The following is a 53,954-nucleotide window of genomic DNA, read 5'->3' on the forward strand; positions in this document are numbered from 1 at the left end:
GCAGACGCTGACCGGCGGTGATGCCCTTGGGGATCTTGACCGTGAGACGCCGCGTCTGGCGTTGCAGGCGGCCGTCGGGGCCAATACCGGGAAGCTCCAGGGCGATCTCTCGCTGCACCCCGTGGGCGGCATCCTCTAGACTGATGGCCAGGGTGGCCTGGGTATCCTCGCCCTGGGCACGGAAACCGCCGCCCCGTCGACCGCCGCGACTCTGGGCAAAGAGCTCCTCGAAGAAATCGCTGAAGCCTCCCATCCCCGCAGCATCCTGCGGACCGCCAAAACCCGCGTGGAAGTGCTCCCACCCCGGCGGCGGGCGAAATTCCTGGCCGGCCCTCCAGTTGCTTCCCAACTGGTCGTAGGCGCGGCGCTTTTCCGGGTCCTTGAGTACTTCATAAGCCTCCTGGACCTCCTTGAAGCGTTCCTCGGCATTTGCTTCCTTGCTGACATCCGGGTGGTACCGACGCGCCATCTTCCGGTATGCCGCCTTGATGGCGTCGGCATCGGCGTCGCGGCCAACACCCAGAATCTGATAGTAATCTTTGTATTCCAAGGCTATCCCCTGATGAGATTCGAGGCCAATGGTGGAAAAGCGCTGATCCTGCCCTCACAATGTGGGCAAAGACTGCGAATTTCAAGACCGAGGCACACGCCGTGAGTGAATGGATACAACTCAACGATCAACAGCGTGAGGCTGTGCTCCTACCGCCTGGCCCTGCCCTGGTGCTGGCAGGGGCGGGCTCGGGCAAGACCCGCGTACTCATCAGCCGCATCGCCCATCTGTTGGAGGAGGGGGTGCGTCCGGCAGAGATCCTGGCCGTAACTTTTACCAACAAGGCGGCGCGGTCCATGCGCGAGCGTCTGGCGGCCCTGGTGCAGGTGGATCTCGCGCCGCTGTGGATGGGTACCTTCCACGGTATTGCTCACCGCTTGTTGCGCCGCCACGCCGAGGCCCTTGGTCTGCCCGCCGATTTTCAGGTCCTCGATAGCGACGACAGCCAACGCCTGGTGCGCCGCGCCCTGCGCGAGCTGGGTCTGGATGAGAAGCAGTGGACACCCCGGGCGCTGGCGGCACAGATCGGTCGCTGGAAGGACGAGGGCTGGACGCCGGCGCAGGTGCCGGCGCGGGAGGTCGGTCGCTGGACGATCCCGGTGCAGGTCTACGAACGCTATGAGCGCATCAAGGAACGCGGCGGCCTGGTAGATTTCGCCGACTTGCTCCTGTATGCCCTGCGTCTGTGGGATCAGGACGGCATCCTCGAGCACTATCGCGAACGTTTTCAGCATGTGCTCGTGGACGAGTTCCAGGACACCAACGCCGTGCAATACACCTGGCTCCGGCGCCTGGCCGCGCACGGACGGCTTTTCGTGGTGGGGGATGACGATCAGTCCATCTATGCCTGGCGCGGGGCCAGGGTCGAGAATCTGCTGCGCTTCGCCGAGGATTTTCCTGGTGCGGCGCTGGTGCGTCTGGAGCAAAACTATCGTTCCAGTGCGCCCATTCTGGCCGCTGCCAACGCGGTCATCGCCCACAACGCCGAGCGCCTGGGCAAGACCCTGTGGACGGCACAGGATGGTGGGGAGCCCCTGGAGCTCTACGCGGCCTACAATGAGGAGGACGAAGCCCGCTTTGTCGTCGCCCAGATCCAGCAGTGGGTCGCGCAGGGTGGGCGTCGTGAGGATTGTGCCATTCTGTACCGTTCCAACGCCCAGTCTCGGGTCTTCGAGGAAATCCTGGTGCGCGAAGGCGTGCCCTATCGGGTCTACGGCGGGCTGCGTTTTTTCGAACGGGCGGAAATCAAGGACGTGCTCGCCTATCTGCGGCTGTGCCGCAACCGGCACGACGATGCGTCCTTCGAGCGGGTGGTCAATCTGCCTACCCGGGGAATTGGCAATGTCACCCTGGAGCGCCTGCGCCTGCAGGCCCGGGAGCAGGGTCTATCCCTGTGGCAGGCAGCGGGGCAGGCCGCTTCGCCCAAGCTGAACGCCTTCCTGACCCTGGTGGACGGCCTCGCCGCCGAGATTGCCGGCGACGAACTGGACGCCGCGGTGCAGCGGGTGATCGAGGTGACGGGCCTGCGCGACTGGTACGCACGCGATGGCGACCGCAATGAGGGCCGCCTGGAAAATCTGGACGAACTCATCAACGCCGCGCGTGCCTATGCCTTTGTGGAGGAGCGTGAGGCGCTGCGGGAGCTCAATCCCGACCCCGGCAATCGTTTGTCGGAGTTTCTCACCCACGCGGCTCTGGAGGCCGGCGAGGGTGCCAGCGATGCCTGGGAGGATGCGGTCCAGTTGATGAGTCTGCACAGCGCCAAGGGCCTGGAGTTCCCCGTGGTTTTTCTGGTGGGTCTGGAAGAGGGCCTGTTTCCGCACCAGCGCTCGCTGGAGGATGCCGATGGGCTCGCCGAGGAGCGCAGGCTGTGTTATGTCGGCATGACGCGCGCCATGCGCCGACTGGTGCTCTGCTACGCCGAGAGCAGACGTCTGCATGGGTCGGAGCGTGCCAGTCTGCCCTCCCGGTTTCTGCGCGACCTGCCCAGCGATCTCGTCCGCGAGCTGCGGCCGCGGGCACGCATCCGCCGCCCCGTGGTGCCGACGGCGACGTTGTCGCCCCGGCAGGGCAGCGCCGCACGGGACTTACCCTATCCTTTGGGCAGCCGTATCCGGCACCCGGTGTTCGGCGAGGGTACGGTATTGGATTACGAGGCTTCCGGTCGTCAGGGACGGATCCAGGTGCGTTTTGCCTCCGGGGCCAAGTGGCTGGCCCTGGGTGTGGTGGCCCTGGAGCACCTCTCCTGAGGGCCTTGGTCAAGTGCGAGGAGGATGGGCAAGATGGCAGGACAACGCGACGGCGGTTCGGGGAAGTGGTGGATTCTGGTGGTCTTCGTGCTGTTGGTGGTGGCCATTGCCTTTTTCTGGTGGCAAAACCAGCGCATTCGGGTGGCGCACAGCACGGTCACGAGTCCGGCAGCGTCGGTGCAGATGGTCGGCCCCACCGTGAGCACGCGCTCGGTGCCGGATTTTCCGGTGGGTAAGGCGGTATCCCAGGCGGGTACCCTGCAGGGACCGCTGGCCGGGCAGTGCGGCAATATCGCCTGGCGCGACCTCAGTCCCAAGGAGGTTCAGGATCTGCGTAAACTCTGTCCGCACGAGGCGGCGCCGTCGCACTGAGGCGCGTTCAGCGATCCGGCAGGCGGATTTCCACCTCCAGGCCGCCCTCCCGAGCCTCCCGAAAAAGCAGGGTGCCGCCCTGGACCTGAACCAGACGGCGGACGATAGCCAGGCCCAGACCCGTGCCGCCACCGCGTCCGGCGACGGCAAAGGGTCGCTCCATTTTCTCCAGTTCCGCCGCCGGCACGCCCTTACCGTGGTCGCGCACGACAAAGACCCACCCCGTCGGTGTGCGGCGAACCCGCAAAAGGATGGGCGGCGCGCCGTGACGCCGGGCATTGTCCGTAAGATTCTGGAGCATGCGGGCGAGACCGACGGGACGCAGCCGTGCCTTGAGTTCGGAGTCAGCGGGTAGGTCCAGCTGAATGTCCGACCCCTGCCGCTCGGCAAAGTCGCGCAACCAGGAAGCGAGTTCCAGTGCCTGGCTGGGCTCCTCCTGCCCGCTGCGGGCATAGTCCAGGAACTGGCGCAGGATGGCATCCATCTCACGCAGATTGGCAATGAGATCCTCCCGAATCTCCGTATCTGCGGGCAGGAACTCCAGGAGCATGCGCATGCGCGTCAAAGGCGTGCGCAGATCGTGGGACACCCCCAAGAGCACCATTTCCCGCTCTTTCCAAAGCTGGTGCATCTCGCCCAAGGCCTGATTCAGTTTCTCGGCCAGGCGCTGCACATCGGCGGGCCCAGCCACGGGCAGTTCCGGAAGGGTCTCGGTAGCGCGGGCATCCACCACGCCGGCGATGATCCGACTCAAGGGGCGCGTCAGCTGGCGCACGATGAGGAAGGTGCCAAGGAGGGAGAGCAATAGGATGGCGCTGAGCTTGAACCACTGGGGCGAAGGTCCCGCGGGGCGCGGTAAGGGCATGGCGATGGCGTGGGAACTTTGCGGACTTGCCCGCAGCCACAGGGTGTTGTGCCGGCGATCCAGGCGGATCTCCGCCTCGGGCCAGCCAAGGCCGTGCAGGATCTGCAGCGCGTTTTGCAGGGGTGCGGGAAGTTTAGGGCTGCCGCCCATGGCGCTGGCCGGACGCCATTCCATACCCTGACGCGCCAGGGTAGGTGCCAGCCTCGCCCGCGCCGCAGGCCCCAGGGCCTCGCTCAGGGTGAGAATCTGCGCCCAGTTCTGGGCCGGAAACTGGGCCCGACGCTCTGCCTGGTAGACATTGAAATACCAGTATACGGCCAGCTGACTGGCGAGCAGCAGCGCGCCCACCAGCAGGAATATGCGGGCAAAGAGGGTGTCCGTCCAGAAACGCGGGCGCATCAGGTGGCCGTGGAGCCGTGGTCTTCGCTGGGGACGAAGACATAGCCGCGTCCCCAGACCGTCTGCAGGTAGCGTGGAGTCGCGGGATCGTCCTCGATCAGGCGGCGCAGGCGCGAAATGAAGACATCGACGCCGCGCGCTCCCGGGACTTCATCGCCGGCGCGGATCATCTGGATCAGACGATCGCGGGACAAGGTCTGCCAGGGATGGCTGGCCAGGGCGTGGAGCAGGGAGAATTCGGTCTCGGTCAGGGGAATGCGTTCCTCACCGCGCCATAGGCTGCGGGTGTCGAGAGCAAGGCGAAAAGGGCCAAAATGGATGGCGCCGGGGCTTGGTTTGGCCATGTCCGGCTCCTGACTGCGCCGCAGGACGGCACGTATGCGGGCCACCAGCTCTTCGGGCTCGAAGGGTTTGGCCAGGTAATCGTCGGCGCCCAGGGACAGTCCCTGGACGCGATCGTCCAGATCGCCGCGGGCCGTCAACATGATGATGGGCAGCTGGGGTTCCTGCCGGCGCAGGCGTGCGCAGGCTTCGAAACCGTCTTCTCCCGGCATCATCACGTCCAGCAGGAGCAGATCAAAGAATTCCCGCTCCAGCATCCGGTCCATCAGCGCTGTGGAGGCGACGCCACAGACGCTGAAATCCTGCATCTCCAGGTAACGCAGCAGAATGCTGCGCAACCTGGGGTCGTCATCCACCAGCAGGATGCGGGCCTTGGCCATCAGGGGCGCTTCCAACCCGGATGACCCCACTCCTTCTGCCGCTTTTCCATGTCGGCATAGAGCTTGGTGACCTGCTGCCACTGGGCCGGCGTCAACAGCTTGTGGACGAACTCCACCTGCGCTATGCCCTCCTGCAGCATCTCGGCGTGGTCTTTCAGCACCTGATCTTCCAGGGGTTTGATGGTGGCGGCGGGCGCATGGTCCAGAAGCGCCTTGCGCAAGGCGAGGTTATGCTCGCGCCACTGGGACCAGCGCCCGCGCATCTTCTGTTCGGCCGCCTTGCGCCAGTTTTGCAGCTCCTGATCCTGGGCCGGGGTCAGCTTGAGCTCCACCGCATGTTTCCAGACGATGGGCAGGAGCATGGGTACGGGTGCATTGGCCATCCGGGCCATTGGACCCCAATGCGGGTGCATGCCGTGCATGGGTCCGTGACCGGCCATGGGCCCAGTACCCATATGCGCGGGGCCGTTGGCGGTGGTGCCATCCATCGCGCCGGTACCGGCGGCAAAGGCTACTGGAGCAGCCAACAGAAGACTGGCGGCGAGAAACCGAACAGCAGGCTGAAACATTTTCATTGCATTCTCCTTTGTCCGAGGAAGGGGCTCCTTCCGGTCTTTTCAAGATAGCCCGGTCTTGAAATGCCTGCCAGCGGCAAAGTATCAAAGTTTGTAAAGAGCGCTTCACAAAATGCAACAATTCGTCCCTGGAGGAGCGCTTCCTTTGCCGAACCACATGCCTGAGAATAGCGCCGGTCCCTGGTGTGGAGATGGAGCGTGAAACCTGGTCGGTGGTCCCTCCTTGGTCTGGCCCTGACCGTTGCGCCGGTGAGTCTGCCGGCCACGGGCGAAAGTTTGCTTGCCGATCCCTTTGCCACGACGCACGGGCTCCCGGCGGCGCCGGGCGAGCTTTGGCGGGGCGAAGCCCACCTGCCGCCCTTGCCCAAGGCGCCAGCGGCCAAAGCCGACTGGCTTGGGCGTGACTGGAGTCTGGCGGAGCTTACGGACTATGCGCTCAGCCACAATCCGCAGACGGCGGCAGCCTGGGATGGTCTACGCGCCCAGGCTGCTGCGCTGGGAGTGGCGCAAAGCGCATGGCTGCCCACGGTAACCATGAACACCTCCGCCAGTCGGCGCCAGGCCGTGTCCACAGCGGGCTTCAGTGTGCCGGTGCGCAACAGCGTGAGCCCCAATCTGACCCTGTCGTATACCCTGTGGGATTTTGGTTTGCGTCGAGCCAAGGTGGATGCCGCGCGCGCCCAGGAGTGGGTAGCGGGTTTCACCCAGAACCAGAGTATTCAGGCCGTCGCCTTCAGCGTGGCCCAGGCCTACTACCAGGTGCTGGGTAATCGGGCCTTGCTTTTGGCAGATCGGCAGACCGTGGCCGAACAGGAAAAGAACCTGGAGGCTGCGGAACTCCTGCACCGTGCGGGCCAGGCGACCATCGGTGCACTCTATCAAGCGCGTGCCGCCCTGGCGCAGGCGCGCTCGGCGCTGGCGGCCCAGGAACAGACCCTGCGTGGGAGTGAAGGTAATCTGGCGGCGGCCGTGGGACTTGGGCCAGCGACGCGCATCGGTCTGGCCGATCTGCGTCTGGACGCCCCGCCGCCCCCGGGCCTTGCACAGGCGGCCGAGACCCTGATGCAGGCCGCCGAAAAAGCCAATCCCGCGCTGCAAGCGTCTCGTGCCCAGCTGGCCGTTGCCGAGGCCAATGTACGCAGCGCCCGTGCCAGCGGCTTGCCGAGTCTGGCGCTATCCGGAAACTACGGCTACCAGTTTCAAAACGGTTTCGCGCCGGGGGATACCTGGAGCCTTGGCCTCACCCTGACGGTGCCGCTTTTCACCGGTTTCAATCACCACTATCAGGTACGCCAAGCCCAGGCCCAGGCCGATCAGGCGCAGGCGCAGCTCAGCCAGAGCCAAAGCACGACGCTCACCCAAGTCTGGCAGGATTACCACAATTTCCAAGGGACCCTCGCCTCCTATCCCGGGGCGCGCAGCAGCCTGGAGAATGCGGAAAAGGCCTTGGAGGTGGTGCGCGCACAGTATCGGGTGGGCCAGGCCACCATACAGGATGTGCTGCTGGCCGAATCGACCCTGGCCCAGGCCCGCTACACCCTCATCCAGAACCTGGTGTCGAGTTATGTGGCCCTGGCGCAACTCAGTCAGGCCGTCGGTATGCCTTTGGGAGAAGTACAACCATGAGCATCATGCGTTTTGGGTCGCGCGGCCTGTTGGCCATTGCCTTGGGTCTGTCGCTGAGCGCTTGTCAGAAAGCGCCGCACCGCGCACCACCACCCCTGAGCGTAGAACTGGTGCAGCCCAAGACCCAGGATGTCGTGGAATATCGCTCCTTCCTCGCCACCGTCGCACCTTTGCAGACCGTCACTCTGGTACCCCAGATCAGCGGTATCCTGCAGACCCAGAGCTTCGTGCAAGGTGGGAAGGTGGAGCGCGGTCAGGTGCTCTTCCGGATCGACCCCGCGCAGGCGCAGGCAAGCGTGGCCCAGGCCGCCGCCAAGCTGGCGGCGGACGAGGCTACGGCACGTTATCAGGCGCGCTTGGTGGAGCAGGATAAACCCTTGGTCGCCAAGGATTTCATCACTCGGCAGAGCTTTGAGCAGGCGGTGTCCCAAGCCGAGGCGGCGCGTGCCACGGTGCAGGCCGATCGGGCGGCCCTCGCCCAGGCCCGATTGAATCTGGGCTACACGGTCATCCGCGCACCCATTGCCGGCACCATCGGCATGGCCCTGGTCAAACCGGGCAATCTCGTCAGCGCCAACCAGACCCAGTTGGCGGTCATCAACCAAGTCCACCCCATCGCCATCAATTTTCAGATTCCCCAGGGTTTGCTGGGGGCCGCCCGTTTGGCCCAGAGCGAGGGTCTGGCCGTGCCCGTTTTCGATGAGAAGACGGGCGCAAATCTCGCCACCGCCAGGGTCCAGGTGGTGGACAATGGCGTCAATGCGACCACGGCCACCGTCAGCGTGCAGGCGCAGGCGCCCAACGACAACGACGCCCTCTGGCCCGGACAGTATGTGGAGGCGCGCCTGCCGGTACGTCGGCTGCAAGGGGCTCTGACCCTGCCGGCGGGGGCGGTGCAGCAGGGGCAGTCCGGGAATTTCGTCTATATTGCCCCAGGGGGCAAGGTGGCGGTGCAGAAGGTGGACTTGCTCTGGGAGGATGGTCCGCTGGCGGTGCTCCAGGGTCTACCGGCGGGTAGCGCGGTGATCTATCCGGTGCCGGCCCGTATCTACCCGGGCGCCAGGGTGCTCCTGCCCGGTGAAACCGCTCCGGAGCGTGGTGGCGCAGCGGCCCACGCCGGTCACGGCCAGCGGAGGCAGCAGCCGTGAATATCTCTGCCCTTTTCATTCGGCGCCGGGTGCTGACCATCGTCCTCACCCTGGGTCTCGTGGTCTACGGGATCTTTGCCTTTCTGCGTCTGCCCGTGGCACTTTTGCCCAGCGTCGATTTTCCGACGGTGGTGGTGGCCGCATCCCTACCGGGCGCAAGCCCGCAGACCATGGCCAGTAGTGTGGCGACTCCTCTGGAGAAGCAGTTCTCCGCCATCCCTGGCCTTGCCTCCATGAGTTCCACCAGCAGCCAGGGCTCGTCCCGGATCATTCTGCAATTCGACCTTAGCCAGAACATCGATGTGGCGACCCAGAATGTCCAGAACGCCGTCACCCAGGCGGCGCACCTGCTCCCGCCCGGCCTGCCCAGTCTGCCCCTGGTACGGCAGATCAATCCCTCGGCGGCGCCCATCGAGTTCATCGCCCTGTCGGCCCCACAGATGCCCATCTATCGGCTCAATCAGTATGCGGTGGATCGGGTGGTCCCGGCCCTGTCGGGTATTCCTGGGGTTGCCCAGGTGCAGGTCTTCGGTGAGCAGAACTATGCCGTGCGTATCCACGCCATTCCCTTCTCCATGGCGGCGCGGGGCATCTCGCTGCAGACCCTGAGTCAGGCCATCGGCAGCCACAACGTCAATCTGCCTCAGGGAACCCTGTTGGGAGAAGCCCGGAATTACGCCGTCAACGTCCATGGCCAGCTGGACGATGCCGAAGCCTTCCGCGAGATGCCGGTACTTCAGAGCCAGGGGACGGTCATCCCGCTGGCGGATGTGGCCACGGTACAAGACGGTGTGGACAACGACCAGATTGCCAGCTGGCTCGGGCCACAACGCGCCCTCATTCTGGCCGTGGTACGCCAACCTGATGCCGATACCGTCGCCATCTCCACCGCCATCCAGAAGCGTCTGCCCGATCTGGCCGCGAGCCTGCCGGGCGGCGCACAGATGAAGGTCATCTACGACAAGGCCGACTACATCCGCTCGGCAGTCCAGGAAACGGAGTTTACCCTGCTGCTGGCCTCGATTCTGGTGGCAGCGGTGTTGTGGCTGTTCCTGCGTCGCGGCAGTCCTACCCTCATCGGCGCACTGGCCATTCCCACCTCCATTCTCGGTACCTTTGCCGTGATGTCTGTGCTGGGTTACACCCTCAACACCCTGACGCTGCTGGCCCTTACCCTGGCCGTCGGTTTCGTGGTGGACGATGCGGTGGTGATGCTCGAGAATATTTCTCGACATGAGGAAATGGGCGAAGATCCCGAGACCGCCGCCTTCCGCGGCAGCGAGGAGATCGGCTTCACCGTCGTCTCCATGACCCTGTCCCTAGCCGTGGTTTTCCTGCCCTTTCTGCTCATGGGCGGTATCATCGGTCGGCTGTTTCGGGAGTTCGGCGTGACCATTGCCGTGGTCATCCTGCTTTCGGGCCTGGTCTCCCTGACCCTGACCCCCATGCTCTGTGCGCGCTACCTGCAGGTCAAGCACGACGCGGCCAGCGCCTTCGAGCGCTGGTTTCTGCGCCTGCGCGACCGCTACGGGCAGAGCCTGCGCTGGACCCTGGCGCACCGCGGCTGGGTCTATGGCGTCGCGGGCCTGTCCTTTGCCGCCATGATCGGACTGTTCTTGATCCTGCCCAAGGGCTTCATTCCCAGCGACGACAGCGGCATGATCATGGGCAATCTGCAGTACCCGGAGGGCATCTCCTTCGCCGAGCTCAGTCGTCAGCAGCAGGCCATCGCCGCCGTGGTCGAGAAAAACCCGGCGGTGATGTCGGTGCTCTCCAGCGCCGGTCAGGGCGCTGGCGCCTTTGGCTCGGCCAATACCGGGCGTCTCATCATCCGTCTGAAACCTCTGGGTCAGCGTCCTGCCGGTACCATGGTAATCCAGCAGTTGCGGCGCAGCGTGGAGCGCTTCCGTGGGGTGCAGGTGAGTTTCATGATGCCGCCCGCCATCCAGATGGGCCCCATCTCCTCGCAGTCCAGCTACCAGTATGTGCTGCAGAGTGAAAACCAGGGCAGCCTCGACGCCGCCGTGCCGAAGTTTGTCGAGGCCCTGCGCGCAGCTCCCGGATTTCAGTCGGTCACCAGCGATCTGCAGCTGGCCGATCCGCAGATCGATGTCAAGATCCTGCAGAAACGCGCGCAGGCCCTGGGCGTCACCCCCCAGGTCATCGAGCAGGCCCTCAATTTTGCTTTTGGGGGCACTCAGGTCGGCACCATCTACGCTGCCACCAACCAGTATTCGGTCATTCTCGACCTGGCAAGACGCTTTCAGCAGAATCTCTCGGCCCTGGACAATATCTTCCTCCCCGGCAATGGCGGCCTGGTTCCCCTCAGTTCCGTCACCCAGGCCAGCTATGGCGTGGGTCCCCTGAGCATCAGCCACTACAACGGTATTCCGAGTGTCACGGTGTCCTACAATCTGGCTCCCGGCATGGCACTCGGTTCTGCCAGTACGACCATCCAGAAGCTGGCCTCCGAGATCCTGCCGGCGGATGTCCAGGGCACTGCCGGCGGCACGGCTGCGGCCTTTCAGCAGTCGAGCGGCGGACTCCCGTTGTTGTTGTTGGCAACGGTGGCCCTGATTTACGCCATTCTCGCCATCCTCTACGAAGATTTCGTGCATCCCCTGACCATTCTCACGGCGCTGCCCCTGGCGGGCTTCGGGGCCTTGCTGGCCTTGTGGATATTCGGTAAGGAACTCGACCTTTTCAGTTTTGTGGGGATCATCATGCTGGTGGGCTTGGTCAAGAAAAACGGAATCATCATGGTGGATTTCGCCGTGCATCGGCGGCGCGCCGGTGCCGACCCCGTCACCGCCATGGTCGATGCCTGCCTTACCCGCTTTCGCCCCATCATGATGACCAATCTCGCCGCGGTCCTGGGTATCCTGCCCATAGCCATAGGCTTCGGTGCCGGTGCTGAGTCGCGGGTACCGCTCGGGGTGGCCGTGGCCGGTGGTATCGTCGTGTCCCAGTTCCTGACCCTGTATGTGACGCCGGCCTTCTATGTGCTTTTTGAAAACCTTCGCCGCCCCCGGCGGGCTGCGCGGCCCGCCCTTGCCGAAGGCGGATGACCGGGCGGATCTCGCCAGCCTGTGCTATAAATTCTCCGGGCGATGGTGGGAGGGAAGGGGTATGCGCAAGTGGTTCTTTTCGGGATTGGTCATCCTTGGTCTTGGCGGGTGTGCCAGCAATCCCATGATGCCGCCGTCACCGACGGGCGCTGCGGCAACGGCCGAGGCCCGCTCCCAGGCGGCGGCGCGGGCGGCGCAGGAGGCCCAGCAGAAGCTTGCAGCAACGGCCGTACAACGTCGGGCCGCCGAGGGGCAGTTCTGCGCTTCCTGGCGCCGCGCCCTGGATCTTGCTCGCCGTGATGCCATCGGCTGCGCCAGGATGGAAGCGGACCAGCAGGCCGCCTGCTGGTCGGCGGTGGCGCAATGGGCGGGCGAGGAGAGCCGGTATTTTTCCGCGTTAGAATCGCTCTTTAGTGAAGGTCCCTATGCCACTTCGGCGGGAAAAGCCGGGGAGTTCTTCCATCTCACCCAAAGCTGGGCCACTACCTGCGGCGACAGCCTCGCCGACTGCACCAGCGCTCCGCAGCGCGCTACCATGGATCAACGCAAGCTCGAGGTGAACCGCTTCTGTCATTGATCAACACGGACCAGACCAAGGAGTGGTGCATGGGCGGATTCCTCAGGGATTTCAAGACCTTTTTACAGCGCGGCAGTGTCGTTGACCTGGCCGTGGCCTTTGTCATCGGGGCCGCATTTTCGGGCGTGGTCAACTCCCTGGTGACCAACGTCCTCATGCCGCCCCTGGGTCTCTTGCTGGGCAAGGTGGACTTCAGCAACCTCTACCTGACGCTCCACACCGGCAAGGTCCCAGGACCCTACGCGACGCTGGCGGCGGCGCAGAAGGCGGGGGCCGTCACCCTGAACTATGGTCTTTTCATCAACTCGGTAGTGGGCTTTGTCATCATCGCCCTGTTCGTCTTCAGTCTGGTGCGGCTCATCAATCGGCTTTATCCCAAGCCTGCGGCAGCGGTGGCCAGCAAGGATTGCCCCTTCTGCGCCAGCAGTATCCCTCTGGCGGCCCAGCGCTGTCCCCACTGCACCTCGGATCTGCGCCTTGACTGAGTCGCCGCGCGCCGCCGGCGACGGGCAAGGTCGCCGGTCCGAATCGGGCTTGTGGCGCTAGGGGACGTGTGGTGCCCATGACGTCCTGGTGGTGGCTTCCCCCCATCCTGGCCTTGACACTGGCCCTGCTCTATCTTGTTTGGCGCTGGCGTCGGGACCTGCGGGAGCGAGACACCCTGCGCGTCGAGCGCGATGGACTCCGGACGGAGCTCGAGCGCTTTCGGGCGCAGGATGTCCGCCAGCAGGATCGTATCGCGCAGTTGGAGCGCGAGCTTCGCGCAGAGGCACTCGCCGGCGCGGAGCTGCGTGCGGAGAATCGTCAGATCGCGGAGTTGCGGCGGGAGCAGGAAAAGCTCCGGGAAGCCCTCGAGCTTGGCCGTCAGGATATCGGCCAGCGTGACCGCCGCCTTGCGGAATTGGAGGAGCGCCTACTGCAGGAGCGTCGCCAGGCGGAGGCGCGGGTGGCGAGCCTCGAGGAGGCGCGCGAACATTTCCGCCAGCTCTTCGAGGCCCTGTCGGCGGAGGCACTGCGGCGCAACAACCAGTCTTTCCTGACTCTGGCCCAGGAAAAGCTGGCGGGCTTTCAGGAAAGTGCCAAGGGCGACTGGGAGCAACGCCAGGCCAGCCTGCAGCAGTTGGTCCAGCCCATCCAGGAATCCCTGGGCAAGGTGGGCGAACGCCTCGATCTGCTGGAGCGGGCCCGTATCGACGCCTACAGCAGTCTCAACGAGCAGTTGCGCGCGCTGGTGCAGGATCACCTGCCGCGCCTGCATCAGGAGACGGCGAGTCTCGTCAAGGCGCTGCGGCAACCGGCGGCACGGGGGCGTTGGGGTGAGTTGCAGCTGCGCCGGGTGGTGGAAATGGCGGGTATGCTCGCCCATTGCGACTTCGTGGAGCAGGAAAGTCTGGGAGGCAATGGCGAGGTCGGCATCCAGCGTCCCGATCTCATCGTCCGTCTGCCCGGCGGCAAGCAGATTGCCGTGGATGCCAAGGCCCCCCTCAATGCCTACCTGCAGGCCGTGGAGGCGATGGAGGAGGGCGACAAGGCCCTATGGTTGAAGAAGCATGCCGCTGAGCTCAAGACCCACATGGGCCAGCTGGGCAAGAAAGTCTACTGGGAGCGGCTGGTACCGACGCCGGAATTCGTGGTGCTGTTCCTGCCGGGCGAGGACCTTTTCAGTGCTGCGCTGCAGGCGGATCCCGGACTCCTGGAATATGGTGTGGAGCAGAAGGTCATCGTCGCCACCCCCACCACCCTCATCGCCCTGTTGCGCGCCGTCGCCTACGGCTGGCGCCAGGAGTCTCTGGCCGAGAATGCCCAGGCCATCAGCGCGCTGGGCAAGGAACTCTACGATCGCCTCGGCACCCTAGCGGAGCATTGGGCGCGCGTCGGCAAGGGGCTCGGGCAGGCCGTGCAGGCTTACAACCGGGCGACGGGGTCACTGGAGAGCCGCGTCCTGGTCACGGCCCGCCGCTTCCGCGATCTGCAGGCCAGCGAGGCGGCGAAGGAACTGGAGACGCTGGAGCCGGTGGACAGCATCCCGAGACATCCCCCCGAGGGACTGGTGGACTCGTCCGAAGGCGACCCGAGGTAACGGGACGCTGCCGCCTCAGTGCGAGGCTGCGGATCCGCGTTGGGACAGGGCCAGAGGCAGGCTGAAGATGACCTTTTCCTCCACCCCGTCGGTTTCCACCGGTACGCCAGCACCCCACTCCTTGAGGGTATCGATGATTTCCTGAACCAGGCTCTCGGGGGCCGAGGCGCCGGCACTGATGCCGATACGTTCCACCCCCGTGAACCAGTCGCGCCGCAGCTGACTGGCATCCTCGATGAGGTGCGTGGCGGTACCCAGGCGCACCCCCAACTCGGCGAGGCGGCTGGAATTGGAGCTGTTGGGGGCACCCACCACCAAAAGGATGTCGACATCGGGCACCAGCCGCTTGACGGCATCCTGGCGGTTCTGGGTGGCGTAGCAGATGTCGTCCTTCTTGGGCCCCTGGATGGCCGGGAAGCGCTCGCGCAGGGCCTGGATGACCTCGGCCGTGTCGTCCATGCTGAGCGTGGTCTGGGTGATGTAGGCCAACCGTTCCGGATTGCGCGGGGCGAGGGCGGCGACGTCGCGGACGTTGGAGACGAGGTGCATCATACCCTCTTCCACCTGACCCATGGTGCCCTCCACTTCCGGGTGCCCGGCGTGGCCGATGAGCACCATCTCCATGCCCTCGCGGCTGTATTTCTTGACTTCCATGTGGACCTTGGTGACCAGGGGACAGGTGGCGTCGAATACCGTCAGACCGCGTTCCTGCGCCCGCCGGCGTACGGAGATGGGCACGCCGTGGGCACTGAAGATGACCGTGGCGCCATCGGGAACCTCGTCCAATTCCTCGACGAAAATCGCCCCCCGGGCACGCAGATCGTCCACGACGTGCCGGTTATGGACCACTTCGTGGCGTACGTAGATGGGGGCACCGTAGAGTTCCAGGGCGCGCTCGACGATCTGGATGGCGCGATTCACGCCGGCACAGAAACCGCGCGGATTGGCAAGCAGGATATCCATGGGCAAGCTCCCGAAAATTAAAGGCGATGGTCACCCGCCGGCGGACGCCTGTCAACCGCCGAGGTCGCCAAGGAAGCCTTGGGCAAGAGTCAGGGCGGTGATGGACGCCGTTTCCGCGCGGAGGATGCGCGGACCCAGGTGCGCACCGAGGAAACCCAGGGATTCAGCCCACGCCAGCTCCTCGGGATGCAGTCCTCCCTCGGGACCGCAGAGCAGGGCGATGCGGCGAGCGCTGCGGCGTGTGCCCAGGACCTTGCCCAGACTCGTGCCGTAGCTCGGGTCGCAGACCACCGCCAGGTCCACCTCGGGCGGGCCCAACTCGGACAAGGCCATGGCCGGGCGCAATTCGGGAATACGCGTGGCGCTGCTCTGCTCGCACGCGGCTATCACGATATCGCGCCAACGCTGCTGCCGTTTGGGTGCGCGCGCCTCCGCCAACGGTACGAGGCTGTGGCGGCAGACGACGGGTTGCAGGGCCCAGGCGCCAAGTTCCGTCGCCTTCTGCAGTGCCCAATCCCAACGCTCCGCCCGGATCACGGGGAGCCACAGGCAGCACTGCAGTGGCGAGCCCGTATCGCGCCAGCGCGCCCGGCCCACGGCCAGCAGTGCCTGCTTACCACGGGCGCCCAGAAGTTCGGCAGGATAGTCGCGACCATCGCCGGTGAAGAGGGTCAGCTCCTGGCCCGGTCGGCCACGCAGCACACGCAGCAGGTGATGGCTGGGTGCGGGCGGCAGCAGCCAGTGACCGTCTTCCTTGGGCGTTTCGGTGCTGTAGAGGTGTATGCGCGGCATGTTTGGGGTGCAGGCTTGAAGGATGGGCGACGACGCTGCACGATACCATGAGCAATGGGCGGACCGCAGCAAAGGTGGCAGCAGCCGATGTTTACCAATTCCGAGAGCGAAGTGGCCTGGATCGGAGCGGTCCTGCGTCAGGCGGCCGAGCGTTTCATCCTGCCCCGCTTTCACGAGGTGGTCTGCAGTAAAAAGCCCGACGGCAGTGTGGTGACCTCGGCGGATCTCGACAGCCAGGACTTTCTCCAGACGATGCTGGCATCGCGCTATCCGGAGTTGCCCCTGTTGGGTGAGGAGATGAGCCGCTCGCAGCAAGAGGAACTCCTGGCGCGGCAGGTGCCCCTCTGGTGCCTCGATCCCCTGGACGGCACCAGCAATTTTGCCGCCGGCGTACCCATTTTTGGCATTTCCCTGGCCTTGCTGCAGGGTGGGCGCACCATGGCCGGCTGGGTGTACGACCCCACCCGCGACGAACTCTTCACAGCATGCGCCGGAAAAGGGGCCGCCCTCAACGGTCAGGCCTTGGTGCCGCGGGAAGCGCCGCCCCTGGATCGGGCCGTCGGGGTGGTGGATTACAAGCGCCTAGCCCGGAACTTGTCCCTGCGCCTCATCGATGAGCGCCCCTTTCACAGTCAGCGAAATTTTGGCAGTTCGGTGCTGGAGTGGTGCTGGCTCGCCGCCGGCCGTTACCATTTCTATCTCCACGGCGGCCAGCAGCTCTGGGATCGCGCGGCGGGGGCACTGATCCTGGCGGAAACGGGCGGTGCCCTCAGCACCCTCGCGGGACGCCCCCTGCCTGCGGCAGCCCTGGCCTGCAGTTCGGTACTGGCGACCCTCGACCCACACCTGCACGACGCCTGGCGTCGATGGCTCGACGGGGCGGATCTCCAGCCTGCGTCGAGTTCCCAAAAAGGGCGCATTGATTTATGCTGAAAGCGAATTGTCACCCATGCGCTATCAGGAACTGCTAATTTATGGCCACCATCCGTAACCTCGCCCTGTCCCTTTTGCCCGTCACCGAGAATGCCGCCCGTGCGGCGAGCGCCTGGATTGGCCGAGGTGAAAAAGAACGTGGCGATGGTGCGGCGGTGGATGCCATGCGTGCCGCCCTGAGCGAGGTTCCCATGCGCGGTGTGGTGGTCATCGGTGAGGGCGAGAAGGATGAGGCGCCCATGCTCTACAATGGCGAGAGCGTCGGCTCGGGCAGCGGGCCGGAGGTGGAGATCGCCGTGGATCCGGTGGAAGGCACCACCTTCATGGCGGGCGGAATGCCCGGCTCCATCTGTGTGCTCGCCGCTGCCCCCAAGGGATCCATGTTCCGCCCCGGTCCTGCTTTCTACATGGACAAGCTCGTGGTTCCGGCGCCGGCGCGTGGCAAGATCGATCCCGCCGCCCCCATGGTCGACAAACTGGCGGCGTTAGCGCGGGCGCTGGGCAAGGAGGTGCGCGAGCTGCGCATCTTCGTCCTCAAGAAGCCGCGGCACGAGGCCATGATCCGCGAGATCCAGGCTGCCGGTGCCGCCGTGCGGCTCCAGACCGACGGCGATGTGAGCGGTGGCATCATGGCCGCTCTGGGCGTCAAGGTGGACGCCATGATGGGTATCGGTGGCACGCCCGAAGGGGTCATCAGTGCCTGTGCGGCCCGCGCCATGGGCGCCGATATGTTTGGTTGCCTTGCACCGCAAAAGCCGGGCGAGGCCGAGGCCATCGCCGCTGCCGGGTTGAAGGCCGGCCAGTGGCTGGGTCTGAACGATCTCGTGGCCAGCGACGACGTGCTGTTCGTGGCGACGGGCCTCACTTCCGGTGACATCCTCGACGGCGTGTCCCGTTCCCACTACTTCGTCGAAAGTGAAAGCCTCGTCATCTCTGGCCACGACGGTATTCTCCGGCGCGTGCGCACGCACCAGCGGGTGGACGCCTAAGTTTTGGACTGCAACCTCGGCGGTGCGCCCGTCGCCGCCCACGTAAGGAGCTTTTTATGACCGTCACGCGCAGCGATCTCGCCAACGCCATCCGCGTCCTGAGCATGGACGCCATCGAGAAGGCCAAATCGGGCCATCCGGGTATGCCCATGGGCATGGCCGACATCGCCGAAGTGCTCTGGAACGATTTCCTCGTGCACAACCCGGCGGATCCGCACTGGCCCAACCGCGACCGTTTCCTGCTTTCCAATGGTCATGGTTCCATGCTTCAGTACGCGCTGCTGCACCTTACGGGCTACGACCTTAGCATCGACGACCTGAAGCAGTTCCGCCAGTGGCACAGTAAAACGCCGGGGCACCCGGAGTATCGCGACACGCCCGGCGTAGAGACCACCACCGGTCCCCTGGGGCAGGGCCTCGCCAACGGCGTGGGCATGGCGCTGGCCGAGCAGATCCTGGGCAGGCACTTCAACCGTCCCGATCACGAGATCATCAACCACTATACCTACGTCTTCCTGGGCGATGGCTGCCTTATGGAGGGCATTTCCCACGAGGCCTGCTCGCTGGCCGGCGTCTGGGGGCTCAACAAGCTCATCTGTTTCTACGACGACAATAACATTTCCATCGATGGCCACGTGGACGACTGGTTTGCCGACGACACGCCGGCGCGCTTCCGTGCCTATGGCTGGCACGTCATCCCCGGCGTCGACGGCCACGATCCGGAGGCCGTGAAAAAGGCCATCCTCGAGGCCCGCGCCCAGACCACCAAGCCTACCCTGATCTGCTGCAAGACCGTCATTGGCCACGGTTCACCCAACAAGGCGGGCACCCACGATGTGCACGGCGCGCCCCTGGGGGCGGAGGAAATCGCCCTGACCCGCAAGAATCTGGGTTGGAGTGGCGAACCTTTCGAGGTCCCCGAGGCCATCTACCGGGCTTTCGATGCGCGCGGCAAGGGTGAGCAGGCCCAGGCCGAATGGAAGGAACGCTTCGCCAAGTACCGTGAGCTCTTTCCCCAGGATGCCGCGGAGCTGGAGCGGCGCTGGGCGGGTAAGGCCAGTCCCGAGTTCGATCGCGCCATTGCCGACCTCATCGCGGAATTTCGCAAGGATCCGCCCAAGATTGCCACCCGTGTGGCGTCGGGCAAGTGTATCCAGGCCGTCGCCAAGGCGGTGCCGGAGTTTGTGGGTGGGTCGGCGGATCTGACCCCTTCCAACAACACCCGCTGGAAGGAGGCCCTGGACATCGGCAAGCACCGCCTCATGGGGAACTACATCCACTACGGTGTGCGCGAGTTCGGCATGGCCGCCATCATGAACGGCATGGCCCTGTACGGCGGGCTCCTGCCCTTTGGCGGCACCTTCCTGATCTTTTCGGATTACGCCCGCAACGCCATCCGCATGTCGGCCCTCATGGGCCTCCGCGTCATCTACATCATGACCCACGACTCCATCGGTCTGGGTGAGGATGGCCCTACCCATCAGCCGGTCGAGCAGGTCAATAGCCTTCGCCTGGTGCCCAATCTGCATGTCTGGCGCCCGGCCGATGCCGTGGAGACGGCCACCGCCTGGGAGATTTCGGTTAAGCAGGAGCGTACCCCGAGTCTTCTGGCGCTCAGCCGGCAGAATCTCGCGCCCCTCCCCCACAGCGACGCCACCATCGCCGGCGCCCGGCGCGGTGGTTACGTGCTCAAAGACGCCGAGGGTGGGGAGCCGGCGGGCATCCTCATCGCGACGGGCTCCGAGGTGGAGCTGGCTCTGGCGGCCCAGGCGCGTCTGGCCGAGCGGGGAGTGGCGGTGCGGGTGGTATCCATGCCCTGCGTCGAGCTCTTCGATGCCCAGGACGCCAACTATCGCGAATCCGTTCTGCCCAGCAAGGTAACCCGTCGCCTGGCCATCGAGGCCGGTACCACGGCGCTCTGGTACAAGTACGTGGGTCTTCAGGGAGCGGTCATCGGCATCGACCGCTTTGGTGCCTCCGCGCCGGCGCCCGTGATCTTCGAAAAATTGGGTTTCACCGTGGATCACATCGTCGACACGTTCCAGGGACTGTGAGGCGGACACGCACCCATCTTCCAACAGATTTCTATTGTCCAGTTCTTCAAGGAGTGACACATGGCATTGCGGATTGGTATCAACGGATACGGGCGGATCGGTCGCAATATTCTGCGGGCGGTCTATGAAGCCGAGCGGCAGAACGAGATTCAGATCGTCGCCATCAACGATCTCGGCAGCCCGGAGACCAATGCCCATCTGACCCAGTACGACTCGGTACACGGCCGCTTTCCCTTCCCCGTCAGCGTCGAGGGGCAGGAGATGTTGGTGGGCAAGGATCGCGTGCGGGTTCTGGCGGAGCGGGATCCGAGCAAGCTGCCCTGGGGTGACCTGGGGGTGGACGTGGTGCTGGAGTGCACCGGCATCTTCACCACCCGCGAAAAGGCGTCGCTGCACATCCAGGGTGGCGCCAAGAAGGTCCTGATCTCCGCCCCGGCCAAGGATCCGGTGGACCTTACCGTAGTTTACGGCGTCAATCACCACCTCCTGGATCCCGCCAAGCACCAGATCGTGTCCAATGGTTCCTGCACCACCAACTGCCTGGCGCCGTTGGCAAAGACCCTCAACGATCTGACGCCCATCGTTGGCGGGACCATGAACACCATTCACTCCATGACCAACGATCAGCGTATCATCGACGTCTACCACAGTGACCTGCGCCGGGCTCGGGCGGCGAGCATGAGCATGATCCCCACCAGCACCGGTGCCGCCAAGGCCATTGGCTTGGTGCTGCCGGAGCTGGAGGGCAAGCTGGACGGTTTCGCCATCCGCGTGCCCACCACCAACGTCTCCATCGTCGATCTCACCTGTCTGGTGGAGCGGGAAGTCTCCGTCGCCGACATCCATGCGGCCATGAAGGCGGCCTCGGAAGGCGCGCTGAAAGGTGTCTTTGCCTACAACGACAAGCCCTTGGTATCCATCGACTTCAACCACAGCCCCGCCAGCTCCACCTACGAGTCCTCCCTCACCAAGGTCAAGGGCAAGCTGGTGAAGGTCTGCTCCTGGTACGACAACGAGTGGGGCTTCTCCAACCGCATGATCGACACGGCCCTGGCCATGATGGGCGTCAAGCGCTGAGGAGTTGCTCATGAACGTGCTGCGGATGACGGATCTGGACCTCAAGGGCAAGCGGGTTCTGATTCGTGAAGATCTCAACGTCCCCATGGACGAGGCTGGCCAGATCGGCGACGACACGCGCATCCGGGCAGCATTGCCGACCTTGCGCGCGGCGTTGGCGGCGGGCGCCAAGGTGATGGTGATGTCGCATCTGGGCCGGCCGAAGGAGGGGGTCTTCGACGAGAAGGCAAGCCTCGCTCCGGTAGCGGCGCACCTTGGCAAACTGCTGGGGCGCGAAGTGCCTCTGGTACGCGACTGGCTGGGGGCCGGCGGCGCGGTGCTCAAGGAGCTCGCCGACGGACAGATCGTGGTGCTGGAAAATGTCCGCTTCAATGCCGGCGAGGGTAAGGACGACGAGACCTTGGCGCGGCAGATGGCGGCCCTGTGCGATGTCTTCGTCATGGATGCCTTCGGCACGGCCCACCGCGCCCAGGCCAGCACCCACGGGGTGGGTTTGTATGCGCCCGTCGCCTGTGCCGGACCGCTTCTGGTCAATGAGCTGGAGGCACTGGGCAAGGCCCTGCAGAATCCCAAGCGGCCTTTGGTGGCCATCGTCGCCGGCTCCAAGGTGTCCACCAAGCTGACCATCCTCAAATCCCTGGCAGAAAAGGTCGACCAGCTGGTGGTGGGCGGTGGCATCGCCAACACGTTCCTGCTCGCCGCCGGGCACGGCATCGGCAAATCGCTGTGCGAGCAGGATCTGGTGGATGAGGCCAAGGCCATCATGGCGGCGGCCAAGGCCAAGGGGGGCGACGTTCCTTTGCCCACGGATGTCGTGGTGGCGAAGGAATTCTCGGCTACGGCTGCGGCGCGCACCTGCGCAGTGGACGCCGTTGGCGCCGATGAGATGATCCTCGACATCGGCCCCGACAGTGCCGCGGCTTTGGGCGAGATCCTGCGCAAGGCCGGGACCATCGTCTGGAATGGCCCGGTGGGGGTATTCGAATTCGATGCCTTCGCCGGCGGCACCCGCGCCATAGCCCAGGCCGTTGCCGAAAGCAGTGCTTTTTCCATCGCTGGCGGCGGCGACACCATCGCCGCCATCCATAAGTTCCACATCCAGGACAAGGTCTCCTACATCAGCACGGGTGGGGGCGCGTTCCTCGAGTTCCTCGAGGGCAAGACCCTGCCGGCGGTGGCCATGCTTGAACAGCGCGCGCGAGGCTGATGCTTGATTCGTCGAACCAAGATCGTTGCCACCCTTGGCCCCGCCAGCTCGGAGGTCGAGGTCATCGACCGGCTGATCGAGGCGGGTGTGGACGTCGTCCGCCTCAACTTTTCTCACGGTACCGCCGAAGATCACGTCCGCCGCGCGGAACTGGTGCGCGAGCGCGCCCGTGCCCACGGTCGGGCGGTGGGCGTGCTTGCCGATCTGCAGGGGCCGAAAATCCGCATTGGCAAGTTTGCCGAGGGTAAGATTCAGCTACGTGAAGGCGACTCCTTCATCCTGGACAGCGCCTGCCAACTGGGCGACCAGGGACGGGTAGGCATCACCTATCCGCAGCTCGTCGGTGATGTGGAGCGGGGTGCCACCCTGTTGCTCAATGACGGCATGATCGTGCTGTGGGTGGACCGGGTACAGGGGACCGAGATCCACACCCGAGTCGTCCAGGGCGGTGAGCTTTCCAATAACAAGGGCATCAATCGCGCGGGCGGCGGGCTCACGGCCCCGGCCCTGACCGACAAGGATCGTGCCGACATCCTCACGGCGGCGCAGTTGGAGGCCGATTATCTGGCCGTGTCCTTTCCGCGCGGCGCGGCGGATATGGACGAGGCGCGTCGCCTCTTTCGCGAGGCCGGTGGTCACGGTGCCCTGGTGGCCAAGATCGAACGGGCGGAGGCGGTGGCCGCCATCGAGGAAATCCTCGCGGTTTCCGAAGTGGTCATGGTGGCTCGCGGAGATCTTGGCGTGGAGATCGGCGACGCCGCGGTACCACCGGTGCAGAAGCGGATCATTGCCCTGGCCCAGAAATATGGTCGGGTCACCATCACCGCAACACAGATGATGGAGTCCATGATCCACCAGCCCATCCCCACCCGGGCCGAGGTCTCGGACGTGGCCAATGCCGTGCTGGACGGCACCGACGCCGTCATGCTGTCGGCGGAGACGGCGAGCGGTGCCTTCCCGGTGGAGGCCGTCGCCGCCATGGCGCGAACCTGTCTTGAGGTGGAACGGCAGATGCCCTGCGGCGGGACCTCGCCGGTGCCGGATCAGGCCCTGCAACGGGTGGACGAGACCATTGCCGCGGCGGCCATTCTCGCCACCCAGAGGGCCCCCATCGCCGCCATCGCGGCTTTCACCGAGAGTGGCTCCACTGCCCTGTGGCTCTCCCGGGCCCAGCCCCGGGTACCCATTTATGCCCTGACACCCCAGGTGTACACCCGGCGACGGGTGACCCTCTATCGCGGTGTCTACCCGGTGAACTTCCCCCAGAGTCGCCACGACGATCCGGCCCAGGTCATGCGCGCGGCGGAGGATGAGCTGCGTCGGCGCGGCGTCGTGCGCGAGGGCGATCTCATTCTCATCACCATTGGCGAGCCCATCGGCGCCCCTGGTGGTACCAATACCCTCAAGATCGTGCGTATTGGCGGGCCGCAGCGTGCATGACCGCCGGCGCGCGGTGGGCGGCTTGCAGGCCGTCGAGGCCCTTGGTTAGCATAGGGATGAGACTCATTTCCCAATCCACCACAGCATCGAGGTAAGCACTATGGCACTCGTTTCCATGCGTCAACTCCTGGATCATGCCGCCGAGCACGGTTATGGCATTCCGGCCTTCAACGTCAACAATCTGGAGCAGGTCCGCGCCATCATGGAGGCGGCGGCGGCCACGGACGCCCCGGTCATCCTGCAGGCTTCGGCCGGCGCCCGTAAGTACGCCGGCGAGCCTTTTTTGCGCCACCTGATCCTGGCCGCCATCGAAGAGTATCCCGACATCCCCGTCGTTCTCCACCAGGATCATGGCGCCAGCCCAGCCGTCTGCATCCAGGCCATCCGCTCCGGTTTCTCCAGCGTGATGATGGACGGCTCCCTGATGGAAGATGCCAAAACCCCCGCTAGCTACGACTACAACGTCACGGTCACGGCCAAGGTCGTGGAAATGGCCCATGCCGTTGGCGTGACGGTGGAGGGGGAATTGGGTTGTCTCGGTTCCCTGGAGACGGGCATGGCCGGTGAGGAGGATGGTGTCGGCGCGGAAGGCTGCCTGAGCCACGACCAGCTGCTGACGGATCCGGAAGAGGCGGCGCAGTTCGTCAAGGCTACCAAGGTGGACGCTCTGGCCATTGCCATCGGCACCAGTCACGGCGCCTACAAGTTCACCCAGCCGCCCACGGGTAAGGTCCTGCGCATCGATCGGGTGAAGGAGATCCACGCCCGTATTCCGGACACCCACCTGGTCATGCACGGCTCCAGCTCCGTTCCCCAGGAGTGGCTCAAGGTCATCCATGAGTTTGGTGGCGACATCGGTGAGACCTACGGCGTCCCGGTGGAGGAGATTCAAGAGGGCATCAAGCACGGTGTGCGCAAGGTCAATATCGATACGGACTTGCGCCTGGCGGCGACGGGTGCGGTGCGCAAGAGCCTGTACACCAATCCGAAAAACTTCGATCCGCGCAAGTTCCTGCAGGCATCCCTCGACGCCATGCGCGATATCTGCAAGCAGCGCTACGAAGCCTTTGGCACCGCCGGCCACGCCAGCAAGATCAAGGTGATCCCCCTGGATACCATGGTCAAGCGCTACACCAAGGGCGAGCTGGATCCGCGCGTCACCGGCGTCTGAGCGCATAGCTCTCCATCGTGGGAGGGGTTCGCCCCTCCCTTTGTCTCCCGGGAGACCAGAAATGTCCCAATTCAAGATTTCCCCCTCCATCCTGTCGGCGGATTTCGCCCGTCTTGGGGAGGAGGTTCGGGCCGTGGACGAGGCGGGGGCGGACTACATCCACGTCGATGTCATGGACAACCACTTCGTGCCCAATCTCACCATTGGCCCGGTGGTGGTGCAGGCCATTCGTCCCCATACCCAGAAGCCCCTGGACGTCCACCTGATGATCACGCCCGTGGACGCCATCATTCCCGAGTTCGCCAAGGCCGGTGCCAACATCATCACCGTCCATCCCGAGGCGACCATCCACCTGGATCGCAGCATCCAGCTCATCAAGAGCCTGGGTTGCAAGGCCGGCGTTTCCCTCAATCCCGCCACGCCGCTGTCGGTGCTGGATTACATTCTGGAGAGCATCGATCTCGTCCTCGTCATGAGCGTGAACCCGGGGTTCGGCGGGCAGAGCTTCATCGACTACAGCCTGCGCAAGATCGAGGCCATTCGCAAACGTATCGATGCCACCGGCAAAGCCATCGAGCTGGAGGTGGACGGTGGCGTGAAGGTGGACAACGTCCGCCGCGTGGCCGATGCCGGTGCCGACGTCTTTGTGGCCGGGAGTGCCATCTACAACACCCCCGATTACCGGGCGACCATTGCCGCTTTCCGTAGCGCTCTGGGATAAGCCGCGAAGATGACGACCACAGGCAAGCGCTTTCGGGCGAAGGTCGTCCTGCTGGATCTGGACGGCACCCTCGTGGACACCGCGCCGGATCTCGCTGCCGCAGCCAATCACGTGCTGCGCAAGCTCGGCAGAGAGCCGGCCGAGATGCCGGTGATTCGCGGCTTCATCGGCAATGGCGTGCGCGAGTTGATGCGGCGCGCCCTGTGTCTCACCAGGGCTCCCACGGAGGCGGAGTTGGACGAAGCCATGGTGGACTTCGGCGCCTACTACGCCGCCCACCTCACGGACCACAGCCGCGTTTACCCGGGGGTCGCCGAGACGCTGGAGGCCCTCAAGGCCCAGGATCGGCGCATCGTCTGCATTACCAACAAGGCCGGTACCTTCACCGAGCCGCTTCTGGATACCCTCGGTCTGCGCCCACACTTCGATCTCGTGCTTTCGGGCGATAGCCTGCCGCGCAAGAAGCCCGATCCCTTGCCGCTGACCCACGCCGCGACGCATTTTGGGGTGCAGCCGGAAACCGCCCTGCTGGTGGGCGACTCGCGCAACGACACCGAGGCCGCCCGGGCCGCGGGAATGCCCGTGGCCTGCGTCACCTACGGTTACCACGGCGACCAGCCCGTGGCCGAACTGCAGCCGGACGCCCTTCTGGACAACCTTCTCGAGTTGTTGGATATTCTCGAGCACACGCCGCACGAGCGGGATTTCGGAAAGGTCTGACGTGTACGGGAAGCGCACAGTTCACACCGCGATGGGACGATGGTGCTGCCACTGACCGGCAGTGTCGTCCGTCCATTCCCCATCGTGAGGTGTAACCCGTGATTTCCGAAGCCCATTTTCATGCCTTGGCAAAGCAAGGCTACAATCGCATCCCCTTGGTCCGCGAGGTTTTGGCCGACCTCGACACGCCCTTGTCGGCCTATCTCAAGGTCGTTCGCGGTCCCTTCGCGTATCTCTTTGAATCCGTCCAGGGCGGTGAGCAGTGGGGGCGTTATTCCATCATCGGGCTACCGGCCCGGGAACGCCTGGAGGTGCGGGCGGGCGAGGTCCAGGTCTTTGTGGACGATACCCTCACGGAGCGTTGCCGTCCCGCGGACCCACTGGACTGGATCCGCGCCTATCACCGACGCTTTCGTGTGCCCCAGAGCGAGGATGTGGCGGGACGCTTTGCGGGTGGGCTGGTGGGCTATTTTGGCTTTGATACGGTGCGTTACATCGAGCCGCGCCTGCAGCGCGCGCCGCGTCTGCCCGATCCCCTGGATTTGCCGGAGATACAGCTGCTGGTAGCGCAGGAGCTGCTGGTTTTCGATAACTTGCGTGGCACCCTGCGCATCATCGTCCACGCCGATCCCGCCGAGCGCCACGCCTACGAGCGTGCCCGAGCGCGGGTGGAGGCCCTCGCCGCCACGCTTCGCGATGGCTCGCCCGTGCCGCCGGCCGCGGCAACGCGCAAGGGACGTGTGCGTGAGGAGGATTATCGCGCGAGCTTCAGTCGGGAGGCCTACATGGCCGCCGTCGAGCGAATCCGTGACTACATTGCCGCGGGGGACGTGATGCAGGTGGTGCCCTCGCAGCGCCTCAGCATCCCGCTGGAGGCCCATCCCCTCGACCTTTACCGCGCCCTGCGCGGCGTCAATCCCTCGCCCTACCTTTTTTACCTGGATCTGGGCAAGACCCAGCTGGTGGGCTCCTCTCCGGAGATCCTCGTCCGGGTGGAGGATGGTCGAGTGACCGTGCGCCCCATCGCGGGCACCCGCCCCCGAGGCGTTGATCTGGAGCACGATCTCGCCCTGGAGCAGGAACTGCTGGCGGATGCCAAGGAGCGGGCCGAGCACCTCATGCTCATCGATCTGGCTCGCAACGATGTGGGGAGGATTGCCGAGGTGGGCAGCGTTCACCTGGACGAATCCTTCGGTATCGAACGCTATTCCCACGTCATGCACATCGTCTCGGAGGTTTCGGGGCGCCTGCGTCCGGGTTTGGACGCCATGGACGCCCTGCGCGCCGCCTTCCCCGCCGGGACCGTCTCCGGTGCCCCCAAAATCCGCGCCATGGAGATCATCCGTGAGCTGGAGCCCGTGTCCCGCGGGATTTACGCCGGTGCCGTGGGTTACTGGGGCTTCAACGGCAATCTGGACACCTGCATCGCCATCCGCACCGGGGTGGTACAGGATGGCGAGCTGCACATCCAGGCCGGTGGTGGCATCGTCGCCGATTCCAAACCTGCCAGCGAGTGGGAGGAGACCATGAACAAGCGCCGCGCCATGTTCCGCGCCGTCGATCTGGCGGAGAATGGTCTGGATCCTGAGGTGGGGGTGCAGCGATGATCCTCATGATCGACAACTACGACAGCTTCACCTACAACCTGGTGCAGTACTTTGGTGAGTTGGGGGAACGGCTGGAGGTCGTGCGCAACGACGCCCTCAGCATTGCCGATATCGAGGCCATGCAGCCCGAGCGCATCTGCATCTCACCGGGTCCCTGCACCCCGGCGCAGGCCGGTATCTCTCTGGAAGTCATCCGCCATTTTGCCGGACGACTCCCCATCCTCGGGGTCTGTCTTGGCCACCAGGCCATCGGCGAAGCCTTTGGCGGACGCGTCGTCCGCGCGCCGGAGGTGGTGCACGGCAAGACCTCGCCCATCTTCCACGACGATAAGGGCATCTTTGCCGGTCTGCCCAAACCCTTCACGGCAACCCGTTATCACTCCCTCATCGTCGCCCGGGACGATCTCCCGAGCGAGCTCGAGGTCACCGCCTGGACCGAGGATGGACTCATCATGGGCCTGCGCCACCGCCGCTTTGCCGTGGAGGGGGTGCAGTTCCATCCGGAGTCCATTCTCAGCGAATGCGGCAAGGAACTCCTCGCCCACTTCTGCAAGGTCCGGGAGGCAAGCCGTGCAGGCGCGTGAGGTGCTGGAAAGACTCATCGCCCACCGCGACCTGTCCAGCAGCGAGGCGCAGGCCATTTTTGACGCGATCATGTCGGGTTCGTGGACACCTGCCCAGATTGGCGCGCTTCTGGTGGCGCTGCGCATGAAAGGTGAGCGTGTGGAAGAACTGGTGGGCGCTACCCGCGCTCTGCGCGCACATATGCTGCGGGTGGAGGTGGGTACCGAGCATCTCGTCGATACCTGCGGCACTGGTGGCGACGCCCGCAACACCTTCAACATCTCCACCCTCGCCGCCATCGTCGCTGCTGCCGCTGGCGCGCGGGTGGCCAAGCACGGTAACCGTGCCGTCTCCGGTCGCAGCGGCAGCGCCGACGTGCTGGAGGCGGCGGGCCTGTGCCTCGATCTCACACCGACGCAGGTGGCCGCCTGCATCGACGCTGTGGGTATCGGCTTCCTCTTTGCACCCAGCCACCACGGTGCCATGCGCCACGCCGTTGGCCCCCGGCGGGAGCTGGGCATCCGCTCCCTGTTCAATCTCATGGGTCCCCTGAGCAATCCTGCCGGCGCACCGCACCAGGTCCTCGGCGTGTTTGCCGATGCCTGGCTGATGCCCGTGGCGGAGGCGGCCAAGGAGCTGGGGGGGCGGCACGTCCTCGTGGTGCACGGCCACGATGGTCTGGACGAGATCAGTATCAGCGGCCCCACGGAGGTGGCTGAGGTACGGGAGGACGGCAGCATCCGCCGCTTTCGACTGCAGCCTGGAGACTTCGGCATCGCACCGGCGCCCCTGGAGGTGCTGCAGATTCGCGACACGCACGAGGCCCTGGCGGCCTTTCACGAGGTGCTCTCGGGCAAGCCGGGGGCACGTCAGGATGTGGTCGCCCTCAATGCCGGTGCGGCCCTCTACGCCGCCGATGTGGTGGACGATCTCTCCGAGGCGGTGGCACAGGCGCGCGCTGCCCTGGTCTCGGGAGCTGCCCGCGAACGTTGGGAGCGTCTGCGCTCCTTTGCCGCAAGGAGTTGAGCCGTGATGGATACCCTCCAGGAAATTCTCCAGCACAAGGCCACGGAAGTGGCGGCGCGACGTCAGCGTCTGGGCCTTGCCGAGCTGCAGTCGGCGGCGGCCCTTGCGGCACCGCCGCGGGATTTCGTCGGCGCCTTGCGCCAGCCCCAGGCGACGGGGGCGGCGGCGGTCATCGCCGAGATCAAGAAAGCTTCTCCCTCGGCCGGGGTCATCCGTGAAAATTTCAACCCCGTGGAGATCGCCCGCGACTACGCTGCTCACGGTGCCGCCTGCCTTTCGGTATTGACGGACGAGCGTTTTTTTCAGGGTAACGACAGCTACCTCACGGCGGCGCGCTCGGCGGTGAACCTGCCGGCCCTGCGCAAGGATTTCTGCATCGATCCCTATCAGGTCTGGGAGGCGCGCGCCATCGGTGCCGATGCCATCCTGCTCATCGTCGCAGCCCTCGGCGACGATACCCTGCGTGAGCTGGAGGCCCTTGCCCTGGATCTGGGCATGGCCGTCCTGGTGGAAGTGCACGACGCCCAGGAACTGCGGCGCGCCCTGGCTCTGCGCAGTCCCCTCTTGGGCATCAACAATCGCGACCTGCGCAGTTTCACCACCTCCATCCAGCGCAGCATCGACCTGTTGCCCGCCATTCCCGAGGATCGCCTGGTGATCAGCGAAAGTGGCATCCGCAGCCCGGAGGACGTTGCCACCCTGCGCGCTCGCGGCATCCACGCGTTCCTGGTGGGGGAGGCGCTGATGCGCGAGGACGCTCCCGGAAAGGCCCTGGCGCAACTGTTTGCCTAAAGACGACCGTGGTATGGTAAAGTCTGGAATGCGGTAACTCAGGGAGCAAGGACATGAAGGCAGAGGTTCGGTGGTCTGGTCCCGGACACATGAGTTTCCTGGCCCATGCCGATAGCGGTCATGCCCTGGTCATGGATGGCGCCGCCGATATCGGCGGTAAGAATCTCGGGCCACGGCCCATGGAGTTGCTGCTCATGGGTCTGGGCGGCTGCTCCAGTATCGACGTGGTCATGATCCTGCAAAAATCCCGGCAGGATGTGCGCGACTGTGTGGTGCAGCTGCAGGCGCAGCGCGCCGACAGCGACCCCAAGGTCTTCACGGCCATTCACCTGCATTATGTGGTGACGGGCCGAGATCTCGATCCGCGCCGGGTCGAGCACGCCATTGGCCTTTCTGCGGAAAAATACTGCTCGGCCAGTATCATGCTGGGTAAAACGGCACAAATCACACACGATTTCGAGATACGGAGCCTGGAGTGCTAGGGCCGGATCTTGGCGAACTGGGGGGACTCCCATGCTCCTGAGCAAAACCAGCGAATACGCTCTGCAGGCACTCATCTATCTCGCTGCCCAGCCCTCGGGCGAACCGGTATTGAGCCGCGATATCTCGGACTATCTGCGGGTGCCGGCGCAGTACCTGGCCAAGATCCTCCAGGTTCTGGCCAAAAGAGGGGTTCTCGACTCCTACAAAGGTCGCGGCGGCGGTTTCGTCCTGCGGCCCGGTGCCGAACAGATGAATATTCTGGAGGTGGTGGAGATGGTGGAGGGCGCACCCTTTGGCCAAGGCTGCGTGCTCGGCCTCAAGGCCTGTGCCGATGAGACCGCCTGCCCCGTGCACTATGCCTGGAAACCCCTCAAGGCGCAGGTGGTGGAGCTTTTGGGTAAACAGACCATCGGCAGCATGGCCGAGGCGGTACGCGCTGGCCGCTATCGCATCCACCTGCCGGGCGGCAACGACCTCCAGCTACGTGCCTTGCCCGGTCGGGATGTCTACTCGGGCTAGGGCCAGCGTCACACCCACAGTGCGCCACGGGTCATGATCTTGGATAGGCCGCGCAAGGCCGTTTCGCTCCAGACCGGCAGGGGCTGAGCCCCCAAGTTTTCGGCCTTGTCTGCGTGCGCGATCTCGTCTTGGCGCATCTGCTCCAGAATCTTGCGACTGCGCTCGTCCTCCGGCGGGAGCAGAGCCAGGTGCTCGTCGAGGTGCTTCTCGACCAGATGCTCCACGGCCACCACGAGACCCAGGTTGCTGCCGCGACCACGCCGCGCCGCCGCAAAACCCATGCCCCAGCCGACGCCGTACCAGATGGGACCGAGCAGACTGGGATGGCTGCGCAGCTCGCGCAGGCGGTCCTCACACCAACGCAGGTGATCCTCCTCTTCTCGCCGCGCTTGCAGGAGTTCGCTGCGTAGCTGCGGATCGTCGGTTCCGGCTGCCTGACCCGTGTACAGCGCCTGGGCCATGACCTCGCCCGTGTGATTGACGCGCATGAGACGACCGGCGCGTCGCCGCTGCCAGGGCCGCAAAAGGGAGTCCCGCGTACCCCGTGCGGGGTTGCTGCGGCCACTACCGGGGCTCTGACCGGCCAGGGTGCGCAGGGCGTTATCGAAGTTGGCGATGATCCGTTCGGTGAGCATGGCGGGCAACCTCTGCCTGAGACGTGGAGATTGGGTTATCATGGGTGCAGCGTCCAGAGGGGTCAAGATCGTGTCCGAAGCTTTTTATGAGCGCCATCTTTTTATCTGCCTCAATCGCCGGGAGTCGGGCGAGCAGGCCTGCAACAACAGCGATATAGCCGAGCGCGCCTTTCACAGCGCCAAGCGGCACGCCAAGACGCTGGGTATCCACGGTGCGGGCAAGGTGCGGGTCAATCGCAGTGGCTGTCTGGGTCGCTGCAGCGAAGGACCCACCGCCGTCGTCTATCCCGATGGCGTCTGGTACACCTACGTGGATGAGGACGACCTCATCGAGATCGTCGAGTCGCACCTGCGCGATGGTCACCCCGTCGAGCGTCTACGGATCTGATGCTGCCCATCGATCGTACCCACCTCTACGACGGCAAGGAGCTCGAGCTCGAGTGTGTCGGCGAGCGCGTGTTCATTCCGGGGCCTGTCGGGCTCCTGGAGGGCTTGACCGCCTGTCCGGAGCGGGAAACCCGGCGCGCCGTGGCCGTGATCCTGCACCCGCATCCCCTCTACGGTGGTACCCTCAACAATAAGGTGGTGCACTATCTGAGTCGATCCTGCAACCGTCTGGGCATCCCTTCCCTTCGCTTCAACTTTCGCGGCGTGGGTGAGAGTGGCGGGCACTACGACGACGGTCGCGGTGAAACGGATGACTGCCTTGCGGTCCTCGACTGGGTGGCGCAGCGGCGCCCGGGCTTCTCCATCTGGTTGGCGGGTTTTTCCTTCGGCGCCTACGTCGCCTACCGGGCGGCACGGGATCCGCGGGTGCGGCAGCTCATTACCGTGGCGCCGCCCGTGAACCTCTTCGATTTCACCGGCCTGCCGGAGCCACAATGCCCGTGGATGGTCATTCAGGGGGAGTCGGACGAACTGGTGCCTGCAGATGCCGTATGGTCTTGGCTGGACAGTCTGCCCGTTGACCCCGAGCGCGTTTCCTTACCGGCGGACCACTTCTTCCACGGCCGGCTGGCGACCATCGAGGCCGCCCTTCTGGAGCGCTTCCAGGCCGATCCCGCTGGCGAAGGCGATGGACGTGACTGTGCCTTCGAACTTTCTCGAGGCTGAGGGACTCTACAAGGCCTATTCGGGTCGGCCGGTCCTGCAGAATTTTGGACTACGGATTCGCACCGGCGAGTGCTACGTCCTCGTGGGTCCCAATGGCGCTGGCAAAAGTACCTGCATCCGTGGCATTCAGGGCATCACGCCACTGGACGCGGGAGAGATCCGTATCGCCGGTCAGCCCGTGCAGAGTCTACCCCATGGCGGTCGATATACCCTGGGGGTGGTGCCGCAAGAGGACAATCTCGATCCCGACTTTACCGTTGCCGAGAACCTCTGGGTCTACGGCCGCTATTTCGCCTTGCCGCGGGCGAGCATCCGCCGCCGCACGAGCGAGCTTCTGGAATTCATGCTCCTCGCCGATTATGCGCACAAGCCCATCGCTGCCCTTTCGGGGGGCATGAAGCGGCGCCTGACCATCGCCCGCGCCCTCATCCACGAGCCACGCCTGATTCTCCTCGACGAGCCCAGCACCGGTCTCGACCCCCAGGCGCGTCACCTCATCTGGCAAAAGCTGCGGGAATTGAAGCGCCAAGGAGTCACCCTGCTGCTCACCACCCACTACATGGATGAGGCGGAACGCCTTGCCGATCGGGTGGGTATCATCGACCACGGGCGGATATTGGACGAGGCGCCACCAGCGGAACTCATCGCCCGCCACATCCCACCCATGGTTCTGGAACTGCGACGGCTGGACGGCAGTAGGCCGGACCCCGAGGACTGGCATGTGGGACGGGTGGCGGCGGCGGAGCGTGTGGGCGACACGCTCCTGCTCTACGGGGCGGATCTGGCTGGCGTGCATCGGCATTTTGCCGAGCTTGGTGGTCTGCAGCTACTTCTGCGTAACGCCAACCTGGAGGATGTCTTCCTGCGTCTGACGGGACGGGATCTGCGTGAGGGCGACCGCGAGTGAGCACCTGGCGCCATTACCTGCCGGGCTGGGCCTGCTGGGCCCTGGTCGCGCGCAACTTTCGCGTGTGGCGCAAGCTGTGGTTACCGAGCCTCCTGGGCAATTTCGGCGACCCGCTCCTCTATCTGCTGGCCCTGGGCTACGGTCTTGGCCATTTTGTCGGGCGGATCGAGGGCATGTCCTACATCACCTTCATCGCCTCGGGCATCGTCGCTAGTTCGGTCATGAATACGGCGACCTTCGAGGGGCTCTATTCCGCCTTTACTCGCATGAGCGTGCAGAAGACCTACGCGGCCATCCTCGCCACTCCCCTGGAGGTGAGCGATGTCCTCGCCGGCGAGATGCTCTGGTCTGCGCTCAAGGGAACCATCAGTGCCGTCGCCATCATCGTCGTGGCCAGCTTTTTCGGGGCGATCCACTGGGCTGGCGTGCCCTGGGCGCTACCGGTCATCCTCCTGTCGGGCATGGCCTTTGCTGCCATTGCCCTGACGGTGACCGCCATTTCCCGAAGCTACGACTTTTTCATGTATTACTTCACCCTGGTGGTGACGCCCATGTTCCTCTTCTGCGGCGTGTTCTATCCCCTGAAAACCCTGCCTACCCTCGGCCAGACCATTGCGCAATTCCTCCCCCTCACCCACGCCGTGGCCCTGCTGCGGCCGTGGCTCACTGGCCACTGGCCAACGGATATCGCCCTGCACCTGGCGGTGCTGGCAGGCTACACGGTGGTGGGCTATACCCTCGCTATCCTTCTGTTGCGGCGCAGGTTGCTGGTATGATCGCGGTGTCGGTCCCTTTGCGCAGAGCGTTCCACAGGGATACTATGAACGAGCTGATTCTGTGGAACTTTTATCGGACGTTCAGGTCTTATCCTTCGAAACGGGGGGCGATCGGTTTCGACACAGGTCGCGAAGCCTTCGGTGCGTGCAGAGCTGCGGTTTGCTCTTAAAACTGGTCGCAACGCTATAATTGCCAACGACAGCAATTACGCCCTCGCTGCTTAAGCAGTGAGCCCTCCGCCCGGGTTCGTCCGCGGACGCGGTGGCCGCAAGGCCTGCGGGGGGTCGACAAACGCGGAATCGCGCTGGGTCTGTCCGCTGACCCAGCGTTAAAACAAGCGGACTCGCATTCTGGGAATCCTGTCCGTCGGAGTCCCGGAGTGTCAAAGCAAAAAGACGGACTACGCATGTAGAACCGGGGGTCTAGGTCCTGTGGACGCGGGTTCGATTCCCGCCGCCTCCACCATTTACCCAAGGCCAACCCTTATCGGTTGGCCTTTTTTCTTGCGCGTTCCCCGCGTGTTGGCGCGTGTTCACGGCGTGATCTTGCGGACGCAGCCTTTGAGCTCGGACCGCCTTCGCCCCTCACGGCCTCTCTGTTCTCTGTTTTTCGCTCAGTGTCCGTGGAGGACTCCGGGGACCTGTACGTGCTCCATCAAGGACTTAGCGGCGCCGGTTGCAGTCGGCAACTGCCCGGCGGCGGCGACCGAGAGAGATCGTCAGGCCGCAAAAAGGCCGCCCGAAGGCGGCGGCGATGTGATGACAGGGCCCGTCAGGGCATCGAGGCCAGCACCCGGATCTGCTCGGCCCAGCCATAGGGCCACGGGCGCCCCAGCAGTCGCTCGACGGGGAGTTCGGGGGTGGCGGCGAGGCGCTCCACCAACTCGGGGGCCAGCAGGGTCAGCCGCATAAGGCGATGGACCTGCGAGACGTCCATCCCCTCGGCTTTGGCGATCTCGGCCGCCGAGGCAACCCTTCCCTCGGTGAGCAGCCGCTGCCAGTGGTGCGCCAGCCCAAGCGCTCGCAGGAGAGCGGTGTCCGGGATCTCGGTGCGCACGGGAGCGGCCCAGGTCGAGTGCGCCTCGACGGCCGTCCGGACCCCAGGTGGTGGGATCACCGCGCGCCGGGTGCCACGCTGGACGAGCCGCCAGGGCACGAAGGTTTCCAGTTTCACGCCGCCCGCCGGCGTCGGCAGTTTCTGGGTGACCGGCGCTCCCTCGATGCGTCCCCGGTGCTTCGTGCTCACGCTTTCTCCTCGAAGCGCCGCACGATCTCGCGCTGGGCCGCCCAGTCCACCGGCAGCGGGTGGCGCTGGAACCAGATCAGGCTCATCCGGCGTGGCTGCCGCCCGGCCATCAGCATCTCGACGATGTCGGGCGCGAGCAGCGTCAGGCGCAGCAGCTCGTTGACCACCGAGTGGTGCAGCCCTTCGGCACGCGCGATGGCCGAGCCGCTGGGCATCGCGCCGCTGTCCAGCAGCCGTTGCCAGTGGAAGGCCCGCGCCATCCCTTCGATGAGCGTGCTGTCGTGCGCGTCCCGGTCCTCGGCCTGGTGCTGAACCAGCCGGCGCACGCCGCGCCGCCGCAGGGTCAGCGGCACGAAGGTCTCGAGCGTCCCGTCCTTCATGCCTCGACCTCCAGCAGCTCGGCGCCGATGCTCCTGGGCGCGAACTCGCCGATCAAGGCGTCCCAGCCCAGTTCGCGCCACTTCACCCGGATGCCCTGCATCTCGGCGGTGTGGACGAGATCGATGCGCTCGATCATCAGGTTGGCGATGCGGTGCTGCTCAACCGGGAAGAGCTGATCCCACACGTCGTTGAGGCGGCCCATCGCCATCACGACCGTGGCCTCGTCGATCGGTGCGCCCTGGCGTTGGACGTGACGCACGACCGCTGCAATGGATTCGGGGCTGGTCAGCACGGTGCGGATCTGGGCTACGACTGCCGCCTCAATCTCCCCGGCGGGCAGGCGCTCGTAACTCTTGCCCGGCGCGCCGAAGCGACTCTCGGACTTGGAGACGTAGTAGTGATACTTGCGTCCGTTTTTGCGCGAGTAGGTCGGGTACATGCGTTCGCCCGAAGGGGCATAGAGCAGTCCCCGTAGCAAGGCGTCGGTGCGTGACCGGATCTTGGTCTCCACAGAGCGCGCGTGGCTGTCGCGGGCCAGCACCGCGTGAACCTGGTCCCACAGCTGGCGTTCGATGATCGGCTCGTGCACGCCGGGGTACCACTGGCCCCGGCTCGACAGCTCCCCGAGGTAGATGCGGTTGCGCAGCACCTTGTGGATGTACTTCTTGTCGATACGTGTGCCGGTGCGAACCCGCCCGTCCTGCGTCGTCCACGCCTTGGTCGTGATGCCCTCGGCAGTCAGTCGAGCAGCGATCTGGGTCGGCGAACCGATTGAGAGCATCTCCTCGAAGATGCGGCGCACCACGGCCGCCTCGGCTTCGTTGATGACCAGTTGCCGGTTCGCCACGTCGTAGCCCAGTGGCGGCACGCCGCCCATCCACAGCCCCTTCTTCTTGGCCGCGGCGATCTTGTCGCGGATGCGCTCACCGGTGACCTCGCGCTCGAACTGGGCGAAGGACAGCAGGATGTTGAGCGTGAGCCGCCCCATCGAGGTCGTGGTGTTGAATTGCTGGGTCACCGAGACGAAGGACACGCCCTGGCGCTCGAACACCTCGACCATCTTGGAGAAGTCGGCGAGGCTCCTCGTCAGGCGGTCGATCTTGTAGACCACCACGATGTCGATCAGCCCGCGCTGGATATCGGCCATCAGGCGCTTCAAGGCCGGGCGCTCGGTGTTGCCGCCGGAGTAGCCGGGGTCGTCGTAGTCGTCGGCCACCGCAATCCATCCCTCGGCGCGCTGGCTGGCGATGAAGGCGTGCCCGGCTTCCTTTTGCGCATCGATGGAGTTGAACTCCTGGTCGAGCCGCTCGTCCGACGACACCCGGCAGTAGACCGCGCAGCGTTTGCGCGCCTTAGTGGAGGCGATTTCCGTCATCAGGCGCCTCCTTTCAGACCGAAGAACAGCGGGCCGCTCCAATGCTGGCCGGTGATGTGCCGAGCCACCGCCGTCAAGCTCTTGAAGGTGTGGCCCTCGTACTCGAAATGGCCCTCGGCATTGACCGTCACCCGATGCTCGCGCTCGCCCCATTCGCGCAGCAGCACGGTGCCCGGTGCGAAGTCGAACTTGCGCGGGCGCGCGCGCAGTTTGATCTTGGAGTGCTTCGCGCCGATGGCCTCCAGACGCTGGCGCGTTTCGGGGGCCAGTCCGCCGAAAGCTTCTTCCTGCAGCTTATAGGCGATGCGGGATTCGACGTGCGTTCGATTCGGATGTTTGGGCCGGCGTTCGAAGTACCGGTCCCAGATGACCCAGAGCTCGGCCATGGGCAGGTGGCCCAGTTCGGCGATCCGCGCCGCGACGGAAGCTTGTTTCTCGTTCATCACAACTTCTCCTGTTGAGAGGGGGTTGTATGAACGCGCTGGTCGGGCAAGAAGCCAAGGCGAACCGCGCTCTGTTCCAGCCCGGAAGACCCGAGGGTACGGACGATGGCGGCCGCAAGGATGGTGGTGATTTCGCCAGCACGGGCGCTGGCGCTCATCTCTGCCGGAGATGCAAGTTCGAGGTTTGTCATGACGGCTCCAGGGAATCGAAACCGTCACGGATGATGTGCGCAGATTTCCGAAGCGGATCGCAACGCCGATCAATCGGCGCGGCGCGCTGACGCCTCAACGGCGGTCAGACGTCTTCGGTGACTGCTTCGATCGCAGCGCTGCGCGTGTCGCTGTCATCGACGACCACTCGATCGAGTGGGGTCAGCTTCAGCTGCCACGCCCGCGTGCCTGGGACCCTTTCGAGATAGTCGCGCCAGGGCGAGTGCTTGCCGGTGAAGAGGTTGGCCGGAGACGTGCAGCCCGTGCCGGCCATCAGCGCCTTCGTGTTGACGTGGGGCGTTCCTGCGGCCCAGGCCTCCACCAGCCGCTGCAAGACGGCGATCCTTGCTTTGCCCGTGACCCGCCACGGCGCCTTGCCCGGAAGGTACAGCGTCGCCGCGTGACCATCGGGGGCGACCTTGAGCGTCACCGTCGACCCGCCCATGGCCGCCAGTTGCCCGTGGCGATAGGCCACCTTCAGCCGGTCCAGGTCGATGGCGCTGCCGTTGCCCGCATCGGCGAGCACATCCTCGATGGGAATGACGACATTGGTGCCGGCGAATGGCAGCGGCGTCGAGGTCGTCGTCAACACCACGCCCGCCACCGGGCGCGGACGAAGCCTCAGCGCAGCGTCGACTTTCGCGTACGCGCGCTCGTGGGACATCCTGGAGGCGAAGTACAGCGCCACGGCATGGCCGTCGATGTCGATCTCGCCAAGGAACACCGGCTCGTCGTCGAAGTGCCGACTGCGGGGTCCTTTCAAGGCCGATCCCAGCGCCGTGATCAATTCCTCGCGCAACCAGTCCAGCTGCACCTTCCAGCGCCGGGCGAGGCGGGCCGGCATGACCACGTCGTTGCCCGTCAGAGGATCGCGGTAGCGCACGGTGTCGGCATCGGCGCAACGTTCGAGCACCACCTTCATCGGCTCGCCTTCGTCGACGGGGACCGACAGCTCGGCAATGCGCTCGCCTTCGATGAGGATGCCTTCGTCCTGCAGCCGCTCGATGTCGATGCCGAGCTTATGCAGTGCGAAGCCGTCCATCGGGCTGCTGGCGCTCTCCAGAAGCCGGGCCACCTGCGCGATCAGGCTCGGATCGTCCCGCCCGCAGCCCGGGTGCAGCGGTTTGCGCACCCCCAGGGCCTCGAGCAGTTGCATCCCGGCGCGGCGCAGGCGTTGGTCTTTCTCGCCAGCCAGGCTGCAGCGACCGGGCTCGGCCAGCACGATGGCCAGCGGGGTGGCCGCCGTCTCCCCCTCGAACACCAGTTCGGCCACCAGGGTCACACCGAGCAAGGCACCAGGCTGCGCGAAGGGGTGGTTGCCCCAGCGCTCGTCGATCACCTCGTGCAGTTCTGCGCCGCTGTCGATGTGCAGCGTGACGGCGTCCGTGGCATGCCCAAGCAAAGCCTTGGCTTCGGTCAGATACAGCCGCTCGATGCGGCCCCCGTCGATGCGCGGCTTGGTGTCCTTCAGTGGCCGCGCAAAGCGCGACAGATCGTAGCGCGAGCGGTCCAGCGGGCGGTTCGACAAGGGGGCCTTGAAGCCGTGCCGGGACAGCACGTTGGCCAGCGGCGCACGGATGCCCAGTGTCGGGGCAAAGACTTCGACGAGCCCACGATGGGGCGCGTAGATCAGGGTGGCGTCGCGCGCCGGGAAGTAGAAGAAGCTCTTGCGCTGGCGGTTGCGCATCTCCACCGCGGCCACCTGATCGCCGGCGAAACGCACCACGAGGTAGTGCGTCGTCTGGGTCTGGCCTTGCCGGTTCGGCTCCTCCATGGCCACGTGGATGACCTCGCAGGGCTCGGCCAGCCGCATCGCCTCGGTGAGTTGCGCTTCCAGCCGGTCCTTGACCTCATCGTTCCACAGGAAGGGCGGCGCCTCGCCAGGCACGTCGAACGCGTCGTGCAGGCGTTTGAGCCCCTTCAGGTCCTGGGTGTTGACGATGGACTCGGCAGTGTCGAAGAGCTTGATCGAGGCCTCGCTGTGCGTGCGCATCCACACCGCGCGACCGACCTCGCCGCCTTCTTGCGCACGAAACCGTGCGAGCAGGTCCTCGTCGTAGAGCTGCTCGGCGACGGTGGCGAGGATGGCGGCCCCGCGCACGGTGCTCAGGCGCAGCACCCGCAAAGCTTCGCGCTCGGCCGGATCGCGCTGCTCCTTGCGCAGGTGCTTGATGTGCTCGATGAGGGCAGCGCTCAGCCCCTCGTCGGGCTGCGTCCAATCAAACCCGCGCTGCAGTCCCAGGCACTCGGGCAGGCCGGCGAACAGCTTGAGGACTGAGGCCGGCACGCGCTCGACCAGCTCCAGCAGACAGTGTGCGTTGGTCAGGGTCTTCTTGCTCATGCTCCCTCCGATACAGCGCGGTGCCTCACATGGCCATGACCCATGGGCGCATCACCGCCACCGATTGCGTCAGCCCCTGCGCCAGCAGGGTGTCCAGGTAGTCGTCCGCCGACTTGGGCGGGTTCTTCAGATTGCGGCGGTGGCGGGCGACTGCTTCGAGCACGCCGGCCGGGTGCAGATCCAGCAGATCGACGATGAAGTCGTCCGGATGCTGCGCCGCGAGGTTGTAGGGCTTGAGCGCCTCAGCGGGGAAGTCCTTGAGGTTGAAGGTCACGATGAGGCTGGCGCCGGCGTGGATGGCGGCCGCCACCACATGGCGGTCGCTGGGGTCGGGCAACTCGATCGAGGCAATCAGGTACTCGAAGCCGGTGACCAGGCAGTCGCGGACGTGGGCGTTCATCAGCCGCCGCGTGCGCTCGAGTTGCTCGGCAGTCAGATCGGGACGGCTGGCCAGCACGTTGCGCATCCACTCGTCGTGAATCCTGTCGCTCCAGCGCGCCCGGTACAGGTCCGACAGCGCCAGATGCATCAACAGATCGCGCAGGGGCGCGGGATAGAGCACGCAGGCGTCGTAGACGACGGTGAAGTGCGAGCTCATCCGCTCAGTACCCCATGCCGAGTTCCTGGGCCTGCGCGGCCAGTTCGTCGAGGGCCTTGCGGCGCTCGGCATCGATCCGGTGCTTGTAGGCGATCACGTCCTGGTAACGCACCCGACGATGCGTGCCGATCTTGTGGAACGGGATCTCGCCTTTTTCCAGCAACTGCACGAGGAAGGGCCGCGAGACGTTGAGCAGGTCGGCCGCTTCCTGCGTGGTCAGTTCGGCGTGGATGGGGATGACGGTGACGGCATTGCCCTGGCCGATCTCGGTCAGCACGTCCAGCAGCAACCGCAGCGCCGTCGTCGGCAGCGTCACTGAGCGCACGGCGCCCTTGTCGTCGTGGAAGTCGATCTGCTGGGTCTCGGCGCGCGTTTGCAGCACCGTCGAGAGCACGCGCCCGGATTCCCGAGCCAGCGCGACGTCCTCGGCCGAGGGCAGCGCATTGGGGATGGTGGGGGTCGTCATGGGGCTCTCCTGGTCGGATCGGATGCGATAGGGGTCATTGTAAACGAAACAAACGAAATCGCAATAACCGAAAAGACATTGTTCTAACCATACAAATCAAAGACTTAAGGCGCATGCCTGGCTCGCCACCGGTCGGGCCGCGCCCCGTGATCGCCTAAAAAGCACTCGCCCAAGCCCAAAGCGCCGGGCAATTCAATGAGGGCTCCCAAACAGAAGGAGCCCCGCCATGCAGAAACACCCTGCATCTGTTCGATCCACCCGGAACTTCTATCCGGCACCACCCGAAGGCACGACGCCGGTCGCGCTCAACGAGTTCGAACTCGCCGCCCGCTGGCGACTGTCCGTCCACACCCTGCGCCGCTGGCGGCAGGAGCAGCTGGGCCCGGTCTTTTGCAAGCTGGGCGCACGCGTCACCTACCTGATCAGCGACGTCGAGGCCTTCGAGCGGCGCGTCTCGCGCTACTCGACCTTCGCTCGGGCATACCAGTGAGGGGGCGGCCATGAGCGACCTCACCCTCTACCCCGCCGACATCGCCGCGATGTCCGTCGGCCAGCTGGCCGCACTGCCGCCCGCCCAGAAGGCGGAGATCAGCCGCCACCTGGACGAAGCGCTCGCCTGGCTCAAGCAGGCCCGCGCCAAGTTCGACGCTGCGCTGGAGGCCGCCTACGGCGAGCAGGCCCGTGCTGCCCGCCTCGAAGCCGGCAAGGACTTCGGCGTCGTGCACCTGAAGGACGGGCTGCTTCGCGTGACGGTCGATGTCCCGAAGCGCGTGTCCTGGGACCAGGCGCAACTGGCCGCCATCGCCCGGCGCATCGCCGCCGCCGGCGAGAAGGTCGAGGACTACCTGGACGTCGAGTACTCCGTCTCGGAATCGCGCTTCTCCAACTGGCCGCCGGCACTGCGCGCCGGGTTCGAGGCCGCCCGCACCGTCAAGCCCGGCAAGCCCACGTTCCGGCTGGCCCTCGTCTCGGAGGAGTGATCCATGAGCACCGAACTGATCCCGTTTGATTTCGAAGGCCGTCCGGTCCGGGTCGTCACGGATGCCCAAGGCGAACCGTGGTTCGTCGCGGCGGATGTGTGCGCGGTTCTTGAACTGCCGAACACCACCCGCGCCCTGGCGCGACTGGACCCTGACGAGCAAGCCCTGATCTCGATTCAGGGCATCTCGCGCGGCAATGACCAGGTCAACGTCGTCAACGAGCCCGGGCTGTACAGCCTGGTCCTCGGCAGCCGCAAGCGCGAGGCCAAGCGCTTCAAGCGCTGGGTCACCCACGAGGTGCTGCCGGCGATCCGCAAGACGGGCAGCTACACGGCGCCAAGTGCACGCCCGACCCTGCCGGCACCCACCCAGGACCGCGTCGCCGCTCTGCTGCTGATCGGCGAGGCCGTGGCCAAGGTGCCGGGGGTCAAGCCCGGCATCGCGATGGCGGCCACGCTCACCTGCATCCAGGAGAACACGGGCCTGGCGGTCGAGACGCTGCGCCGCGCCCTTCCTGCCCGGGACACTGCGGCGAACGAGGCGATCTGCTCGCTCAACGCCACCCAGCTCGGCAGGCTGCTCGGCCTGTCGGCCAAGGCCATCAACCAGCGCCTGGCCCACCACGGCCTGCAGTTGCGCAACGAACGCGACGAGTGGGAACTGACCGAGGCCGGCGAGGCCTGGGCCGAGGCGATGCCGTACTCCCGCAACGGGCACAGCGGCTACCAGATCCTCTGGAACCCTCTGGTGGTCGAGCGGCTGAAGGAGGTGGCGTGATGGCCCTCCCCATCATCACCGCCGACCAGCGGCTGCGCGAGAAGCAGGGCGTCAAGCTCGTGCTGCTGGGCAAGAGCGGCATCGGCAAGACCAGCCAGTTGAAGACCCTGCCCGAAGCCTCGACCCTGTTCGTCGACCTCGAGGCTGGCGACTTGGCCGTCAAGGACTGGCGCGGCGACTGCGTGCGCCCGAGCACCTGGCCGGAGTTCCGCGATCTCGTGGTGTTCCTCGCCGGCCCGAACCCGGCGCTGCCCGTGGACGCACCGTTCTCCGAGGCGCACTACCGGCATGTGTGCGAGCGCTACGGCGATCCCGGTCAACTCGCCAAGTACGACACCTACTTCGTCGACAGCATCACCGTACTCGCGCGCCTGGCGCTCGTCTGGGCCAAGACCCAGCCGCAGGCCTACAGCGAGCGCACTGGCAAGCCCGACACCCGGGGCGCCTACGGCCTGCTCGGCTCGGAACTCATCGGGGCGCTGACCCACCTGCAGCACGCGCGCGGCAAGCACGTGGTGTTCGTGGCCATCCTCGACGAGCGCCTGGACGACTTCAACCGCAAGGTCTTCGTGCCGCAGATCGAGGGCGCCAAGACCGCAGCCGAGTTGCCCGGCATCGTCGATGAAGTCGTGACGCTGGCCGAGATCAAGGCCGAGGACGGATCGTCCTACCGCGCCTTCGTCTGCCACACGGTGAACCCCTACGGCGTCCCGGCCAAGGACCGCTCCGGCCAGCTCGAGTTGCTGGAGCCGCCGAACCTGCGCGCGCTGATCGACAAGTGCGCCGCCGCCACCCGCCTTCCGCCATCCGCTACCGCCTTCGAGGAGTGAGCCATGACCGATTGGTGCGATTTCAACGACGCGCAGCAGCAGCCCAGTTTCGACCTCATCCCCAAGGGCACGCTCGCCCGCGTGCGCATGACCCTCAAGCCCGGGGGCTTCGATGACCCGGCCCAGGGCTGGACCGGCGGCTACGCCACGCAGAGTTTTGAAACTGGCTCGGTCTATCTGGCGGCCGAGTTCGTCGTGCTGGAGGGCGAGTACGCCCGGCGCAAGCTGTGGTCGAACATCGGCTTGCACAGCGCGAAGGGCCCGGCCTGGGGCCAGATGGGGCGCAGCTTCGTGCGCGCCGTGCTCAATTCCGCCCGCAATGTCCATCCCCAGGACAACGGACCGCAGGCCGCCGCCGCGCGGCGCATCCAGGGCTTCCACGAGCTCGACGGCATCGAGTTTGCGGCCCGCATCGACGTCGAGAAGGACGGCCGCGGCGAGTTGAAGAACGTCATCCGAAACGCCGTCGAGCCCGACCACCCGGACTACGCCCGCCTGATGGGGCTGCCGCCGAAGAACCCCGGCAGTGGTTCCACCGGCGCGCCCGCCGCAGCAACCCCGCCGCGCACGACGCCGCCCGTCAACCCGCACCCCCCCGCCGTGCCGGGCAAGCCCGCCTGGGCGCAGTGAGAGGAGGGGCGATGAAAACGAGCGAAGCGAAGTTTCGCGAAGCCGAAGGCGAGAGCGAATGCAATGAGCGGCAAGTGCTGGGTCTGCAAACGACAGGCGCGCGGCTACGGCCACTCGGACCTCCGGCATCCGGTGGGCGACGCCCGGCGCTATCCGATCGACTGGGTGTTCTGCTCGCGGCGTTGCCAGCAGGTGTTTCATGCGCTCTACGGTCAGTGGCTGCGGGTGCAGGAAGGACGCACGCCCAAGACGGAGGTGGCCATGATCGACCCGTCTGACGTCGAACTGGCCGCGATGAAGAAGTGCCTCAAGGCCTTCGGCGAGGTCGCGGGCGAGATCGGCTTTGCCAAGCCGCTGGGCGACTACTCCGAGGCCGAGGCGCTCCAGGTGATCGACGCCATCGTCACCTGCTACACGGAGGCGATGGTCGAGCACCACGAGGCGACCAAGTATCCGCCGGTGCGGGGCTTGAAAGACCCGGTGTCCGACCCCTTCGCCGACCTCGAGGACGATCTGCCGTGGGAGGAGCCGAAGGCTCAAGCGCAGACGGCACGCACGGCAGCACCCAAGGAGGCGCGGCGATGATGGACTTCAACGCCTCCAAGAGCCTGTCGGGTCAGCTCACGGCGCTGATCGACGCCGGGCTGCAGCAGTCTCGCGCGGCGCAGCCTCGCCGCACGTACCTGGGCGCCTCGCGCCTCGGGGTCGCCTGCGAGCGCGCGCTGCAGTACGAGTTTGCCGACGCCCCGGTCGATCCGGGTCGCGAGACCGACGGCCGCCTGCTGCGCGTCTTCGATCGCGGCCACGTGATCGAGGACTGCATGGTCGGATGGCTGCGTGCCGCGGGCTTCGATCTGCGCACGCGTAACGACGCGGGGGAGCAATTCGGCTTCTCGGCGCTGGACGGGCGCCTGCAGGGCCACGTCGATGGCGTGCTCGTCGCCGGGCCCGATCTGGGGTTCGGTTCCGGCTACCCGGCGCTGTGGGAGAACAAGTGCCTGGGCGCCAAGTCCTGGCGCGAGTTGGAGAAGCGCCGACTCGCGGTCGCCAAGCCCATCTACGCGGCGCAAGTGGCGCTCTACCAGGCCTACCTCGGGCTGCACGCGCACCCGGCGCTCTTCACGGCGGTGAACGCTGACACGATGGAGATCCACGCCGAGCTGGTGCCGTTCGACGCGGCGTTGGCGCAGCGCATGTCGGACCGGGCGGTGAAGGTCATCACGGCCACCGAGGCGGGCGAACTGCTGCCGCGCTCGTTCTCCGATCCCACCCATGTCGAGTGCCGGATGTGCCCGTGGCAGGACCGGTGCTGGAGGGCTGCGGCATGAGGACCCGATCCGTATCGACGACGGGCGCGATTGGCGAGCCCATGATCGACGCCAAGCAAGCCGCGGCCAGCCTGCGTCTGCCGTACTACTGGTTCGCCGATCCAATGATGCGCGCCAAGCACCGCATCCCGCACTACCTTCTGGGTGGGCTGGTGCGCTACCGGCTGTCGGAACTGCAGGTTTGGGCCTCGCACCACGCGAGAGCCATGGCCCGCAGCGCGTCGGATGGCAGCGAGGAGGGCGACGCATGATCGATTTCAACGATCGCCCGGCCCCGTTCGCCGAAGCGGACCCCACCGCGCGCCGCGAGGAGATTCGCGCCGCCCTGCTCGCGAGGCTGGAGTCGGTGCTGATGACGCTGCTGCCCGCCGGCAAGAAGCGCGGGCAGACGTACCGGGTTGGCGATGTGCTGGGCAGCCCGGGCGATAGTCTGGAAGTTTCGCTCAAGGACGACACGGCAGGCCTGTGGCGCGACCACGCCACGGGCGAGGGCGGCGATATCTTCGACCTGATCGCCGCCCACCACGGGCTCGATGCCCAGACCGACTTTGCCCGCGTGCTGGAGGTCGCCGGGCAACTGGTCGGCAGGGCTGCTCGCCTGCCATCCAAACGCAAGAAGGCGGAGCCGCCAACCGATGAGCTAGGGCCGGCCACCGCCAAATGGGACTACCTGGACGCCGATGGTCGCCTGATTGCCGTCGTCTACCGCTACGACCCGCCTGGCCGCAGAAAGGAATTCCGGCCGTGGGACGTCAAGCGGCGCAGAATGGCCCCGCCCGATCCGCGGCCGCTGTACAACCAGCCGGGGATCAAGGCGGCCGATCAGGTCATCCTGGTCGAGGGCGAGAAGTGCTCGCAGGCGCTCATCGACGCGGGCTTCTGCGCCACCACCGCCATGCACGGGGCCAACGCCCCGGTGGACAAGACCGACTGGTCGCCGCTTGCGGGCAAGTCGGTGCTGATCTGGCCGGATCGGGACAAACCGGGATTCGGCTATGCCGAGGCTGCCTCGCAAGCCGTGCTCATGGCCGGCGCCGCCTCCTGCGCCATCTTGCTGCCACCCGACGATAAACCCGAGGGGTGGGATGCGGCCGATGCCGTGGCCGAGGGCTTCGATGTGGCGGGTTTTGTGGTCAATGGCCCGCGCATGACGATACAGCCAGAACAAGAGGATGCGCCCGAGCACACAACGGATGCCGCGCACGGTGGGGCTTCGGTGTTGGGCTCGGAGGATGCGTTGGCGCTGAGTTTTACCCGCCGCTACCAGCGCGATTGGCGCTACGTGGCGGCCTGGGGCAAATGGCTGATGTGGGATGGGCAGCGTTGGCGGGCCGAGGAGACGCTGGCCGCGACCGACCTGATTCGCCACGTCTGTCGCCACGCGGCGGTCCGCGCTGACAACGCTCGGCTCGCGACCAAGCTCGCCGCCAGCAGCACCGTCGGCGGAGTAGAGCGTCTGGCCCGCACCGACCGCCGTCACGCGGCGACCCCCGACGAGTGGGATGCCGATCCGTGGCTGCTCAACACGCAGGGCGGGGTCGTCGACCTGCGCACCGGCCGGATGCGCCCGCACGACCGTGCCGATCGGATGACCAAGATCGCCCCGGCGACCTTGGTGCCGGGCAGCGCCTGCCCGACCTGGATACGGTTTCTCGAGCAGGTCACTGGGGGCGATGCCGAACTGCAGGCCTACCTGCAGCGCATGGTCGGCTACTGCCTGACCGGCTCGACGGCGGAGCACGCGCTGTTTTTCCTCTATGGCACGGGCGCCAATGGCAAGTCGGTGTTCGTCAACACGCTTGCCACGATCTTAGGCGACTACGCCGCCAATGCACCGATGGACACCTTCATGGAGGCGCGCGGCGACCGTCACCCGACCGACCTGGCGGGGTTGCGCGGCGCACGGCTGGTGACGGCGACCGAGACCGAGCAGGGGCGGCGGTGGAACGAGGCCAAGATCAAGGAGATCACCGGCGGCGACCGCATTACGGCGCGATTCATGCGGCAGGACTTCTTCACCTATGTTCCGCAGTTCAAGCTGGTGATCGCGGGCAACCACAAGCCCGCCATCCGCAATGTTGATGAGGCGATGCGCCGGCGGCTGCACCTGATCCCCTTTACCGTGACCATCCCGCCCGAACGACGCGACAAGACACTGCAGCAGAAGCTGCTGGCCGAGCGCGACGGGATTCTCGCCTGGGCGGTGCAAGGGTGTCTTGCCTGGCAGCGCGAGGGGCTGCGCCCGCCGCAGTCGGTGCTAGATGCGACGGACGAGTACTTCGAGGCGGAAGACGCCCTGGGCCGTTGGCTCGAGGAGCGATGCGTGCGCGACCCGAACGCCAAGTCGCTAGTCGCCGAACTCTTCAGCGATTGGAAGCAATGGGCAGAGGCGGCCGGGGAGTTCGTGGGATCGCAAAAGCGCTTCTCTGATCTGCTGCTCACCCGAGGATTGGAGAAGTGGCGCAACGGCATGGGACTGCGGGGGTTTCGGGGAGTGGGTCTGAAAGAGACCCCGAAGGACCGCTTCACGCCCTATGTCGATAGATGACTGAACCACAAATCCGGACCTGACGGGTCTGACGGGTCTGACGGATTTACTTATTTACCCGTACACGCGCGCGCGCGTAGGAAGTTAACCGGCAAACCCGTCAGATCCGTCAGACCGCCTAAAACACAGGAATGACGAGCATGACGACAACGATCCTGGCCCTTGACCTGGGCATCACCACCGGCTGGGCGCTGCTGGGGCGTGACGGCCTCATCAGCGGCGGCAGCGAGTCCTTCAGGCCGCAGCGCTTCGAAGGCGGCGGGATGCGCTTCTTGCGCTTCAAGCGCTGGCTTGCCGACATAAAGCGGTGCGCCGATGGCATCGACTGGGTGGTGTTTGAGGAGGTGCGCAAACACGCCGGCGTGGATGCCGCGCACGCCTACGGCGGCTTTCTGGCGACGCTCACGTCCTGGTGCGAACACCACGGCATCCCTTACCAGGGTGTGCCAGTGGGCACGATCAAGCGTCACGCAACCGGTCGTGGCAACGCCAACAAGGCCGAGATGATCGCGGCCGCCAAGGCGCGCGGCATCACGCCGGTCGATGACAACCACGCCGATGCGCTGGCGCTGCTCAACTGGGCAATGGCCCAAGGGGGCGAGGCATGAACACGCACACCCCATCCATCTACTGCGCCCTGGGCAGAGTGGCACCGCAGTCACCAGCCAGCACGGACGAACTGCGCGCAATGCGCGCGGCGGCCTGGCACAAACAAGGCATCGTGGTCGTGCCGCTCGACGAGATCTACGACGAGTGGGAGCGGGCGTTCCTGTCTGGCATCGCCACCCGGCTCTACGGCGCGCGCAGCCCGAAGACACAGCGCGATCGCTCGTGGCGCGAAATCAGGGAGGGCGAGCGATGAAGCCGAAGAAGACCCGAGCCGTCAACAGCCACGCCGAGCGCAAGCCGCGCATCGGCGATGAGCGCCTGCGGCCGGACGGCAGCCTCATTCGCTACGTGCGGGAAGAGGGGGAAGATGGTTACCCCGTCGAGCACTACCGCACCGTGGACACGCTGGCGCTGATGCTCAGACACGGCAGCATCACGCCCGCGATGCACGATGCGGGGCAGCATTTCGCCCAGGACTTCGCGCGTGCCTTTGCCAGCGGCGTGGCCAGCCCTCGGCTCGATGGCTTGCCAGCGGGCACGGCACGTGTGGAGCACATGGTCGAGCGAAATGCTGGCGCGGCGCGCGCCGTGAAGCAAGCGCTCGATGCCGTCGGCGGCATCAGCAGCCCAGCAGGCACCGCGTTGTGGTTCGTGGCAGGGGTTGGGATGTCGATCATCGATCTGGCCCGCCGGATGTCGTGCAACCGACACGAGGCCAAAGGCTACTTGGTGGCGGCGCTGTCGATTGCTGCCAAGTTTTACGGATACGGGCGTTGACAGCGTGGTACCACGAAGGCATACTATTGCGGTAGTTGTGGTAAGTGCGCCCACCGGGGAGACCTGGGTGGGCGCTGTCGTTTCTGGGCCTGGCGTTCGCCTCTCTGCCCAGCGCTGGAGACTCCCCCATGAAACTTCTCATCACCCGCCCGGTGGTCGTCACCGGCGACGGCGGCACGCGCTCGTTTGTCCCGGGCCTGACGGTCGAGGTCGACGCAGCCACCGCCGAACAGATCCTGGCGCAGCAGGCGGGCATCGCTGCCGAGCCTGTTGCAAACACCGAAGCGCCAGCCACTCCTCGCCGCCGGAAGTCCGCCGATGCTGAAACTTGACGTCACCGCCGATGTGGCCAAAGCGACTGAGCACCTCTCGGAACTGGCCCAGCAGCACGTACCCAATGCTGCCTCCAAGGCCCTGACCCGCACGGCGTTCGACGCCCGCGATGCAGTGCGCGACGGTCTGCCCGAGCGCTTCAATCTGCGCCGCCCATGGATCAGCCGAGGCATTGGCGTGACGCCCGCCAAGCCTCGCACGCTGATGGCCGAGGTCTGGTCGCGGGACCGCTTCATGGCGCTGCAGGAGTCCGGTGGCACCAAGACCGGCAAGCTGGCGATTCCGGTCGGGCCGATGGCACAGACCGCCCAGACCCGCGTCATCCCCAAGAGCCAGTGGCCGGGCCGACTCTTGGCAAAGAAGAACGTGTTCTACCGCGCCGGTGCCGTGTTCGAGCGTCGTGACGAGAAGCGCATCCTGGCCTTGTACCTGCTGCGCCGCCAGCAGAAGGTCGAGCCGCGCTTTGGCATGGCCGACACCGTGCGAAGCGTGGCTCTGCGGGAGTACCAACGGCAGATGGAGCGGGCGCTGCGGGAAGAGCTGACGAAGGGCTGAAGCGTGCGTCGGAACACTGAAAGTCGATAGCCCTAAAAAGCGACAGGAAGCGTTTTGAGCGATTTTGCGATGCGGGCATCTCCGAGCATTGCCAGGGCTGCAATTGCGCCTCTGGCGACGATTAACGGGTCCTCCCGGGCCATCTGAAACGCGGGGGCCGCGCGCAGCGCGACGCTTGCCTAGCGTCAGGGCAAAAAATAGGTTTCCAGTTTCCACCCAGGTTTCCACCCGTATTCATGCCGAGGTGATCCATCCATGACGGTTAACTGACCCGAGCAGCCCGGAGGAATGTGATGGGACTGTCCGTCCGGGCCTATGCCCAACACCGTGGCGTGAGCCACACCGCTGTGGCCAAGGCCATCAAGGCCGGGCGCATCAGCGTCGAGCCCGACGGCACCATTGACCCGGCCAAGGCCGACGCCCAGTGGGCGCGTAACACGCTGCCGTCACAGAGCCTGAACATCGGTGCCAAGAAGCCTGCGGCCAAGGTGGAAACCGGCGGGGTTTCCACCCCGGTTTCCACCCCGCCGTTGGAAACCCGGGCTGCCGCACCTGACTACCAGACCAGCCGCGCCATCCGCGAGGCCTATGCCGCGCGCCTGGCGAAGCTTGAATTCGAAGAACGCACGGGCAAGCTGATCAACGCCGACGAGGTGAAGGTCAAGTACTTCAACCTTGCGCGTCTGCTGCGTGACCGCATCCAGCAGATTCCCCGCAAGGTTGCCCCGCAGATCGTGGCGGCCGTGGTCGCACAACCCGACCAACGCGTGGTGGAGGACCTGCTGATGGAGGCGATCCGCGAAGCCCTGGAGGAACTCTCACGATGACCGTCACCCATGCTATGGCCAGCCGCATCGAGATGTGGCCACTGGATCGGCTCAAGCCCTACCAGAGAAATGCCCGTACTCACTCCGACACACAGGTGGCACAGATCGCCGCCAGCATCGTCGAGTTTGGCTTTACCGCGCCGATCCTGGTGTCGGAGGACGGCGGCATTCTCGCTGGTCATGGTCGCTTGGCGGCTGCGCAGAAACTCGCGCTCGATGTCGTGCCGGTGGTCGTCCTCGACCACCTCACACCCATCCAGCGTCGCGCCTATATCCTGGCGGACAACAAACTGGCGCTGCAGGCCGGGTGGGATGAGGAGTTACTGGCATCCGAGCTGGCCGATCTGTCCGAGGCCGGTTTCGACCTGGCGCTGGCCGGCTTCGATGAGGATGAGCTGGCCGAACTGCTGGCCGACGACGACGCAGACGACGGCACGCCCGGGGCAGAGACAAGCGAAGAGCCCACGCCAGACGCCGACGACATCACGGTGCCGCGCATCGTCATCAGCCGCCCGGGCGACATCTGGCGGCTGGGTGAGCATCGCCTCATCTGCGCCGACTCGGCCGACAGCGCCGCCATCGAGCGCTTGATGGCGGGCGAGCGTGCGGCGCTGCTCTTTACCAGCCCGCCCTATGCCAACCAGCGCAACTACACCACGGGCGGCATTGCGGACTGGGATGCGCTCATGCATGGCGTCTTTGCCGCGGCCATGCCGATCATGCGCGCCGACGGCCAGATGCTGGTCAACCTGGGCCTGGTGCATCGCGACGGTGAATGGCAGCCCTACTGGGACGGCTGGATCGAGTGGATGCGCGCGCAAGGCTGGCGGCGCTTTGGCTGGTACGTGTGGGATCAGGGCGTGACGGTGCCGGGGGATTGGGTAGGACGCCTGGCCCCCCGCCACGAGTTCATCTTCCACTTCAACCGCGAAGCCCGAAAGCCCAACAAGATCGTGCCGTGCAAGTGGGCCGGGCAGGAAACCCACCTGCGCGCCGACGGTTCGTCCACCGCGATGCGCGGCAAGGACGGCAAGGTCGGCGCCTGGTGCCACGCGGGGCTGCCGACGCAGGACTACCGCATCCCCGACTCGGTCATCAGCATCACGCGCCAGCGCGGGCCGATCGACAAAGAACGAGAGATCGACCACCCGGCGGTCTTTCCCATCGGCTTGCCGCAGTTCGTGATGGAGGCTTACACGAACGAGGGCGACGTCGTCTTCGAGCCCTTCTCAGGCTCGGGCACCACGATCTTGGCGGGTGAGGCGTGCGGCCGCCGGGTCAGGGCCTCGGAGCTTGCGCCAGAGTATGTCGACGTGGCCGTGATCCGCTGGATCAAGAACCACCCCGACCAGACGCCGGTGCTGGAGTCCACCGGCCAGACCTGGGACGAGGTCAAGGCTGAACGGGAGCCCGAGGGCGTGACCGCAACCTATGCCGACGCCAAGAAACGCCTGTCGGACGTCTTCAACGACCGCATGGCGAAATTGGCCGACCCGCCGTATTCACCCTGGGGGCGCAATCGCAAATGAACTGGCTCGCCGACAAAATCGAGCGCTGGCCGACCGAGCGCCTGTTGCCCTACATCCGCAACCCGCGCACGCACTCGGATGAGCAGATTGCTCAGATTGCCGCATCGATTGCCGAATTTGGCTTCGTCAACCCGATCCTGGTGGGCAGCGACGGCATCATTGTGGCCGGTCACGGGCGCTTGGCGGCGGCGCGCAAGCTGGGGCTTACCACCGTGCCGGTCGTGGTGCTTGACCACCTCACGCCGACCCAGCGTCGGGCGCTGGTGATCGCCGACAACAAGATCGCCGAGAACGCCGGATGGGACGAGGAACTGCTGCGTCTGGAGCTGGCCGAGTTGCAGGAGGCCGATTTCGACTTGGCGCTCACCGGCTTCGATGCCGACGAGTTGCTGGAGATCATGGCGGGTGAGGAGACCACCACCGAGGGCAACACCGACGAGGATGCTGCTCC

59 protein-coding genes and 1 other RNA gene (2 of these 60 cut by a window edge) are annotated in these 53,954 nt (G+C 65.6%); 45 read left to right on the top strand and 15 right to left on the bottom strand.

What is annotated here, in order from left to right; all coding sequences use genetic code 11:
* Positions 1-550, bottom strand: partial view of a DnaJ C-terminal domain-containing protein gene (locus ACAty_RS00255; RefSeq protein WP_004869761.1) — the 5' portion only. 386 nt of this gene lie to the left of the window's left edge; only the first 550 of its 936 coding nucleotides appear in the window; the start codon lies at positions 548-550; its stop codon lies off the left edge, out of view.
* A 101-nt stretch (positions 551-651) separates the two neighbouring features.
* On the opposite strand from ACAty_RS00255, the gene ACAty_RS00260 reads away from it, so the two are divergent.
* Together ACAty_RS00260 and ACAty_RS00265 are read left to right on the top strand one after the other, a co-directional pair.
* Positions 652-2,799: a UvrD-helicase domain-containing protein gene (locus ACAty_RS00260; protein ID WP_014002062.1), complete on the top strand. Its 2,148-nt coding sequence runs from the start codon at positions 652-654 to the stop codon at positions 2,797-2,799.
* 33 nt (positions 2,800-2,832) lie between these two features.
* Entirely contained in the window at positions 2,833-3,171 is a 339-nt protein-coding gene (locus ACAty_RS00265; RefSeq protein ID WP_004869764.1) for a hypothetical protein, read from the top strand.
* A 7-nt stretch (positions 3,172-3,178) separates the two neighbouring features.
* On the opposite strand, the gene ACAty_RS00270 is transcribed toward ACAty_RS00265, so the two are convergent.
* Genes ACAty_RS00270 through ACAty_RS00280 form a run of 3 tightly spaced genes read right to left on the bottom strand, consistent with a single transcriptional unit; the run spans position 3,179 to position 5,732 of the window.
* Entirely contained in the window at positions 3,179-4,435 is a 1,257-nt protein-coding gene (locus ACAty_RS00270) for an ATP-binding protein (protein WP_004869765.1), read from the bottom strand.
* Positions 4,435-5,172 carry a response regulator gene (locus tag ACAty_RS00275; protein WP_272945173.1) on the bottom strand — a complete coding sequence of 246 codons (738 nt, stop codon included), beginning with the start codon at positions 5,170-5,172 and terminating at the stop codon, positions 4,435-4,437. The genes ACAty_RS00270 and ACAty_RS00275 overlap by 1 nt, the downstream gene beginning before the upstream one ends.
* A complete protein-coding gene (locus ACAty_RS00280; RefSeq protein ID WP_004869767.1) occupies positions 5,157-5,732 on the bottom strand; it encodes a Spy/CpxP family protein refolding chaperone in 576 nt (191 codons plus the stop codon). The genes ACAty_RS00275 and ACAty_RS00280 overlap by 16 nt, the downstream gene beginning before the upstream one ends.
* Positions 5,733-5,930: 198 nt before the next feature.
* Between ACAty_RS00280 and ACAty_RS00285 the strand changes: the two genes are divergently transcribed.
* The 6 genes from ACAty_RS00285 (at position 5,931) to rmuC (ending at position 14,231) form a co-directional block, all read left to right on the top strand.
* On the top strand, positions 5,931-7,358 hold the full coding sequence (locus tag ACAty_RS00285; RefSeq protein ID WP_004869768.1) for a TolC family protein: 1,428 nt from the start codon (positions 5,931-5,933) through the stop codon (positions 7,356-7,358).
* On the top strand, positions 7,355-8,506 hold the full coding sequence (locus ACAty_RS00290; protein WP_004869769.1) for an efflux RND transporter periplasmic adaptor subunit: 1,152 nt from the start codon (positions 7,355-7,357) through the stop codon (positions 8,504-8,506). The genes ACAty_RS00285 and ACAty_RS00290 overlap by 4 nt, the downstream gene beginning before the upstream one ends.
* Entirely contained in the window at positions 8,503-11,574 is a 3,072-nt protein-coding gene (locus tag ACAty_RS00295; RefSeq protein WP_038471339.1) for an efflux RND transporter permease subunit, read from the top strand. The genes ACAty_RS00290 and ACAty_RS00295 overlap by 4 nt, the downstream gene beginning before the upstream one ends.
* 61 nt (positions 11,575-11,635) lie before the next feature.
* On the top strand, positions 11,636-12,151 hold the full coding sequence (locus tag ACAty_RS00300) for a hypothetical protein (RefSeq protein ID WP_004869784.1): 516 nt from the start codon (positions 11,636-11,638) through the stop codon (positions 12,149-12,151).
* Between the two features lie 29 nt (positions 12,152-12,180).
* Positions 12,181-12,636: a large conductance mechanosensitive channel protein MscL gene (mscL, locus tag ACAty_RS00305; RefSeq protein WP_004869785.1), complete on the top strand. Its 456-nt coding sequence runs from the start codon at positions 12,181-12,183 to the stop codon at positions 12,634-12,636.
* Positions 12,637-12,713: 77 nt separating this feature from the next.
* Complete coding sequence (gene rmuC / locus ACAty_RS00310; RefSeq protein WP_038471343.1) at positions 12,714-14,231, top strand: DNA recombination protein RmuC; 1,518 nt, start codon at positions 12,714-12,716, stop codon at positions 14,229-14,231.
* A 15-nt stretch (positions 14,232-14,246) separates the two neighbouring features.
* On the opposite strand, the gene ispH is transcribed toward rmuC, so the two are convergent.
* On the bottom strand, positions 14,247-15,194 hold the full coding sequence (gene ispH, locus ACAty_RS00315; RefSeq protein ID WP_004869791.1) for a 4-hydroxy-3-methylbut-2-enyl diphosphate reductase: 948 nt from the start codon (positions 15,192-15,194) through the stop codon (positions 14,247-14,249).
* A 51-nt stretch (positions 15,195-15,245) separates the two neighbouring features.
* Complete coding sequence (locus ACAty_RS00320) at positions 15,246-15,986, bottom strand: 16S rRNA (uracil(1498)-N(3))-methyltransferase (protein ID WP_004869793.1); 741 nt, start codon at positions 15,984-15,986, stop codon at positions 15,246-15,248.
* 87 nt (positions 15,987-16,073) lie between these two features.
* Between ACAty_RS00320 and ACAty_RS00325 the strand changes: the two genes are divergently transcribed.
* From ACAty_RS00325 to ACAty_RS00395, 15 genes are all read left to right on the top strand, one after another.
* Positions 16,074-16,919 (top strand): inositol monophosphatase family protein, encoded by an 846-nt coding sequence (locus ACAty_RS00325; RefSeq protein ID WP_004869795.1) that lies wholly within the window; start codon positions 16,074-16,076, stop codon positions 16,917-16,919.
* Between the two features lie 41 nt (positions 16,920-16,960).
* On the top strand, positions 16,961-17,908 hold the full coding sequence (gene glpX / locus ACAty_RS00330; RefSeq protein ID WP_004869797.1) for a class II fructose-bisphosphatase: 948 nt from the start codon (positions 16,961-16,963) through the stop codon (positions 17,906-17,908).
* A gap of 56 nt (positions 17,909-17,964) precedes the next feature.
* Positions 17,965-19,962, top strand: coding sequence for a transketolase (tkt, locus tag ACAty_RS00335; RefSeq protein ID WP_004869798.1), 1,998 nt, complete (start codon positions 17,965-17,967; stop codon positions 19,960-19,962).
* A 60-nt stretch (positions 19,963-20,022) separates the two neighbouring features.
* Positions 20,023-21,039, top strand: a complete 1,017-nt coding sequence (gene gap / locus ACAty_RS00340) for a type I glyceraldehyde-3-phosphate dehydrogenase (RefSeq protein ID WP_004869800.1) — start codon at positions 20,023-20,025, stop codon at positions 21,037-21,039.
* A gap of 10 nt (positions 21,040-21,049) precedes the next feature.
* Entirely contained in the window at positions 21,050-22,246 is a 1,197-nt protein-coding gene (locus ACAty_RS00345) for a phosphoglycerate kinase (protein ID WP_004869802.1), read from the top strand.
* Positions 22,247-22,249: 3 nt separating this feature from the next.
* On the top strand, positions 22,250-23,686 hold the full coding sequence (gene pyk / locus ACAty_RS00350) for a pyruvate kinase (protein ID WP_004869805.1): 1,437 nt from the start codon (positions 22,250-22,252) through the stop codon (positions 23,684-23,686).
* A gap of 100 nt (positions 23,687-23,786) precedes the next feature.
* Complete coding sequence (fba, locus tag ACAty_RS00355) at positions 23,787-24,857, top strand: class II fructose-bisphosphate aldolase (protein ID WP_004869808.1); 1,071 nt, start codon at positions 23,787-23,789, stop codon at positions 24,855-24,857.
* A 61-nt stretch (positions 24,858-24,918) separates the two neighbouring features.
* Positions 24,919-25,578 carry a ribulose-phosphate 3-epimerase gene (gene rpe, locus ACAty_RS00360; protein WP_004869810.1) on the top strand — a complete coding sequence of 220 codons (660 nt, stop codon included), beginning with the start codon at positions 24,919-24,921 and terminating at the stop codon, positions 25,576-25,578.
* Between the two features lie 9 nt (positions 25,579-25,587).
* Positions 25,588-26,298 (top strand): phosphoglycolate phosphatase, encoded by a 711-nt coding sequence (locus tag ACAty_RS00365; RefSeq protein ID WP_004869811.1) that lies wholly within the window; start codon positions 25,588-25,590, stop codon positions 26,296-26,298.
* Positions 26,299-26,396: 98 nt separating this feature from the next.
* A complete protein-coding gene (gene trpE / locus ACAty_RS00370) occupies positions 26,397-27,905 on the top strand; it encodes an anthranilate synthase component I (protein ID WP_004869814.1) in 1,509 nt (502 codons plus the stop codon).
* Positions 27,902-28,489 carry an anthranilate synthase component II gene (locus ACAty_RS00375; protein WP_004869816.1) on the top strand — a complete coding sequence of 196 codons (588 nt, stop codon included), beginning with the start codon at positions 27,902-27,904 and terminating at the stop codon, positions 28,487-28,489. Before trpE ends, ACAty_RS00375 begins: the two co-directional genes overlap by 4 nt.
* A complete protein-coding gene (gene trpD / locus ACAty_RS00380) occupies positions 28,476-29,495 on the top strand; it encodes an anthranilate phosphoribosyltransferase (protein WP_004869818.1) in 1,020 nt (339 codons plus the stop codon). Before ACAty_RS00375 ends, trpD begins: the two co-directional genes overlap by 14 nt.
* Before the next feature lie 3 nt (positions 29,496-29,498).
* A complete protein-coding gene (gene trpC / locus ACAty_RS00385; RefSeq protein WP_187288639.1) occupies positions 29,499-30,287 on the top strand; it encodes an indole-3-glycerol phosphate synthase TrpC in 789 nt (262 codons plus the stop codon).
* A 53-nt stretch (positions 30,288-30,340) separates the two neighbouring features.
* Positions 30,341-30,769: an OsmC family protein gene (locus ACAty_RS00390; protein ID WP_004869822.1), complete on the top strand. Its 429-nt coding sequence runs from the start codon at positions 30,341-30,343 to the stop codon at positions 30,767-30,769.
* 31 nt (positions 30,770-30,800) lie between these two features.
* Positions 30,801-31,289 (top strand): RrF2 family transcriptional regulator, encoded by a 489-nt coding sequence (locus tag ACAty_RS00395; RefSeq protein ID WP_004869825.1) that lies wholly within the window; start codon positions 30,801-30,803, stop codon positions 31,287-31,289.
* Positions 31,290-31,297: 8 nt separating this feature from the next.
* On the opposite strand, the gene coq7 is transcribed toward ACAty_RS00395, so the two are convergent.
* Positions 31,298-31,924, bottom strand: coding sequence for a 2-polyprenyl-3-methyl-6-methoxy-1,4-benzoquinone monooxygenase (gene coq7, locus ACAty_RS00400; protein WP_004869826.1), 627 nt, complete (start codon positions 31,922-31,924; stop codon positions 31,298-31,300).
* Between the two features lie 70 nt (positions 31,925-31,994).
* Between coq7 and ACAty_RS00405 the strand changes: the two genes are divergently transcribed.
* The 5 genes from ACAty_RS00405 to ssrA all read left to right on the top strand — a co-directional run bounded on the left by ACAty_RS00405 (position 31,995) and on the right by ssrA (position 35,186).
* A complete protein-coding gene (locus ACAty_RS00405) occupies positions 31,995-32,312 on the top strand; it encodes a (2Fe-2S) ferredoxin domain-containing protein (RefSeq protein ID WP_226047612.1) in 318 nt (105 codons plus the stop codon).
* On the top strand, positions 32,312-33,037 hold the full coding sequence (locus ACAty_RS00410) for an alpha/beta hydrolase (RefSeq protein ID WP_004869831.1): 726 nt from the start codon (positions 32,312-32,314) through the stop codon (positions 33,035-33,037). Before ACAty_RS00405 ends, ACAty_RS00410 begins: the two co-directional genes overlap by 1 nt.
* Positions 33,000-33,944 carry an ATP-binding cassette domain-containing protein gene (locus ACAty_RS00415; RefSeq protein WP_038471347.1) on the top strand — a complete coding sequence of 315 codons (945 nt, stop codon included), beginning with the start codon at positions 33,000-33,002 and terminating at the stop codon, positions 33,942-33,944. Before ACAty_RS00410 ends, ACAty_RS00415 begins: the two co-directional genes overlap by 38 nt.
* Positions 33,941-34,720, top strand: coding sequence for an ABC transporter permease (locus tag ACAty_RS00420; protein WP_004869835.1), 780 nt, complete (start codon positions 33,941-33,943; stop codon positions 34,718-34,720). Before ACAty_RS00415 ends, ACAty_RS00420 begins: the two co-directional genes overlap by 4 nt.
* A gap of 103 nt (positions 34,721-34,823) precedes the next feature.
* Positions 34,824-35,186: a transfer-messenger RNA gene (gene ssrA, locus ACAty_RS15035) on the top strand.
* A gap of 306 nt (positions 35,187-35,492) precedes the next feature.
* Here the strand turns inward: ssrA and ACAty_RS00425 are convergent.
* The 8 genes from ACAty_RS00425 to ACAty_RS00460 form a co-directional block, all read right to left on the bottom strand.
* Positions 35,493-35,966: a hypothetical protein gene (locus ACAty_RS00425; RefSeq protein WP_004869837.1), complete on the bottom strand. Its 474-nt coding sequence runs from the start codon at positions 35,964-35,966 to the stop codon at positions 35,493-35,495.
* On the bottom strand, positions 35,963-36,346 hold the full coding sequence (locus ACAty_RS00430; protein WP_004869841.1) for a hypothetical protein: 384 nt from the start codon (positions 36,344-36,346) through the stop codon (positions 35,963-35,965). Before ACAty_RS00430 ends, ACAty_RS00425 begins: the two co-directional genes overlap by 4 nt.
* On the bottom strand, positions 36,343-37,722 hold the full coding sequence (locus ACAty_RS00435; RefSeq protein WP_004869844.1) for a recombinase family protein: 1,380 nt from the start codon (positions 37,720-37,722) through the stop codon (positions 36,343-36,345). Before ACAty_RS00435 ends, ACAty_RS00430 begins: the two co-directional genes overlap by 4 nt.
* Positions 37,722-38,165, bottom strand: a complete 444-nt coding sequence (locus ACAty_RS00440; protein WP_004869845.1) for a DUF2924 domain-containing protein — start codon at positions 38,163-38,165, stop codon at positions 37,722-37,724. The genes ACAty_RS00435 and ACAty_RS00440 overlap by 1 nt, the downstream gene beginning before the upstream one ends.
* Positions 38,165-38,356, bottom strand: coding sequence for a hypothetical protein (locus tag ACAty_RS00445; RefSeq protein ID WP_004869848.1), 192 nt, complete (start codon positions 38,354-38,356; stop codon positions 38,165-38,167). Before ACAty_RS00445 ends, ACAty_RS00440 begins: the two co-directional genes overlap by 1 nt.
* Before the next feature lie 104 nt (positions 38,357-38,460).
* Complete coding sequence (locus ACAty_RS00450; RefSeq protein ID WP_004869851.1) at positions 38,461-40,716, bottom strand: hypothetical protein; 2,256 nt, start codon at positions 40,714-40,716, stop codon at positions 38,461-38,463.
* Positions 40,717-40,741: 25 nt separating this feature from the next.
* Complete coding sequence (locus ACAty_RS00455; RefSeq protein WP_004869854.1) at positions 40,742-41,314, bottom strand: PIN domain-containing protein; 573 nt, start codon at positions 41,312-41,314, stop codon at positions 40,742-40,744.
* A 4-nt stretch (positions 41,315-41,318) separates the two neighbouring features.
* Positions 41,319-41,780 carry a helix-turn-helix domain-containing protein gene (locus tag ACAty_RS00460; RefSeq protein ID WP_004869856.1) on the bottom strand — a complete coding sequence of 154 codons (462 nt, stop codon included), beginning with the start codon at positions 41,778-41,780 and terminating at the stop codon, positions 41,319-41,321.
* Positions 41,781-42,006: 226 nt separating this feature from the next.
* Here ACAty_RS00460 and ACAty_RS00465 point away from each other — a divergent pair, with 226 nt between their 5' ends.
* The 17 genes from ACAty_RS00465 to ACAty_RS00545 all read left to right on the top strand — a co-directional run.
* Positions 42,007-42,270 (top strand): MerR family transcriptional regulator, encoded by a 264-nt coding sequence (locus tag ACAty_RS00465; protein WP_004869858.1) that lies wholly within the window; start codon positions 42,007-42,009, stop codon positions 42,268-42,270.
* A gap of 10 nt (positions 42,271-42,280) precedes the next feature.
* Complete coding sequence (locus tag ACAty_RS00470) at positions 42,281-42,760, top strand: hypothetical protein (protein ID WP_004869861.1); 480 nt, start codon at positions 42,281-42,283, stop codon at positions 42,758-42,760.
* 3 nt (positions 42,761-42,763) lie between these two features.
* A complete protein-coding gene (locus tag ACAty_RS00475; RefSeq protein ID WP_004869863.1) occupies positions 42,764-43,537 on the top strand; it encodes a BRO-N domain-containing protein in 774 nt (257 codons plus the stop codon).
* Positions 43,537-44,367 (top strand): ATP-binding protein, encoded by an 831-nt coding sequence (locus ACAty_RS00480; protein ID WP_004869865.1) that lies wholly within the window; start codon positions 43,537-43,539, stop codon positions 44,365-44,367. Before ACAty_RS00475 ends, ACAty_RS00480 begins: the two co-directional genes overlap by 1 nt.
* A 3-nt stretch (positions 44,368-44,370) precedes the next feature.
* On the top strand, positions 44,371-44,997 hold the full coding sequence (locus ACAty_RS00485) for a hypothetical protein (protein WP_004869867.1): 627 nt from the start codon (positions 44,371-44,373) through the stop codon (positions 44,995-44,997).
* A gap of 63 nt (positions 44,998-45,060) precedes the next feature.
* Positions 45,061-45,582: a DUF6511 domain-containing protein gene (locus ACAty_RS00490; protein ID WP_038471353.1), complete on the top strand. Its 522-nt coding sequence runs from the start codon at positions 45,061-45,063 to the stop codon at positions 45,580-45,582.
* Positions 45,579-46,325 (top strand): hypothetical protein, encoded by a 747-nt coding sequence (locus tag ACAty_RS00495; RefSeq protein WP_004869870.1) that lies wholly within the window; start codon positions 45,579-45,581, stop codon positions 46,323-46,325. Before ACAty_RS00490 ends, ACAty_RS00495 begins: the two co-directional genes overlap by 4 nt.
* A 41-nt stretch (positions 46,326-46,366) precedes the next feature.
* Positions 46,367-46,576, top strand: a complete 210-nt coding sequence (locus ACAty_RS00500) for a hypothetical protein (protein ID WP_004869872.1) — start codon at positions 46,367-46,369, stop codon at positions 46,574-46,576.
* Positions 46,573-48,873, top strand: a complete 2,301-nt coding sequence (locus ACAty_RS00505; RefSeq protein WP_004869874.1) for a phage/plasmid primase, P4 family — start codon at positions 46,573-46,575, stop codon at positions 48,871-48,873. Before ACAty_RS00500 ends, ACAty_RS00505 begins: the two co-directional genes overlap by 4 nt.
* 140 nt (positions 48,874-49,013) lie before the next feature.
* Complete coding sequence (locus ACAty_RS00510) at positions 49,014-49,481, top strand: crossover junction endodeoxyribonuclease RuvC (RefSeq protein ID WP_004869876.1); 468 nt, start codon at positions 49,014-49,016, stop codon at positions 49,479-49,481.
* Positions 49,478-49,735 (top strand): hypothetical protein, encoded by a 258-nt coding sequence (locus ACAty_RS00515; RefSeq protein ID WP_004869878.1) that lies wholly within the window; start codon positions 49,478-49,480, stop codon positions 49,733-49,735. The genes ACAty_RS00510 and ACAty_RS00515 overlap by 4 nt, the downstream gene beginning before the upstream one ends.
* Complete coding sequence (locus tag ACAty_RS00520) at positions 49,732-50,259, top strand: hypothetical protein (RefSeq protein ID WP_004869881.1); 528 nt, start codon at positions 49,732-49,734, stop codon at positions 50,257-50,259. The genes ACAty_RS00515 and ACAty_RS00520 overlap by 4 nt, the downstream gene beginning before the upstream one ends.
* 128 nt (positions 50,260-50,387) lie before the next feature.
* Complete coding sequence (locus tag ACAty_RS00525; protein ID WP_038471360.1) at positions 50,388-50,591, top strand: hypothetical protein; 204 nt, start codon at positions 50,388-50,390, stop codon at positions 50,589-50,591.
* Positions 50,578-51,147, top strand: coding sequence for a hypothetical protein (locus ACAty_RS00530; protein ID WP_004869883.1), 570 nt, complete (start codon positions 50,578-50,580; stop codon positions 51,145-51,147). Before ACAty_RS00525 ends, ACAty_RS00530 begins: the two co-directional genes overlap by 14 nt.
* Positions 51,148-51,440: 293 nt before the next feature.
* Complete coding sequence (locus ACAty_RS00535) at positions 51,441-51,974, top strand: hypothetical protein (RefSeq protein ID WP_004869886.1); 534 nt, start codon at positions 51,441-51,443, stop codon at positions 51,972-51,974.
* A complete protein-coding gene (locus ACAty_RS00540; protein WP_004869887.1) occupies positions 51,971-53,503 on the top strand; it encodes a site-specific DNA-methyltransferase in 1,533 nt (510 codons plus the stop codon). The genes ACAty_RS00535 and ACAty_RS00540 overlap by 4 nt, the downstream gene beginning before the upstream one ends.
* Positions 53,500-53,954, top strand: the beginning of a protein-coding gene (locus ACAty_RS00545; protein WP_004869889.1) for a site-specific DNA-methyltransferase. It continues 832 nt past the right edge of the window; the window shows 455 of its 1,287 coding nt (coding positions 1-455); its start codon is at positions 53,500-53,502; its stop codon lies beyond the right edge, outside the window. Before ACAty_RS00540 ends, ACAty_RS00545 begins: the two co-directional genes overlap by 4 nt.

Source organism: Acidithiobacillus caldus ATCC 51756, from assembly GCF_000175575.2.
GTDB classification, from domain to species: Bacteria; Pseudomonadota; Gammaproteobacteria; order Acidithiobacillales; family Acidithiobacillaceae; genus Acidithiobacillus_A; species Acidithiobacillus_A caldus.

Bases quoted from the DNA above. Each gene is read 5' to 3' on its own strand.
- ACAty_RS00535 (WP_004869886.1), top strand. From the start codon at position 51,441: ATGGGACTGTCCGTCCGGGCCTATGCCCAACACCGTGGCGTGAGCCAC.
- ACAty_RS00320 (WP_004869793.1), bottom strand. From the start codon at position 15,986: ATGCCGCGCATACACCTCTACAGCACCGAAACGCCCAAGGAAGACGGT.
- ACAty_RS00505 (WP_004869874.1), top strand. From the start codon at position 46,573: ATGATCGATTTCAACGATCGCCCGGCCCCGTTCGCCGAAGCGGACCCC.
- ACAty_RS00345 (WP_004869802.1), top strand. From the start codon at position 21,050: ATGAACGTGCTGCGGATGACGGATCTGGACCTCAAGGGCAAGCGGGTT.
- ACAty_RS00450 (WP_004869851.1), bottom strand. From the start codon at position 40,716: ATGAGCAAGAAGACCCTGACCAACGCACACTGTCTGCTGGAGCTGGTC.
- ACAty_RS00465 (WP_004869858.1), top strand. From the start codon at position 42,007: ATGCAGAAACACCCTGCATCTGTTCGATCCACCCGGAACTTCTATCCG.
- ACAty_RS00270 (WP_004869765.1), bottom strand. From the start codon at position 4,435: ATGCGCCCGCGTTTCTGGACGGACACCCTCTTTGCCCGCATATTCCTG.
- rmuC (WP_038471343.1), top strand. From the start codon at position 12,714: ATGACGTCCTGGTGGTGGCTTCCCCCCATCCTGGCCTTGACACTGGCC.
- ACAty_RS00530 (WP_004869883.1), top strand. From the start codon at position 50,578: ATGCTGAAACTTGACGTCACCGCCGATGTGGCCAAAGCGACTGAGCAC.
- ACAty_RS00435 (WP_004869844.1), bottom strand. From the start codon at position 37,722: ATGACGGAAATCGCCTCCACTAAGGCGCGCAAACGCTGCGCGGTCTAC.
- rpe (WP_004869810.1), top strand. From the start codon at position 24,919: ATGTCCCAATTCAAGATTTCCCCCTCCATCCTGTCGGCGGATTTCGCC.
- ACAty_RS00325 (WP_004869795.1), top strand. From the start codon at position 16,074: ATGTTTACCAATTCCGAGAGCGAAGTGGCCTGGATCGGAGCGGTCCTG.
- ACAty_RS00480 (WP_004869865.1), top strand. From the start codon at position 43,537: ATGGCCCTCCCCATCATCACCGCCGACCAGCGGCTGCGCGAGAAGCAG.
- ispH (WP_004869791.1), bottom strand. From the start codon at position 15,194: ATGGATATCCTGCTTGCCAATCCGCGCGGTTTCTGTGCCGGCGTGAAT.
- glpX (WP_004869797.1), top strand. From the start codon at position 16,961: ATGGCCACCATCCGTAACCTCGCCCTGTCCCTTTTGCCCGTCACCGAG.
- gap (WP_004869800.1), top strand. From the start codon at position 20,023: ATGGCATTGCGGATTGGTATCAACGGATACGGGCGGATCGGTCGCAAT.
- ACAty_RS00410 (WP_004869831.1), top strand. From the start codon at position 32,312: ATGCTGCCCATCGATCGTACCCACCTCTACGACGGCAAGGAGCTCGAG.
- ACAty_RS00280 (WP_004869767.1), bottom strand. From the start codon at position 5,732: ATGAAAATGTTTCAGCCTGCTGTTCGGTTTCTCGCCGCCAGTCTTCTG.
- ACAty_RS00430 (WP_004869841.1), bottom strand. From the start codon at position 36,346: ATGAAGGACGGGACGCTCGAGACCTTCGTGCCGCTGACCCTGCGGCGG.
- ACAty_RS00375 (WP_004869816.1), top strand. From the start codon at position 27,902: ATGATCCTCATGATCGACAACTACGACAGCTTCACCTACAACCTGGTG.
- ACAty_RS00460 (WP_004869856.1), bottom strand. From the start codon at position 41,780: ATGACGACCCCCACCATCCCCAATGCGCTGCCCTCGGCCGAGGACGTC.
- ACAty_RS00300 (WP_004869784.1), top strand. From the start codon at position 11,636: ATGCGCAAGTGGTTCTTTTCGGGATTGGTCATCCTTGGTCTTGGCGGG.
- ACAty_RS00365 (WP_004869811.1), top strand. From the start codon at position 25,588: ATGACGACCACAGGCAAGCGCTTTCGGGCGAAGGTCGTCCTGCTGGAT.
- ACAty_RS00415 (WP_038471347.1), top strand. From the start codon at position 33,000: ATGGACGTGACTGTGCCTTCGAACTTTCTCGAGGCTGAGGGACTCTAC.
- tkt (WP_004869798.1), top strand. From the start codon at position 17,965: ATGACCGTCACGCGCAGCGATCTCGCCAACGCCATCCGCGTCCTGAGC.
- fba (WP_004869808.1), top strand. From the start codon at position 23,787: ATGGCACTCGTTTCCATGCGTCAACTCCTGGATCATGCCGCCGAGCAC.
- ACAty_RS00390 (WP_004869822.1), top strand. From the start codon at position 30,341: ATGAAGGCAGAGGTTCGGTGGTCTGGTCCCGGACACATGAGTTTCCTG.
- ACAty_RS00440 (WP_004869845.1), bottom strand. From the start codon at position 38,165: ATGAACGAGAAACAAGCTTCCGTCGCGGCGCGGATCGCCGAACTGGGC.
- ACAty_RS00490 (WP_038471353.1), top strand. From the start codon at position 45,061: ATGAGCGGCAAGTGCTGGGTCTGCAAACGACAGGCGCGCGGCTACGGC.
- ACAty_RS00515 (WP_004869878.1), top strand. From the start codon at position 49,478: ATGAACACGCACACCCCATCCATCTACTGCGCCCTGGGCAGAGTGGCA.
- mscL (WP_004869785.1), top strand. From the start codon at position 12,181: ATGGGCGGATTCCTCAGGGATTTCAAGACCTTTTTACAGCGCGGCAGT.
- ACAty_RS00445 (WP_004869848.1), bottom strand. From the start codon at position 38,356: ATGACAAACCTCGAACTTGCATCTCCGGCAGAGATGAGCGCCAGCGCC.
- ACAty_RS00290 (WP_004869769.1), top strand. From the start codon at position 7,355: ATGAGCATCATGCGTTTTGGGTCGCGCGGCCTGTTGGCCATTGCCTTG.
- ACAty_RS00510 (WP_004869876.1), top strand. From the start codon at position 49,014: ATGACGACAACGATCCTGGCCCTTGACCTGGGCATCACCACCGGCTGG.
- ACAty_RS00395 (WP_004869825.1), top strand. From the start codon at position 30,801: ATGCTCCTGAGCAAAACCAGCGAATACGCTCTGCAGGCACTCATCTAT.
- ACAty_RS00495 (WP_004869870.1), top strand. From the start codon at position 45,579: ATGATGGACTTCAACGCCTCCAAGAGCCTGTCGGGTCAGCTCACGGCG.
- ACAty_RS00455 (WP_004869854.1), bottom strand. From the start codon at position 41,314: ATGAGCTCGCACTTCACCGTCGTCTACGACGCCTGCGTGCTCTATCCC.
- ACAty_RS00500 (WP_004869872.1), top strand. From the start codon at position 46,367: ATGATCGACGCCAAGCAAGCCGCGGCCAGCCTGCGTCTGCCGTACTAC.
- coq7 (WP_004869826.1), bottom strand. From the start codon at position 31,924: ATGCTCACCGAACGGATCATCGCCAACTTCGATAACGCCCTGCGCACC.
- ACAty_RS00265 (WP_004869764.1), top strand. From the start codon at position 2,833: ATGGCAGGACAACGCGACGGCGGTTCGGGGAAGTGGTGGATTCTGGTG.
- ACAty_RS00525 (WP_038471360.1), top strand. From the start codon at position 50,388: ATGAAACTTCTCATCACCCGCCCGGTGGTCGTCACCGGCGACGGCGGC.
- ACAty_RS00470 (WP_004869861.1), top strand. From the start codon at position 42,281: ATGAGCGACCTCACCCTCTACCCCGCCGACATCGCCGCGATGTCCGTC.
- ACAty_RS00485 (WP_004869867.1), top strand. From the start codon at position 44,371: ATGACCGATTGGTGCGATTTCAACGACGCGCAGCAGCAGCCCAGTTTC.
- ACAty_RS00475 (WP_004869863.1), top strand. From the start codon at position 42,764: ATGAGCACCGAACTGATCCCGTTTGATTTCGAAGGCCGTCCGGTCCGG.
- ACAty_RS00520 (WP_004869881.1), top strand. From the start codon at position 49,732: ATGAAGCCGAAGAAGACCCGAGCCGTCAACAGCCACGCCGAGCGCAAG.
- ACAty_RS00540 (WP_004869887.1), top strand. From the start codon at position 51,971: ATGACCGTCACCCATGCTATGGCCAGCCGCATCGAGATGTGGCCACTG.